A 47,048-nucleotide genomic window follows, 5' to 3' on the forward strand; every position below is an offset into this window, starting at 1 on the left:
CCGCCGGGTTCATTGCAACCAGTACGTCCGGTGCGTCACCCGGGGTGAGAATGTCGTGATCGGAAAAATGTAGCTGGAAGCCGGACACGCCGGCCGGCGTGCCGGCTGGGGCGCGGATTTCGGCAGGGAAGTCCGGAAGCGTCGACAGGTCGTTGCCGAATGCTGCCGTCTCGCTGGTGAACTGTTCTCCGGTGAGCTGCATACCGTCGCCGGAGTCGCCCGCGAAGCGCACGACGACCCGGTCGAGCCGGCGGGTCTCCCTCTCCCTGACCTGCTCTGACACCTTCAGTGACCTCCTCGGGTACCGTTCCAGCCTACCGGCCGTATCAATGATGCGCGCGCACCGTGCCGCCGAGTTCGATCGCTCCATCCTCGTCGACGATCGACGATCGACGATCGACGATCGACGATCGACCTCGGTCTCCGTAGCCGTCGCGCCGTATGGTGATTGTTTGCCAACTCTACGTATATAGTCTTTGTCGTTGCGATCGTCCGGCTGGCGTGTCTTGACCCTGATATCGCTGGTCAGAAGGGGTGTACCGCCCGATGGAGGTGATCGGCCGGATCCGGTTCAATGCGCTTCCGGTAATGCTTTCCACAATTTCGGGGGAGGCCCGGCCTGTCAGGGAATCGACAGGGTGATCTTTACGTCGGGCGCCCGGAGCGGTGAGCTCGCTCTTGCCGGCGACCTGGCCCGATCCGCGATGTTACCGATTGTAGCTATTTAGTGGCTTGTGGCGGTATGTCCGGTGAGCCCCGGCATCGGGGCATGCTGGCCGTGCGGGTGGCCGGGGTCGGCGGGTGGCCGGGGTCGGCGGGTGGCCCCCTCGGAAGCGGCCGGCTCCGGAACGGGGAGCATCGGTACATGACGCATCGCCCGCACGAGCAGTCGGATACCGCGAGCGGCCCGGATGACGGTCGACCCGACGCCGCACCTTCGTCCACGGCGGCGAGTGCCGGGCCGCGGGAGGCCGGGCCGCGGGAGAAGGTGGGAATCGTCGGGCCGGGCCGGGCCGGCACGGCGCTGGGCCTCGCCCTGGCAGCGGCCGGATATCCGGTGGTGGCCGTGGGAGTGCGCTCGCCGCGGCACCGATCGAGGGCCGTGAACCTGTTTCCGGACGCGTGGGTCGGCGGGGTGGCCGAGGCCGCCGGGCGGGCCGAGGTCCTCCTCGTCTCCGTGCCCGATGACGCGATCGGGCCGGTCGTCACGGACCTGGTCGCGGCGGGAGCCGTCGGACCCGGCCGGACACTCGTGCATCTCAGTGGGCGCCACGGCCTGGGCGTCCTGGCGGCAGGCGGTGACGTGGGCGCGGCCCGTATCGCGCTTCATCCGATCATGACCCTGCCGGGGATCATCGAGGACTCCGCTCTCCTCGCCGGTGTCCCGTTCGGGATCACCGCCGATCCCGTGGCCGAGGGGCTGGCCCGCCGCCTGGTCACAGACGTCGGCGGCATCGCTCTGCCCGTCGCGGATGACCGGCGGGATCTCTACCACGCCTCTCTCGTGCTCGGCGGGAACTTCCTGACCACCCTGGTGGCGGCTGCCGGCGAGGTGCTGGCCGCGGCGGGCGTGCCGGATCCGGCCGCGGCGCTCGGTCCGCTGCTGCGGGCATCGCTGGCGAACACCCTGACCGACGGCTGGTCGGCGTCGACCGGACCGGTGCGACGCGGTGATCTCGGCACCGTCGTGGCACATCTGACCGCGCTCGACCAGCTGGATCCACAGATCGCCGCCGTGTACCGACGATTGGCGATCTTCACCGCGGAGGAGCTCGAACGGGTCGGGCTGCTCGCCCCGGCCGTGGTCGCACGCCTGCGCGAAGCCGTCCCGGACGAGCCCGGCGACCGACCGGGCGAGGCCCGCCGCGGGCCGGCAGCCGTACGGGTCGGGGGCGGCGGCCACACGTCCGACGGGAACGTTCGGCCAGCGCCGTAGCGTTGAGACAGGTGTACCGGTTCGACAGGACGGACACTCGATCGCCATGCCACACCGCCACTTCAACGGTCTGAAGACCGCGCTGCTGCTGGGCGTGCTGTCCGCCGCCATCATCGTGGTGGGTTCGCTGTTCGGGCGCGGAGGTCTGGTCATCGCGCTCGTGCTCGCGATCGGTATGAACGGCTTCGCCTACTTCTTCTCTGACCGGATAGCCCTGCGGGCCATGCGGGCCTATCCCGTGACGCAGGTCGAGCAGCCCCGGCTCTACGCGATCGTCGGGGATCTCGCCCGCAATGCCCGGATGCCCATGCCGCGGCTGTACCTCAGCCCGACCCGGGCGCCCAACGCCTTCGCTACCGGCCGTAACCCGCGAAACGCGGCGGTCTGTTGCACCGAGGGCATCATGGAGATTATGGACGATCGTGAGCTACGCGGCGTTCTCGGTCACGAGCTCAGCCACGTCTACAACCGGGACATCCTGATCGCATCGGTGGCCGGTGCCCTCGCCAGTGTTATCGTCTATCTGGCGAACATGGCCCAGTTCCTGGCTATTTTCGGTGGGCGGAACGATGAGGACGGTCCCGGCATCTTCGAGCTTCTGCTGCTGATGATCCTGGGTCCCGTCGCGGCGACGATCATCCAGCTCGCGATCAGTCGGTCCCGGGAGTACCAGGCCGACGAGTCCGGCGCGACGCTCACCGGTGACCCGATCGGGCTGGCGAACGCGTTGCGCAAGCTGGACGCCGGCACCGCGGCGCGGCCCCTGCCGCAGACCTCCAAGCTCGGTCCCGCCGCCGCGCTCATGATTGCAAATCCGTTCCGGGGTGGGGGGGTCGGGAAGCTGTTCTCCACCCATCCGCCCATGAACGAGCGGATCGAGCGTCTCGAACAGATGTCACGCATGAATCCGTATCGGTGACCGGACCCGATGGCCACGATGTTGTCCGCGGCGCGTCGTCGCGGTAACACCCCGAAGTACTCGGAGTACGCTTTAACCGCGAACCGCCGGCCGAAACGGCGTTGGTTCACAACCAGGACCGCGGCGGAGCAAACCCCCCAGGTTCCGCCGCAAGCACCCCGCCCGAAACCCCCCATCGGGCGGGGTGCACCCTGTCTCCAGCTTTTCCGTCGCGTCAGCGGTAGTTGACGAACTGGAGGGGAACTTCGAAGTCCTCGGTTTTGAGTATCTGGATCACGCGCTGCAGGTCATCGCGCTTCTTCCCGGTCACCCGTAGCTGATCACCCTGAATCTGGGCCTGTACCCCCTTCGGGCCATCCGTCCGGATCTTCTTGGCGATGGCCTTGGCCTTGTCCTCCGCGATGCCCTGCTGAACGGTGACGGGCAACCGGAACTCCCTGCCCGACGGCTTGGGCTCGTCGAAGGTCAGGGCCTTGAGGGAAATGCCGCGTTTGACGAACTTCTCCTGAAGTACGTCGAGCACTGCCTTGACCCGCTCGTCCGTGTTCGCTACAAGCAGAATCGACTCGCCGGACAGCGTCGCGGATGCGCCGGTGTCACGGAAGTCGAAGCGGGTCCGGATTTCCTTGACCGTCTGGTTGACGGCGTTGTCTATCTCCTGGGCGTCAACTTTGCTGACGATGTCGAAGGATGGATCTGCCACGTGTGCGGACCTCCTGGTCGGTTCGATGTGGGTGAGGATCGTGTGGAGTCGAGTGCTGTGCGTGATCGTGGTGCGCGGCCTTCGTCTCGTGAGCCGCTACTCACCGTTGTAATCGATCGTCGGCGGCCGCGGCGGGGCGGTGCGGTGCGGCATCACGATGCTCCGTCGGGACCGGTATGCTCCTCTACGAAGGCAGGTTGCCCGAGCGGCCAAAGGGAGCGGTCTGTAAAACCGTCGGCTCAGCCTACGATGGTTCGAATCCATCACCTGCCACCATCCCGGAGTTCCCGGGGATCATGCTTCTACACAGGCTCGGATTCACAGGCCCGGAGCATCGCTCCGGGCCTGTGAATGTGCGGCCGCGGATGGTCCTCGTCGCCGGGCGGTCAGGTGTCCGCGGCTGCGGCCTCCAGGTCCGCCCGGGTCAGGACGGGGTGCAACGTCAGACCGAGCTCGGCGAGTCTCTCCCGGCCGCCCTCCTGCCGGTCGATCACACAGAGCACGTGTTCCACGACCGCTCCGGCATCCCGCAGTACCCGGGTCGCGTCGAGCACGGCACCACCGGAGGTGACCACGTCCTCGACGAGGGCGACGTGGCGTCCGGTGACGTCGCCGCCCTCCGCGATGCGTCGGGTGCCGTATTCTTTGGCCTTCTTCCGGACGAACCGGGCGGGCAGGCCGGTGCGCTGGGAGAGCAGAGTCACGAGGGGCACTCCGCCGAGTTCGAGTCCGGCGAGGATCTCCGCGCCGGGCGGCACCAGTTCGGTGAGCCCGGCCACCACCGCGGCGAGCAGCGCCGGGTCGGCTTCGAAGAGGTACTTGTCGAAGTACTCGGTGCTTGTCCGGCCCGACCGGAGCAGGAATGTCCCGGTCAGCTGGGAAGCAGTCCGAACCTGGGCGGCCAGCGCCGCGTTGTCGTTCACGTCTGCTCACTCTAGGACCGGTTCCCAGCCGGATGCCGGCCGTGGACGGTCACCCGTGGGCCGCCACGGCCGGGGCACTACCGTTGCCTCATGTCATCGGCTGAGGCGGAGCGCGCGGTCCCGCTGTTCGTCTACAGGACGCTGCTGTTCCCCGAGGTCGTGCGGGCGCTCATCGGACGCGTACCCGAGGTGGGGCCCGCCACGGTCACCGGCTGGCGGGCCGCCCGGCTGCGTGGTCGGCTCTATCCGGGCCTCGTGCCCACGGCCGAGGCGGACGGGCCGGATCGGGCCACCGCCGGCCTCGTCCTCCTGGGGCTTGCCGCACGGGAACGGGCGATCCTCGATGCCTTCGAAGGCGAGGCCTACGAGGCCCGTCCGCTGGTCCTGACCGACGGGCTACCCGCCATGGCCTACCTTTGGCGTGATCTCGCCGAGGCGATGCCGGAGAACTGGGACGCCCGCGTTTTCGCCGACCGTCATCTCACCGACTACGCCTTGCGGTGCGCCACCTGGCGGGCGGGGCTGGCCGATCCGGCACCCTAACCGCGAGCTGACCGCCTGACCGCGAGCTGACCGCCTGACCGCGAGCCGCCGTTCAGCCGGTGGTGGGCGGCCGCGGACCCTCTTCGCGCCGGGCGCCGCCCCCGGAGATCACCCGGGTGCCACCGGTCTCGGTGAGGCGACCGACTCCGGCCTCACGCCCGGCGGAGACCCCGGCCTGGTCGCTCGGATACGGCTCCTCGTACCCGGCTCTGGCCCGAGGAGCATCGTAGGTGCACAGTACGTAGATGACGACTACGTCGATCGCGATGATGACGAGGGACCAGACCGGGAACGCTGCAAGGAACGCCAGCTGCCCGATGGCGTTGATCGTCGCGATTGCGACACCTCCCCAGCGGGCGGCCTCGTTACGGGCCGCGATGCCGAAGGCGATCAGTATCTCGACGACGCCGACCACGATCCACAACCAGCCCCAGAAGGTGGTGTCGGCGTAGATCACGCTGGTCCCGCCGTTGAGGTTGTTCACCACGACGGTGTAGTCGCGCAGGGACGCAATGCCGTAGATCAGGTTGTGGAAGCCGACGATGAACATGATGACGGCGGCGAAGGTGAGCCATCCGTTCAGCGGGCGTGCCACCCGTGTTCCTGCCATCTCATCCTCCCCGGTCGTACTCGCGGCGGATCACTCTGCCCGCATGGTGCGGTCCGTCGTTGTTCGGTAGTCATACGACCACCTCTCCGCCGCGTAGGTGCGATACCCACGGTAGGCCGCCGTCACCCATCGTTGTGTCCGTCGGGCCGGAGGCGGTTCTCTCCGGCCCGGGACACGATCAGGGAGCGGTGCCGGCGCCACCCGCCACACCCACGCCACTCTCGCCGGTGCCGTTCTTGCCGGTGCGGTTCTTGCCGGCCGGCAGTGTCGTGACCGCGTTCGTCGCCGCGCTCCAGCGGAGCTTGCCGAACTGAAAGGTGCTCTCCCGTCCGCCCGGGACCGAGTACTCGTCGGTGATCGGAAGCCCGAGGCTCGACGTCGTGCCACCGAGGCCCAGATAGGTCCGCAGGATGCGGCCGTGGACCTCGTGCGCGCCGATGGCCGGGTGCCAGTAGATCCAGCCACCCTGGAACTTCGCCTGAAGCGTCTCCGGGGCCGTGGCGTACTCGACACCGCTCACCGGCCGGCGCAGGAAGCTGTTCGTTCCGCCCAGCTCCAGGAACTTCGTCGCGATGGATCCGTGCAGGGCCTGTACGCCGGTCGTCACGGACCAGAAGGCCAGGCCGTTGGAGTAACGCTGCCAGCGACCGCCACCGCCGGCGGGCAGTTCGCTGTCGACGGGCGTCCCAACGGCCAGACGGGTCAGCCCGGCGGTCGCGTACCATTTCTCGATCTCGCTGCGGGTGCCGTCGGCCTGTGCGGCGAGCGCGGTCAGCGTGCAGCACAGTACGTTCAGATCGACATTGCCCATGATCCCCGGGACATTTCCACCCGAGGTGTACTGCCACAGCGCCCACTTGGTCCAGCCGCCGGGCAGCCAGCCCGGGGTCGCCTTGTTGTTGTAGATGGCGAACCAGAACGGATACCGGGCGAAGCTGTGGTTGTCCGCCAGCTTCTTGGTCCAGAACGAGCGGTACGTGTAGAGGATGGGCGCCCGGCCGGTCTCGGTCTCGATCTTCTCGAGGAACGCCCGCGTCCAGGCGGCCAGCGCGGCGGGATCGAGTCCTCCGTCGTCCTCGAGGTCGAGTACGGGGGCCAGCTGCCCGGCGGCGCGGGTCAGCCCGCTCACCGTGATGAAGCGCTGTGCCTGGTCCACCGCGGTCGAGATCGGCCGCGCCGGCCGCGCGTAGTGATAGGCCCCGACCACCAGACCGGCTTTGGCTGCCGCGTCCCGGTCCGCGGCAAAGTACGGATTGGTGTAGTTCGGTCCTTCGGTGGCCTTAATGATCGCAAAGCTCAGGCCGGAGCCGCGCGCTGTGGTCCAGTCGATGGGGCCGCCGCCGGGATGCTGCCAGGAGGCCACGTCGATCCCCCGTGGCCAGGTCGGGGACGGCACCGCGCCCTGGGCGACTCCGGTGGTCGCGGTCAACGCCCCCGCGGTGATGGCCAGCGCCGCGATGCTCGTCACCCGCCGGGGGAGGGGGATTGGCAGCAGGGACGGGCGGGTGTCGACCCGCCGCCGCGTCGACCCCGGAGGAGGGCCGTGGCCTTCTTCATCCGGACGGCCAGACGTGGGGGTGGTGGTCGGCAGGCTGGTGGTCGTAGGCACGGTGTCGCCGGCGGTGGGACCGGGCCGGACCTCGCGTGTCGTCGGATACCGGCTGGAACGGTGGGTAGGACGCATGGGCAACCCTCGATGCTCGGGAGGCGATGCTGGGGAGGCTCGCCAGGCGGTTGGCCACGCCGGCAGCGGCGCACCAACGGATGCTCCACACGCTAAGCATCGAAGAGATTACTTACAGCTATCAGTGTGAGTGGCGTCCAGGTAGGTCGCTACGGATAGTTGTTCCCGTCGGCAATCTCCGCATGTTTCGATGGAACGGAGTGAGGGTCGGGCGTACTGGCGTGTCATGGGGCGGACCTGGCGGTCAGGGCAGGGGGGTCGTTTTCGGCCGGCGTAGCGCCGACGGGGCCTGCGGGGGCCCTCACGCCGGTCGCCGGGAGGACCGGTCGCCGGGAGGACCGGCGGGTTCGGGGACGAAGTGGGTGAGGGGGTCACCCAACCCCGCCTGTCGTCGTGTAACCTGAGCTCCGCGACCTCGCCCCTTTAGCTCAGTCGGCAGAGCGTCTCCATGGTAAGGAGAAGGTCTACGGTTCGATTCCGTAAAGGGGCTCCACGTTCCGCCTTCGGGTGGGTTCGTGTCCGGGGGGGATGTCCGCCGGTCCTCCCGCGGGGTAAGATGTTGGCCGGGCCGCCGCAAGCAGGTGGACCATCCTAGCGGTGTAGCTCAGTCTGGCAGAGCAAGCGGCTCATAATCGCTGTGTCGCCGGTTCAAGTCCGGCCACCGCTACCAGCAGTGTGCGGCCTACCGCGGAGCCCGTGCGGGATCGCGGTTCGCCGTGCCGCCTGACCTGTTCAGCAACCGACTTAGGAAGAGGCATCACGCCGTGGCCGCCACTGATGTACGCCCGAAGATCACGATGGCGTGTCAGGTGTGTAAGCACCGGAACTACATCACGCGCAAGAACCGTCGCAACGACCCGGACCGCCTCGAACTGAAGAAGTTCTGCCCGAACTGCGGCAAGCACACGGAGCACCGCGAGACGCGCTGACGTTGCTCCGGCGGCTGCCCATCGGCGCGTCCGGGCGCCCGTCCCCACCTGGGCGGGCGGGGTCGCTGAATCCTCCGTGCACGTATCTACGTTCCGCACCGGTAGCCGGTCAGGGAAGTCCTTGGCTGGCTTCCTGGCATGCCAGCCCAGATTATCGACCGATGGCGGGCGATGTGGTAACCACGTAGAGACACCCTGGTCATCCCGCTGATGGCGCGATCGGAGTTGCGATGCCGCTCAATCAGGACTTCGTGGGACGAAGCTCGGTTTCCCCCGCCCCGTTCCAGGTCGGGCGCGAGCACATCCGGAGGTTCGCCGAAGCGATCGGGGACGACAACCCGCTGTACCACGATCTGGAGGCCGCGAAGGCCGCTGGTTATCCCGATCTCGTGGCTCCACCCACGTTCCTCATCACAGTGATCCCCGGAACCCTCGGGGTGCCCACCGACGATCCGGAGCTCGGCCTCGACTTCTCCCTGGTCGTCCACGGCGAGGAACGTTTCATGCTGCTTCGGCCGGTGGTGGCCGGCGACGAGCTGATCTGCACCTCGACCCTGACCGGCATCCGGTCCGTGGGGACCAACGAGGTGCTCGTCGTCAACTACCAGTTCGCCACGATCTACGGAGAGCAGGTCGCCACCGGCGTGTGTGGGCTGGTCTCGCGCGGGACGGCTCCGCCGAGGCGCCAGTGACACCTTTGCCGACAGGGTTGTCGGAGTCCCGCCGGCCCCGCTCGGCTCCGGTGACCGCGCGTTCCGGGCGACCCCGGGCGTCCTCACGATCTGGAGAACGATGACCGCCACGGTGAGCTACGACGACGTCGAGGTCGGCACCGAGCTGCCGGAGCGACTTTTCCCGTTGCGTCGGGATGATCTTGTCCGGTATGCCGGTGCATCCGGCGACTTCAACCCCATTCACTGGAGCGATCGGGCGGCCGCCGAGGCCGGCCTGCCGGGAGTGCTGGCGCACGGCATGCTGACCATGGCAACGGCCGCGCGGTTGGTCACGGACTGGCTCGGGGACCCGGGCGCCGTGGTCGAGTTCGGGGTGAAGTTCTCCTCCCCGGTGATCGTGCCCGACGACGGCGCCGGCGCGACGGTGTCCGTGCGTGGCATGGTCGAGAAGAAGCTCGACGACAACCTGGTGGTGGTGAATCTCACCACCCGATGCGACGGCAAAAAGGTCTTGATGGCGGCCCGGGCGACCGTCCGGCTGCGCTGAGGCCTGCCGCGCGGCGGAGGCCTGCCGCGCGGCAGGCCTGGCCGCTGAGCCGCCCGGCGGCCTCAGGCCGCCTCGGCGAGCAGGGCGGAGAGGCGGCTGACTCCCTTGACGAGATCGTCGTCGCTCAGCGCGTAGGACAGCCGGGCGAAGCCGGGAGTGCCGAAGGCCTCACCCGGCACGATCGCGACCCCAGCCTCCTCGAGGATCAGCTGGCACAGATCCGCGGACGTGGTGGGGATACGGCCGCGCAGGGTGCGCCCGAGCACGTCCCGCACCGACGGATAGCAGTAGAACGCCCCGTCGGGCAGTGGGCAGCGGATCCCGGGCGTCTGCGACAGCAGGCGGTGCATCGTCTGCCGGCGGCGGTCGAAGGCGGTGCGCATCGTGGCGACCGCATCCAGCGGGCCGGCGACCGCGGCAAGCGCGGCGGCCTGGGCGACGTTCGAGACGTTCGACGTCGCGTGGGACTGGAGGTTGGTCGCGGCGGCCACGGCGTCCGCCGGCCCGACCAGCCAACCGACCCGCCATCCCGTCATCGCGTAGGTCTTCGCGACCCCGTTGACGATGATGCAGCGTTCGGCGAGCTCAGGTACCTCGGCGAGAACGGAGGCGAACCTTGTCTCGCCGTAGACCAGATGCTCGTAGATCTCGTCGCTGATGACCCAGATCCCGGCCTGCTCGGCCCACCGTCCGATCGCGCGGACCTCCTCGGGGGTGTGGACGGCGCCGGTCGGGTTCGACGGGGAGTTGAACAGCAGAACCTTGGTCCGCGGGGTGCGCGCCGCCTCCAGTTGTTCCACCGTCACCCGGTACCCGGCTTCCGGACCGGTGACGACGTCGACCGGGACACCCCCGGCCAGCCGGATCGACTCCGGGTAGGTCGTCCAGTACGGGGCGGGCAGGAGCACCTCGTCCCCCGGGTCGAGCAGCGTCGCGAACGCCGCGTAGACAGCCTGCTTGCCGCCGTTGGTCACCAGGACCTGGCTCGGTGAGACGATCACCCCCGAGTCTCGGGCGGTCTTCTCGGCGATGGCCTGCTTCAGCTCCGGCAGGCCCGCGGCCGGGCTGTAGCGGTGCATGCGGGGCTCACGGCATGCCTTCTCGGCGGCGGCGACGATGTGGTCCGGGGTTGGGAAGTCCGGCTCCCCGGCGCCGAACCCGATCACGTCGCGGCCCGCGGCGCGCATCGCCTTGGCGGTGGCGTCGACGGCGAGCGTTGCGGAGGGGGCGATCCCCCCGATGCGGTGCGAGATCCTGCTCATGGCCGCCATGCTGCCACGGCTGTCACACGCGTGTCGGATGCACGTGGACGTACCGTGGGATCCGTCCGGACCCTCCGGCAACGGTCTTCCGGCCCGTCCGGCCGCATCCATTCGAACCTCCGTGACAGGCTGCCAGCCTCCTCGCCCCCCCGCTACCCCCTCGACGCGATCGCCGTACGCGGAGTCCAGGCGGCAAAGGGGTATGCTCGATCCGCTCGGGTACCCATTCCGGTACATCACCGTGCGGCTGGGCTATGCGCTACGTAGCGCATAGCCGGGGTATGGTGGCGTAGCGGTCGCAAGGACCCGGGTGTGTGTGTCTAGGGGCGTGGCTCAATTGGTAGAGCACCGGTCTCCAAAACCGGCGGTTGCAGGTTCGAGTCCTGTCGCCCCTGCGCTGTTCGACAGTTGGCTGGTCCGATGACCTGGCTGGTTCGATGACGGAGTGGGTGGAGTTGAGTGGCGACCGATACCCGTGACGCGGCACCGCGCCCCAAGCGGGCTACGCGTGCCGCGGGTCGACGTCGGTATCGGCCACTTGTGTTCATCCGCGAGGTCATGGCGGAGCTGCGGAAGGTTGTCTACCCCGGGCGGAGTGAGCTGATCACTTATGTGCTGGTCGTGCTTGTCTTCGTCAGCGTGATGACGGCGTTCGTGGCCACCCTCGACTTCGGCCTCACGAAGGCGGTCCTCGCGATCTTCGGCTGACGGGTCCCACCGCCGGACAGGCCGGGGCCGAAGCAGGCGGTGGTCGCTGGAGCTGCCCATCGGCGAGCTGGCTGCCCGTCCGGCCCGCCCCACGCCCGCGCAGCGCCGCTTCGCGGGTCCACAGCAGCAGAAGTGTTCACGAGAGTAAGGATCGTCCGCGTGTCCCAGTCGCCCGAGCACGCCTCCTCCGAGCAGGGGGAGGCCCTCGCCCGTCTCGATCCCCTCGCGGCGTTCGAGCACGACGAGGTGGCGAGCACGGACGCCGGCGCCGAGCTCGGCGACGTCTACGCCACCGCCGAGGCCGATCCCGCCCCCGAGGCCGATCCCACCGCCGAGGGCGCTTTCCCGGTCTCTCCGGCGGTCGGGACGGTGCCGCCGGCCCTGACCGACGCCGTCGACGACGACGACCTGCGGCGGGCGATCGAGGACGCGCCTGGCGAGTGGTACGTCGTGCACTCCTATGCGGGGTACGAGAACAAGGTCAAGACCAATCTCGAGACCCGGATCTCCAGCCTCAACATGGAGGACTACATCTTCCAGATTGAGGTGCCCACCGAGGAGGTCCCGGTGGTCAAGAACGGCAAGCGGCAGCTTGTCCAGCAGAAGAAGTACCCGGGTTACATCTACGTCCGGATGGATCTGACCGATCAGTCGTGGTCGGCGGTCCGTAACACCCCGGGTGTGACCGGGTTCGTCGGGCTCACCAACCGGCCCTCCCCGCTGCGCCGGGAGGAGGTCCTCTCGATCCTTGCCCCGGTTGTGCCGAAGGAGAAGAAGGTCGAGACCGTCCGGGTGCAGGAGTTCGAGGTCGGCGAGTCCGTCACCGTCATGGACGGCCCCTTCGCCACACTCCCGGCGACCATCAGCGAGATCAACCTCGACGCCCAGCGACTGAAGGTGCTGGTCTCGATCTTCGGTCGGGAGACGCCCGTCGAGCTGCAGTTCAATCAGGTCGCGAAGATCTGATCCGCTCCGTAGAACCCCGGTAGGAAGACGAGCACATGCCTCCCAAGAAGAAGAAGATCGCTGCGATCATCAAGCTCCAGATCAACGCCGGCAAGGCCACCCCGGCGCCGCCGGTCGGCCCCGCGCTGGGTCAGCATGGCGTGAACATCATGGAGTTCTGCAAGCAGTACAACGCGGCGACCGAGCCGCAGGCCGGCAACGTCGTGCCGGTCGAGATCACCGTCTACGACGACCGGTCCTTCACCTTCGTCACGAAGACCCCGCCGGCCGCGCGGCTCATCCTTAAGGCCGCGGGCGTGGAGAAGGGCAGTGGCACCCCGCACCGGGACAAGGTTGCCAAACTCACCGCAGCGCAGATCCGCGAGATCGCCCAGACCAAGCTCCCGGACCTCAACGCCACCTCGATCGAGGCCGCCGAGAAGATCATCGCCGGCACCGCTCGATCCATGGGTATCACGGTCGGCGAGTAGTACGCCCTCGCGTTCCCCCACCACCGGACCGACCAGTGGGAGGGCGGCCGGGCGCAGGTGCCGGGTGGACAGGACGTGTCCACGTCGCCGCGTCCCTTCGACGGCCGTCCGCCATCACCACGAGGAGACAGACAGTATGAAGCGCAGCAAGGCCTACCGCGCCGCGGCCGAGAAGATCAACCCGGAGAACTTCTATAGCCCGCTGGAGGCGGTCCGCCTCGCGCAGCAGACCTCGACGACGAAGTACGACGCGACGGTCGAGGTTGCGATCCGGCTCGGGGTCGACCCTCGCAAGGCCGACCAGATGGTCCGTGGCACGGTCAACCTGCCGCACGGCACCGGGAAGTCCCCCCGCGTCGCTGTCTTCGCCGCCGGGGAGAAGGCCGCTGAGGCGAGCGCGGCCGGGGCCGACATCGTCGGTAGCGATGACCTGGTCGCCCGGATCCAGGAGGGCTTCCTGGAGTTCGACGCGACCGTCGCGACGCCCGACCAGATGGCGAAGGTCGGTCGGATCGCTCGGGTCCTGGGCCCCCGCGGCCTGATGCCGAACCCGAAGACCGGCACCGTGACGCTGGACATCGGCAAGGCCGTCTCCGACATCAAGGGCGGAAAGATCAACTTTCGGGTAGACAAGCAGGGTAACCTGCACATCGTCATCGGGAAGACAAACTTCACCGACACCCAGCTGATCGAGAACTACACGGTTGCCCTGGATGAGATCGTCCGGGTGAAGCCGTCCGCGGCCAAGGGCCGGTATCTGAAGAAGATCACCTTCGCGACCACCATGGGCCCGGGTATCCCGGTCGACCCGAACCGCACCCGCAACCTTCTCGACGAGGGTGCCGCCGCCTGATCCGAGCCGTCCGGCGGCTCTCGCTCGTCCGGAGGCATCGCCGCGCGAAGCCATGCGTGCGGCCGCCGGGCGAGCGAACAGCGACGAGCAGTCGCGTACAGCAGTCGCGTACACTGATATCCAGTTCCACACCGAAGACCGCTGGTTGCCGTCTCCGTTCCCGTCGAGGGCCACTCCTCGTCCGGTTCGACCGACGGCCGAAGGCCTCGGGTTCCCCGGGCGGCCCGCGCAGGTGACGGACGGGAAGTTCCGTGACGGATGCACGCAGCCGGGTGACGCACCCGGTAGCGCCACCGCCGCCCTTCACGCCCCGTGCGCCTGCGCCGGGGCGTTCGTCATGTTCCAGGGGCGTTTCCGGATGACCAGCCGACACCCCGAAGGAGCCCCATGGCGAAAGCTGAGAAGACCGCCGCGGTGGCGGAGATCGTCGAGGAGTTCCGTGGCTCGACCGCCGCGGTGCTCACGGAGTACCGCGGTTTGACGGTGAGCCAGCTCACCGAGCTGCGGCGTGCCCTCGGCGAGGGCACGCGCTACTCCGTGGTCAAGAACACCCTGACCAAGATTGCGGCGGAGCAGGCCGGGGTCACCGGACTCGACGACCTGTTCGTCGGGCCGACCGCCGTCGCCTTCGTCAGCGGCGACCCGGTCGAGGCGGCCAAGGGCCTGCGCGACTTCGCTCGGGCGAACCCGGCCCTGGTGCTCAAGGGCGGCTTCGTCGAGGGCAAGCCGATGACCGCCGACGAGATTCGCAAGCTTGCGGATCTTGAGTCCCGCGAGGTCCTGCTGGCGAAGCTGGCCGGGGCGATGAAGGGCACGCTGGCCGGGGCTGTCGGGCTCTTCGCCGCTCCGCTGTCCCAGGTGGCCCGGCTCGCCGAGGCGCTGCGCGAGCAGCGCGAAGGCCAGTCCGCCGGCGTCGCCGAGCAGCCGGCCGCCGAGGCTGCCGCCGAGTAGCCGAGCGGCGCCACCATGGTGCCGCCCCGAGATCACAATCAGGTCGCTCGCAGTCACGAGCAGGCCACCCCGAATCAGGCATGACGAGGAAGGAACCGCCACCATGGCGAAGCTGTCGACCGAAGAGCTGCTGGATGCCTTCAAGGAACTGACCCTGCTGGAGCTCTCGGAGTTCCTGAAGCAGTTCGAGGAGACCTTCGGTGTCACCGCTGCGGCTCCGGTCGCCGTGGCCGCCGCTCCGGCCGCCGGTGGTGCGGGCGGCGAGGCGCCGGCCGCCGAGGAGCAGGACGAGTTCGACGTCATCCTTGAATCCGTCGGTGACAAGAAGATCCAGGTCATCAAGGAGGTCCGCGCGCTGACCAGCCTCGGGCTGAAGGAGGCCAAGGACCTCGTCGACGGGGCTCCGAAGCCAGTCCTGGAGAAGGTCGCCAAGGAGGCGGCGGACAAGGCGAAGGCGGCCCTCGAGGGCGCCGGCGCCACGGTCACCGTCAAGTAAGTACCGGCAGTCCGAGCAGTACTGGCAGCACCCCGCTGCCCTGGACGCTCCGTTCGGCAATGCTCGTCGCCGGACGGAGCGTCCTTTGCGGCCACCCGGCGTGGCCGTGGCGGCCACCCCCGTGCCGGGGCACCCCTCTGCGGTGCCCCGGCACGTGCTGTCTGGAAGGCCCGAAAGGTCCACCGCAGGCGGCCCGATGCACAGATGGGCAGGTCGGGTCCGTTCGTGACGTTTTCCGAAGGGGGTTGACGGCCTCTGTGGATCGGAGTTCCATCAAGTTTGCGAACCCTCGTCGGGAGCGGATGCGGTGCGCTACGTCCTCCCTGCGTGGTCCCATCACGCAGGTCCTTGCCAGCGGTGTGCCCTTCGGCTACACTGCTAGTTTGCGCTTCCCTTCTCGTTGTATCGGCCTCGCCGACGCCGTGCCGTTGGTGATGGTCGGCCCTGTTCGGGGGCTGGTATGCACCGCGAGGCGGTTCCGGTTACGTGGTCCGGAGCGGTACTCGCGGTCGGTCCGGGACGATGCGGGGGCGCGCTGGTCGTGCCGGAGTGTGGCACGGCTGTACGGCTGCCACACCGAGGACCCTGAGCGAGACCCTTGCCCATACACCGATCCGTTGTTCTCAGCGGACACTCGTGTCGCCGCGCGCACATGCCGTGGCGAGGCTTTCGCGTGCCCGTTGTCGGCTTGTCGGCCGCACATCCGCTACGCCGGACGCCCGGGGGTCGGCCTCCGCGTCCCGCAGCCATCATCTCACCGGTGGGGCACCCCCCGCCGCCGTTCCTGACAACCGTAGCGAGACACTGATCACCTGACCATTCCCCGACGGATACTTGACGTCCGCGACGCCAGCCCGACGATCAGGCCACCGGAAGGACCACCTTGGCCGCCTCGCGCTCTTCCTCCCGCATCTCGTTCGCTAAGATCATCGAGCCCCTCGAGGTCCCGGATCTCCTTGCTCTTCAGACGCAGTCCTTCGATTGGCTGATCGGTAGTGACGCCTGGGCGGAGCGGGTGCAGGAGGCCATCGATTCCGGCCGTGACGACGTTCCGATCACCTCGGGTCTCGAGGAGGTCTTCAAGGAGATCTCCCCGATCGAGGACTTCTCCGGCTCGATGTCACTGTCCTTTCGGGACCACCGGTTCGAACCGCCCAAGTACTCCGTGGAGGAGTGCAAGGACAAGGACATGACCTTCTCGGCCCCGCTGTTCGTCACGGCCGAGTTCACCAACAACAACACCGGCGAGATCAAGAGCCAGACGGTGTTCATGGGTGACTTCCCGCTCATGACCCCGAAGGGCACCTTCGTCATCAACGGCACTGAGCGCGTGGTGGTCAGCCAGCTCGTGCGCTCTCCGGGGGTCTACTTCGAGCGCAGCCTCGACAAGGCTTCCGACAAGGACCTGTACTCCTGCAAGGTGATCCCCTCCCGGGGAGCCTGGCTGGAGTTCGAGATCGACAAGCGCGACACCGTGGGCGTGCGGATCGACCGCAAGCGCCGTCAGTCCGTCACGGTGCTGCTCAAGGCGCTCGGCTGGGACGAGGCCCGCATCCTCGAGCGGTTCGGTGACTTCCCGTCGATGCGGATCACCCTGGAGAAGGACCACACCGCCGGCCAGGACGATGCGCTGCTCGACATCTACCGCAAGCTGCGCCCGGGTGAGCCGCCGACACGGGAGTCGGCGCAGACCCTGCTGGAGAACCTCTTCTTCAACCCGAAGCGTTACGACCTCGCCAAGGTCGGTCGCTACAAGGTCAACAAGAAGCTTTCCCTGGGTGTTGCCCACGACGTCGGTGTCCTCACCGAGGACGACATCGTGCGCACGATCGAGTACGTCGTCAAGCTGCACGCGGGTGCCGACCCGGCCGAGTACGAGGTCGACGACATCGACCACTTCGGCAACCGTCGCCTGCGCTCGGTCGGCGAGCAGATCCAGAACCAGGTCCGGCTGGGACTTGCCCGGATGGAGCGGGTCGTCCGCGAGCGGATGACTACGCAGGATGTCGAGGCGATCACGCCGCAGACCCTGATCAACATCCGGCCGGTCGTCGCCTCCATCAAGGAGTTCTTCGGCACCAGTCAGCTCTCGCAGTTCATGGACCAGACGAACCCGTTGGCTGGTCTGACTCACAAGCGCCGGATGAACGCACTTGGCCCAGGCGGCCTTTCTCGAGAGCGGGCGGGCTTCGAGGTCCGCGACGTACACCCCAGCCACTACGGCCGGATGTGCCCGATCGAGACGCCGGAAGGCCCGAACATCGGTCTGATCGGCTCGCTGTCGACGTTCGCCCGGATCAACCCGTTCGGCTTCGTTGAGACGCCGTACCGCAAGGTCGTGGACGGCCGCGTCACCGACGAGATCGACTACCTGACCGCCGATGAGGAGGACCGGCACGTCAAGGCGCAGGCGAACGCGCCGCTACGGCCGGACGGAACGTTCGCGGAGGATCGTGTCCTGGTTCGCCGCAAGGGCGGTGAGGTCGAGTTCATCCCGCCGGATGAGGTCGACTACATGGACGTTTCGACCCGTCAGATGGTCTCCGTGGCCACCGCCATGATCCCGTTCCTCGAGCACGACGACGCCAACCGCGCGCTCATGGGCTCCAACATGCAGCGCCAGTCGGTGCCGCTGCTGCGCTCCGAGGCGCCGCTGGTCGGCACCGGGATGGAGGCCCGCGCGGCCAAGGATGCCGGCGACGTGGTCGTCTGCGCCCAGGCGGGGGTGGTCGAGGATCTCTCGGCCGACTACATCACCGTCATGCACGACGACGGCACCCGGCGCACCTACCGGCTGGCGAAGTTCCGCCGGTCGAACCAGGGCACCTGCATCAACCAGAAGCCGATCGTGAACGAGGGCGACCGGGTCGAGGCCGGCCAGGTCATCGCGGACGGCCCGTGCACCGACAACGGTGAGATGGCGCTCGGCAAGAACCTGCTGGTCGCCTTCATGCCGTGGGAGGGGCACAACTACGAGGATGCGATCATCCTGTCCCAGCGTCTCGTCCAGGACGACGTGCTGTCCTCGATCCACATCGAGGAGCACGAGGTCGACGCCCGCGACACCAAGCTCGGCCCGGAGGAGATCACCCGGGACATCCCGAACGTCGCCGAGGAGGTTCTCGCCGACCTCGACGAGCGGGGGATCATCCGGATCGGCGCCGAGGTCTCGCCCGGCGATGTCCTGGTCGGCAAGGTCACACCCAAGGGCGAGACCGAGCTGACCCCCGAGGAGCGCCTGTTGCGCGCGATCTTCGGGGAGAAGGCCCGGGAGGTCCGTGACACCTCGCTGAAGGTGCCGCACGGTGAGTCCGGCAAGGTCATCGGCGTGCGGGTGTTCTCCCGCGAGGACGGCGACGAGCTCCCGCCCGGGGTCAACGAGCTGGTCCGGGTCTACGTCGCCCAGAAGCGAAAGATCACCGACGGGGACAAGCTTGCCGGCCGGCACGGCAACAAGGGTGTCATCGCCAAGATCCTGCCCGTCGAGGACATGCCCTTCCTCGAGGACGGCACCGCCGTCGACGTCGTGCTCAACCCGCACGGCGTGCCGCGCCGGATGAACCTCGGCCAGATCCTGGAGACCCACCTCGGGTGGGTGGCCAAGACCGGCTGGCAGGTCGACTCCGGCACCGAGGACTGGAAGGAGCGGCTGCGTGGCATCGGCGCGGACGCCGCCTCGGCCGGCACCAATGTGGCGACCCCCGTCTTCGACGGTGCCCGCGAGGAGGAGATCACCGGTCTGCTCGACTCCACCCTGCCCAACCGCGACGGCATCCAGCTGATCGGCTCCTCCGGCAAGGCCAAGCTGTTCGACGGCCGGACCGGTGAGCCGTACCCCTACCCGGTGGCGGTCGGCTACATCTACATCCTCAAGTTGCTGCACCTGGTCGACGACAAGATCCACGCCCGGTCGACCGGTCCCTACTCAATGATCACCCAGCAGCCCCTGGGTGGTAAGGCGCAGTTCGGTGGCCAGCGGTTCGGCGAGATGGAGGTGTGGGCGCTGGAGGCGTACGGCGCCGCCTACGCCCTGCAGGAACTGCTGACCATCAAGTCCGACGACGTCGTGGGCCGGGTCAAGGTCTACGAGGCGATCGTCAAGGGCGAGAACATTCCGGAGCCCGGTATCCCGGAGTCGTTCAAGGTGCTCATCAAGGAGATGCAGTCGCTGTGCCTCAACGTCGAGGTGCTCTCCAGCGATGGCGTGCAGATCGAGATGCGTGACACCGACGAGGACGTCTTCCGTGCGGCGGAGGAACTCGGGATCGACCTGTCCCGGCGTGAGCCGAGCAGCGTCGAGGAGGTCTGACGGACGCCGGGGGTCCGACGCACCCGCCCTGATGGGCGGCGAGGCCCCCGGCGGCTCCATCCGGCTCCAGCGTCCCGACCGAGAAAGAGAGAGCAGGCGACAGTCTTGCTGGACGTCAACTTCTTCGACGAACTGCGCATCGGTCTCGCCACCGCGGATGACATCCGCCAGTGGTCGCACGGTGAGGTCAAGAAGCCCGAGACGATCAACTACCGCACCCTGAAGCCGGAGAAGGACGGGCTCTTCTGCGAGAAGATCTTCGGTCCGACCCGGGACTGGGAGTGCTACTGCGGCAAGTACAAGCGGGTCCGGTTCAAGGGCATCATCTGTGAGCGCTGTGGCGTCGAGGTGACCCGGGCCAAGGTCCGCCGTGAGCGCATGGGCCACATCGAGCTGGCTGCGCCGGTCACCCACATCTGGTACTTCAAGGGTGTCCCGAGCCGCCTCGGCTACCTGCTGGACCTCGCGCCGAAGGACCTCGAGAAGGTCATCTACTTCGCCGCGTACATGATCACCAAGGTGGACGCGGACGCCCGCCACCGCGATCTGCCGACCCTCGAGGCCCGCATCGGCGTCGAGAAGCAGCAGCTCGAGGACAAGAAGAACGCCGACGTGGAAGTCCGGCAGAAGCGGCTCGAGGCCGACCTCGCCCAGCTTGAAGCCGAGGGCGCCAAGGGCGACGCGCGCCGCAAGGTCCGAGAGTCGGCCGAGCGCGAGATGCGCCAGCTCCGCGACCGCTCGCAGCGCAAGATCGACGACCTGGACCGCGTCTTCGACCGGTTCAAGAACATGAAGGTCCAGGACCTGGAGCCGGACGAGCTTCTCTACCGCGAGCTGCGCGACCGGTTCGGTGCGTACTTCGACGGCGGCATGGGCGCCGAGGCGCTGCAGCGCCGGCTGGCCGACTTCGACCTGGCCGCCGAGGCGGAGTCGCTGCGCGAGACCATCCGCAGCGGCAAGGGGCAGAAGAAGGCCCGCGCGCTCAAGCGGCTCAAGGTCGTCTCCGCGTTCCTGAACACCCGCAACTCCCCGATGGGGATGGTGCTCGACTGCGTCCCGGTGATCCCACCCGATCTGCGCCCGATGGTGCAGCTCGATGGTGGCCGGTTCGCCACCTCGGACCTCAACGACCTGTACCGCCGGGTGATCAACCGGAACAACCGGTTGAAGCGGCTGCTCGACCTCGGCGCGCCCGAGATCATCGTCAACAACGAGAAGCGGATGCTGCAGGAGGCCGTCGACGCGCTGTTCGACAACGGCCGCCGCGGCCGGCCGGTCACCGGCCCGGGTAACCGCCCGCTGAAGTCGCTGTCCGACATGCTCAAGGGCAAGCAGGGCCGGTTCCGCCAGAACCTGCTGGGCAAGCGGGTCGACTACTCCGGCCGTTCGGTCATCGTCGTCGGTCCGCAGCTCAAGCTGCACCAGTGCGGTCTGCCCAAGCAGATGGCGCTGGAGCTGTTCAAGCCGTTCGTGATGAAGCGCCTGGTGGATCTCAACCACGCGCAGAACATCAAGTCGGCGAAGCGGATGGTCGAGCGGGCCCGCCCGGTCGTGTGGGACGTGCTCGAGGAGGTCATCACCGAGCACCCCGTGCTGCTCAACCGGGCGCCGACCCTGCACCGCCTCGGCATCCAGGCCTTCGAGCCGCAGCTCGTCGAGGGCAAGGCCATCCAGATCCACCCGCTGGTCTGCACGGCGTTCAACGCCGACTTCGACGGCGACCAGATGGCGGTGCACCTGCCGCTGTCCGCCGAGGCGCAGGCCGAGGCGCGGATCCTGATGCTGTCGAGCAACAACATTCTCTCGCCCGCATCGGGCCGGCCGCTGGCGATGCCGAGCCTCGACATGGTGACCGGGGTGTTCCACCTGTCCCGTCTGGCCGAGGGGGCGCTCGGCGAGGGGCGGGCGTTCTCCAGCGTCGCCGAGGCGCAGATGGCCTTCGACGCCCGGGAGATCACCCTTCAGGCGAAGATCAGGGTGCGGTTGCGGGACACCACCCCGCCGTCGGACTGGGTCCCGCCCGCCGACTGGGTCACCGGGGACGTGTTCACCCTGGAGACCACGTTCGGTCGTTGCCTGCTCAACGAGGCGCTGCCGGAGGGCTACCCCTTCATCAACGCCCAGCTGAACAAGAAGGCCCAGGCCGCGATCGTCAACGACCTGGCCGAGCGGTACCCGAAGATCCAGGTAGCGGCGACCCTGGACGCCCTGAAGAGCGCCGGTTTCTACTGGGCCACCCGGTCCGGGGTCACCGTCGCGATCGAGGACGTCGTCGCGCCGCCGAACAAGGCCGAGATCCTCGACGACTACGAGCAGCGCGCCGACCGGGTCCAGAAGCAGTTCGACCGCGGCTTCCTGTCCGACGAGGAGCGCCGCAGCGAGCTGGTCCAGATCTGGACCGAGGCGACCAACAAGATCGCCGAGGCGATGGAGGAGAACTTCCCGGCGACCAACCCGGTCTACGTGCTGGTCAACTCCGGAGCCGCTGGAAACATGATGCAGATCCGGCAGCTCGCCGGCATGCGTGGTCTGGTCTCCAACCCGAAGGGTGAGATCATCCCGCGGCCGATCAAGGCGAACTTCCGCGAGGGTCTGACCGTGCTGGAGTACTTCATCTCCACCCACGGTGCCCGTAAGGGACTCGCCGACACCGCCCTGCGCACCGCGGACTCGGGGTATCTGACCCGGCGGCTCGTCGACGTCAGCCAGGACGTCATCGTCCGCGAGGAGGACTGCGGCACCGAGCGCGGCATCCTCACTCGGATCGCCCGCAAGGGCGCCGACGGGGTGCTGGTCCGGGACCGGTACGCCGAGACCTCGGCGTACGCGCGGACCCTGGCCTCCGACGCGATCGACGCGAACGGCGAGGTCATCGTGCCCGCCGGCACCGACGCCGGGGACGTCGCGATCAGCCAGATCATCGAGGCCGGTATCGAGCAGGTGCGGGTCCGCTCGGCGCTGACCTGCGAGTCCCGGATGGGGGTGTGCGCCCAGTGCTACGGGCGCTCGCTCGCCACCGGCAAGCTGGTTGACGTCGGTGAGGCCGTCGGCATCGTCGCCGCGCAGTCCATCGGTGAGCCCGGCACCCAGCTGACGATGCGTACCTTCCACAGCGGTGGCGTCGCCGGCGACGACATCACCCAGGGTCTGCCGCGTGTCGTCGAGCTGTTCGAGGCGCGCAGCCCGAAGGGCAAGGCCCCCATCACCGAGGTCTCCGGCCGGGTGAAGATCGAGGAGACCGAGAAGACCTTCAAGGTTGTGGTGGTGCCGGACGACGGCAGCGACGAGATCGCCTACCCGGTCTCGCGGCGTTCGCGCCTGCGGGTCCGCGAGGGCGACCACATCGAGGTCGGCAGCCAGATTGTCGACGGTGCCGTCGACCCGCACGAGGTGTTGCGCATCCTCGGGCCGCGCCAGGTCCAGCTCCACCTGGTGGACCAGGTCCAGGAGGTCTACCGGTCGCAGGGTGTGTCGATCCACGACAAGCACATCGAAATCATCATCCGCCAGATGCTCAAGCGGGTGAACGTTCTCGAGTCGGGCGACACCACCCTGCTGCCCGGTGAGCTCTGCGAGCGGGCCCGGTTCGAGGCGGAGAACCGTCGGGTGGTGGAAACCGGTGGCCAGCCGGCCTCGGCCCGCCCGGTCCTCATGGGGATCACCAAGGCGTCGCTGGCGACCGAGTCGTGGCTGTCGGCGGCCTCCTTCCAGGAGACGACTCGGGTGCTCACCGACGCGGCGATCAACGCCCGGTCGGACTCGCTCGTCGGCCTGAAGGAGAACGTCATCATCGGAAAGCTCATCCCGGCCGGCACCGGGATCTCCCGGTACCGCAACATCCGGGTCGAGCCGACCGAGGAGGCACGTGCGGCGATGTACTCCGTCGGTGCCTACGAGGACGGCGGCGTCGAGTACGGTGCGTTCGGCACGGGCTCCGGCCAGGCGGTCCCGCTGGACGAGTTCGACTACCGCAGCTCGGGAGACTTCCGCTGAGCAGGTCGCGCGTAAGCAGGTCGCGAGGCTGACCGAGCGGAGCTGACCAGAGCCCGACCGAAGCCCGATCGATCAGGACCGGCCCGGCGCCCTCACCAGGGTGCCGGGCCGGTTGCGCGTCCAGGTCCGAAGCCCGCTGGTGGGACAGCGCGCAGAGGCGAAAATCGGCAGGACAGGGGCAGGTACATGCGGTGGCGGTGGAAGGTGGCGGCGGCGTGATTCTGACCGGCGACCACGACGACCTGAGTCGGTTGGCCGCGCCTTGTCGGACAGTGGTCATCGAAGCGCTCCCCGGCAGTGGACGTGACCGGGGCTGACCGCGAGTGGACCGAGATTCGCCGGGAACGAATGATCTACGAGGATGAGGCCATTCTCGTGCTCGACAAACCCGTCGGCATCTCGGTCATGGGAGAGCGGCACGACACCGATCTCGTTACCCTCGCCGGGGATGACGGCGAGGAGCTGTTCCCGGTGCACCGCATCGACAAGGTCACCTCGGGCCTGGTGCTCTTCGCCCGGCAGTTGCGGTTCCACGGTGATCTCACCCGGCAGTTCCAGCGCCGCACGGTGGACAAGCGCTACCTCGTCCTGACCCGCACCCGCGGACTGCCCGCCTCGGGGACCGTCGACCTGCCGCTGAGTGTGGGGCGCAAGAGCCGGGTCCGGGTGGCGGCGAACCGGGCCGACATCATGGCCGACCTGGCGGAGGTGGCCCCCTTGGCGGAGGTGGCCGACCTGGCGGAGGCGGCCCGGGCAGAGGTTGGCTCGACCGGCGCCGGCGCCGGCGCCGGCGCCGGACGCTGGACAGTTCCGCCCGCCGCGGTGTTCCCCCACGTCCGGACATACCCGTCCGTCACAACCTTCATCCGGGTGTGGGAGGGCGGCGAGTACACCCTGCTCGCGGTCACGCCGGTCAGCGGGCGGCGCCACCAGATCCGGGTGCATCTGGCCTGGATCGGGCACCCGATCGAGGGCGATCCGCTGTTCGGCCGCGATGCCACCGCCCGCACCCTGCTGCACTCGTGGCGGCTCGCCTTCGATGCGGCTTGGGCCGGCGGCCCCCGCATCGAGGTCGAGGCGCCCCCCGGAGCCGACTTCTGGGCCCCGGTACGCGCGCATCTGCCGGCAGGCCTGGCTGCGACCCTCCTCGGAAATGTGGCGGGTGGGTCAGGAATAGGCGGTTTCGCGTAGCTCGCCGTAGACCCGGACCAGGTCGGGCAGCTGGTAGTGCGCGTTCAGGCCGCTCGGATTGGGCAGGAGCCAGACGCCGGCGGGTCCCAGGGTCTCCGCCTGGCGGCCGACCTTCGCGCCGCGGCGTCCGAACCCGATCCGGTAGGCGGCCAGGCCGAGGAAGGCCACCCACCGGGGTGTGACCCGTTCGACGAGTTCGGTGAGCCGGGGCACGCCGGCGCGGACCTCGTCATCGCTGATCTCGTCGGCGCGCGCGGTGGAGCGGTGGACGAGATTGGTGATGCTGATGCCCCGGCGGACCAGTTCGTCGGTCTCGCTGGGATGCAACCGGCGTGGGGTGAAGCCGGCGAGGTGCAGCACCGGCCACAGCCGGTTGCTCGGCGTGCCGAAGTGAAAGCCGGTGGCCCCGGACTCGAGGGACGGGTTGATCCCGCAGAGCAGCACGACGGTGGCCGGGGCGACCAGATCCGGGACGGTGGTCCCGTAGGCCGCGAGCAGCGCGTCCCGGCTCGGCCGGCGTCGGGTGGGGGCGGCCGCGAATCGTGCGCTGGCTGCGTCAGACATGTCCTCGCGGGCCTCCGATGCCGGTATCGTGCTGTCCCGTACAGCGTGCCAGTAGGTCCAGCGTGCCAGTACGGGGGGCCGTGCTGGTGCCCGCCTGTGCCGTTCGTCGAGTGCGTACGCCCGTCGCGTGCATAGTGCGCGTGGGGTCTGCGTGGGATTTCGCCGGACACCCCCGTTCGACACCTGGCGCGGGCGTGGAGTACTGTTGAGCCCTGTGGTCGGAGTCCACGTGGCTCCGGCGTGCGTCCTGCACTTCGATGTGGCGCCGTGGTGCTCGCTAGGTTGACGTAAAGTCACTATTCGGGTATCCGTCGGCGGCTGTCGAGCTCGGTTCCGCAAAGCGGACGGGCGGGCTGGCGTGCTCCTCGCCGGAACTGGATCATTGCATCGAGGTTTCGGTCGAATGGCGCGACACGCCCGACCGCGTGGGTCGGAGAAGCCGCTCGAGGACACTCCGGTGGATCGGGTGCGGACCACAGCAGCAGGTAGGCCGGCGTACCGGTCTGGTTGCCCAAGGCAGTACGACGAGGCGTGACAGGAACGGGAGCGGCGTTGCCCACGATCCAGCAGCTGGTCCGCAAGGGCCGGCAGGACAAGGTCGAGAAGACCAAGACCCCGGCACTCAAGGGAAGCCCTCAGCGTCGTGGTGTGTGCACCCGCGTCTACACGACCACCCCGAAGAAGCCGAACTCGGCCCTGCGCAAGGTGGCCCGGGTCCGGTTGAACAGCGGGATCGAAGTCACCGCCTACATCCCCGGGGTCGGCCACAACCTGCAGGAGCACTCGATCGTCCTGGTTCGCGGTGGCCGAGTGAAGGATCTTCCGGGTGTCCGGTACAAGATCGTCCGAGGCGCTCTCGACACGCAGGGCGTCCGTAACCGTAAGCAGGCTCGTAGCCGCTACGGCGCGAAGAAGGAGAAGGGCTGATGCCGCGCAAGGGGCCTGCGCCCAAGCACGCCGTGGTGGTCGACCCGGTGTACGGGTCGCCGCTGGTGACCGCGCTGGTGAACAAGGTGCTGTTGAGCGGTAAGAAGTCGGTCGCGGAGCGCATCGTGTACGGCGCACTCGAGGGTGCGAAGAACAAGACCGGCAACGACCCGGTCGTCACGCTCAAGCGTGCGCTGGACAACGTCAAGCCGACGCTGGAGGTGCGCAGCCGCCGGGTGGGTGGTGCCACCTACCAGGTTCCGGTCGAGGTTCGCGCCGGCCGGAGCACTACCCTCGCGCTGCGCTGGATCGTCGGCTACTCCCGGGCTCGTCGCGAGAAGACGATGACCGAGCGGCTGATGAACGAGCTCATCGACGCAAGCAACGGCCTCGGCGCCAGCGTGAAGCGCCGGGAGGACACCCACAAGATGGCGGAGTCCAACAAGGCCTTCGCCCACTACCGCTGGTGATCCGACATGCCATCTGACGTACGTTCCTTGCTGGCCGGGACCCGCAACATCGGGATCATGGCCCACATCGACGCGGGCAAGACCACCACCACCGAGCGCATCCTCTTCTACACCGGTGTGAACTACAAGATCGGTGAGGTCCACGAGGGCGGCGCCACGATGGACTGGATGGAGCAGGAGCAGAAGCGGGGGATCACCATCACCTCCGCGGCCACCACCTGTCTCTGGCGCGACCACACCATCAACATCATCGATACCCCCGGCCATGTCGACTTCACCGTCGAGGTGGAGCGCTCGCTGCGGGTCCTTGACGGTGCGGTCGCGGTCTTCGACGCGGTCGCCGGAGTCGAGCCGCAGAGCGAGACGGTCTGGAAACAGGCCGACCGTTACAACGTCCCGCGTATCGCCTTCGTCAACAAGATGGACCGGGTTGGTGCCGAGTTCCACCGCTGCGTGGAGATGATGATCGACCGGCTCGACGCGACGCCGGCCGTGATCCAGCTCCCGTGGGGCGTGGAGGCCGACTTCCGCGGTGTCATCGACCTGGTCCGTATGAAGGGCCTCCTCTGGAAAACCGAGGACAAGGGCGCCTCTTACGAGACCGTCGACATCCCGCGGGATCACCTTGAGGCCGCGCAGGAGTGGCGCGACAAGCTCCTCGAGACCGTCGCTGAGAACGACGACGAGCTCATGGAGCTCTACCTCGAGGGTGAGGAGCCCTCCACGGAGCAGCTCGTCGCAGCCCTGCGCCGCGCGACTCTGGCGAGCAAGGTCAACCCGGTGCTGTGCGGTTCGGCGTTCAAGAACAAGGGCGTCCAGCCCATGCTCGACGCCGTCGTCGACTTCCTGCCGAACCCGCTGGACATCGGCGCCACCGTCGGCCATGCGGTCGGTGACGAGGAGACCGAGGTCCGCCGGGAGCCGAGCGAGGACGAGCCGTTTTCCGCGCTCGCCTTCAAGATCATGAGTGACCCGTACGTGGGTAAGCTGACCTACATCCGGGTGTACTCCGGCAAGCTGACTGGTGGTTCGCCGGTGCTGAACTCGACGAAGGACCGCAAGGAGCGTGTCGGCCGCATCCTGCAGATGCACGCCAACCACCGGGAGGACCGGGAGGGCGTCGGCGCGGGACAGATCGTGGCCGTGGTGGGGCTGAAGAACACCACCACGGGTGACACGCTCTGCGACCCGAACGCCCCGGTGATCCTGGAGTCGATGACGTTCCCGGCGCCGGTCATCCACGTCGCGATCGAGCCGAAGACCAAGGCCGACCAGCAGAAGCTGGGCACCGCCATCCAGCGGCTCGCCGAGGAGGACCCGACCTTCCAGGTCCGCACCGACGAGGAGACCGGTCAGACGATCATCGCCGGCATGGGCGAGCTGCACTTGGATGTGCTGGTCGACCGGATGCGCCGCGAGTTCGGTGTCGAGGCGAACGTCGGCAAGCCGCAGGTGGCCTACCGGGAGACGATCCGCCGCAAGGTGGAGAAGGTCGACTACACCCACAAGAAGCAGACGGGTGGATCCGGCCAGTACGCTCGGGTGATCATCAACCTGGAGCCCTCCGGCGGCGACGGCGGTGGCTACGAGTTCGAGAACAAGGTCACGGGTGGTCGCATCCCCCGGGAGTACATCCCCTCGGTGGATGCGGGCTGCCAGGAGGCCATGGAGTTCGGCGTGCTCGCCGGCTACCCGCTGGTGGACGTCAAGGTCACCCTGCTCGACGGCCAGTTCCACGACGTCGACTCGTCCGAACTCGCATTCAAGATCGCCGGTTCGATGGCGTTCAAGGACGCGGCCCGCAAGGCCGACCCGGTGCTGCTCGAGCCCCTGATGGCTGTCGAGGTCACCACCCCCGAGGACCACATGGGTGACGTGATCGGCGACCTGAACTCCCGCCGTGGGCAGATCCAGGCGATGGAGGAGCGGGGCGGCTCCCGGATCGTACGGGCGCTGGTGCCACTGTCGGAGATGTTCGGCTACGTTGGTGATCTTCGGTCGAAGACCTCCGGCCGGGCGAGCTACTCCATGCAGTTCGACTCCTACGCCGAGGTTCCCGCGAACGTCGCCAAGGAGATCATCGCCAAGGCCCGGGGAGAGTGAGCGCCCTCACGGCGTGAGCAATACCCCTACCTGACTACACCGCACGACACCACCCGTCCTTGGAGGGACACCCGTGGCGAAGCAGAAGTTCGAGCGGACGAAGCCGCACGTCAATATCGGCACCATTGGTCACATCGACCACGGCAAGACGACCCTGACCGCGGCGATCACCAAGGTCCTGCACGACGCCTACCCGGACCTCAACCCCTTCACGCCGTTCGACCAGATCGACAAGGCGCCGGAGGAGAAGGCCCGCGGCATCACGATCTCGATCGCCCACGTCGAGTACCAGACCGACACCCGGCACTACGCGCACGTCGACTGCCCGGGACACGCTGACTACATCAAGAACATGATCACCGGTGCCGCTCAGATGGACGGCGCGATCCTGGTCGTGTCCGCCACCGACGGTCCGATGCCGCAGACGAAGGAGCACGTGCTCCTCGCCCGCCAGGTCGGCGTGCCCTACATCGTCGTCGCCCTGAACAAGGCCGACATGGTTGACGACGAGGAGATCCTCGAGCTCGTCGAGCTGGAGGTCCGGGAGCTGCTGAGCTCGTACGAGTTCCCGGGCGACGACGTTCCGGTCGTCCGGGTCTCCGCGCTCAAGGCGCTGGAGGGCGACAAGGAGTGGGGCGCCAAGCTCCTCGAGCTCATGGCGGCGGTCGACGAGTCGATCCCCGAGCCGCAGCGTGACATCGACCGGCCGTTCCTCATGCCGATCGAGGACGTCTTCACGATCACTGGTCGTGGCACCGTGGTCACCGGTCGCGTCGAGCGCGGAATCGTCAAGGTCAACGAGACCGTGGAGATCGTCGGTATCAAGCCGGAGACCACCTCCACCACCGTGACCGGTGTCGAGATGTTCCGCAAGCTGCTCGACGAGGGGCGTGCCGGCGACAACGTCGGTCTGCTCCTGCGCGGTATCAAGCGGGAGGACGTCGAGCGCGGCCAGGTCATCGTCAAGCCGAAGTCGATCACCCCGCACACGGTGTTCGAGGCTCGCGTCTACATCCTCAACAAGGATGAGGGCGGACGGCACACGCCGTTCTTCAAGAACTACCGCCCGCAGTTCTACTTCCGCACCACCGACGTGACCGGCGTCGTGACCCTCCCCGAGGGCACGGAGATGGTCATGCCGGGGGACAACACCGAGATGACGGTCGAGCTGATCCAGCCGATCGCTATGGAGGAGGGTCTGCGCTTCGCCATCCGCGAGGGTGGCCGGACCGTCGGCGCGGGCCAGGTTACGAAGGTTCTCAAGTAGTAGCCGTGGGCGGTGGGTCCGGGCGTGTGTACGGACCCACCGCCCACGGCGCTGCCTGACCAGGCAGGGCTCTCGCGAGACTCGGCTGCCGAGGACAACCGGCCGCCGGCAAGGGACGCAGCCCGGTCCCGGTCGACACGTCGAGCGGGACCGGCACGAGACAGCGGTACAACCGGCAGGTTCTTTCCGCCGGCGGCGGGGCGCCAGGCTCGCCGCGCGGCCGGCGGTGAGGATCTACGGGCGGTGACCCGGTAGCGATACCGGCCGGACGAGACAGACAGGACAGGCGAAGCCCACCATGGCGGCACAGAAGATCCGCATCCGGCTCAAGGCCTATGACCACGAGGTCATCGACAGCTCGGCGCGGAAGATCGTCGAGACGGTGACGCGGACGGGCGCGCAGGTCGCGGGACCGGTGCCGCTGCCGACGGAGAAGAACATCTACTGCGTCATCCGGTCGCCGCACAAGTACAAGGACAGCCGCGAGCACTTCGAGATGCGGACGCACAAGCGGCTGATCGACATTCTTGACCCGACGCCCAAGACGGTCGACTCGCTTATGCGCCTCGACCTGCCCGCCGGCGTCGATATCGAGATCAAGCTGTAAGAGGGGCCGGCGCAGTCATGCTCATCCGCAACTACAGAGGGCTCCTGGGCACCAAGCTCGGGATGACCCAGGTATGGGACGCGAACAACCGCGTCGTGCCGGTCACCGTCATCAAGGCCGGACCCAACGTCGTCACGCAGGTCAAGACGCCTGACTCGGACGGCTACTCGGCCGTTCAGCTCGGTTACGGCGAGGTCGACCCGCGTAAGATCAACAAACCCGCCCGCGGCCACTTCGCCACCAGCGGGGTGGCGCCCCGGCGCCACCTCGTCGAGCTGCGGACCGCCGATGCCGGCAACTACCGGCCCGGCCAGGAGCTGACCGGCGAGGTGTTCTCCGCCGGGACCGTCGTTGACGTCACCGGCACCTCGAAGGGCAAGGGGTTCGCCGGTGTCATGAAGCGTCACGGGTTCAAGGGTCTGGGCGCGGGGCACGGCGTCGAGCGCAAGCACCGCTCGCCGGGGTCGGTCGGCGGCTGCGCCACGCCCGGTCGCGTGTTCAAGGGCCTGCGTATGGCCGGCCGGATGGGTCATGTGCGCACCACGACCTCGGGGCTGACGATCCACGCCTTCGACACCGAGCGTGGCTATCTGCTGGTCAGGGGTGCGGTGCCCGGCCCGGATGGTGGTCTGGTCCTCGTGCGCAGCGCGGCCAAGCGCCCGGCGCCCGAGGCCATCGCCCCGGCGGCCGAGCTGGCCGGTACCGGTGAGGAGGTCTCGGCATGAGCCGGGTGGCCACATCCGACCCGAGCGTCACCGCGCGCACCGTCGCGGTGCACGCGCCGAACGGGGGCGAAGGCGGCAGTGTCGAGCTGCCCGGTGGCGTGTTCGACGTGCCGCTCAACATCCCGCTGATCCACCAGGTCGTGGTGGCGCAGCTCGCGGCGGCCCGCCAGGGCACGCACGACACGAAGACCCGCGGCGAGGTCCGCGGCGGTGGCCGCAAGCCGTATCGGCAGAAGGGCACCGGCCGGGCCCGGCAGGGATCGCTGCGGGCTCCGCAGTTCACCGGCGGTGGCACCGTACACGGCCCCACACCGCGCAGATACGACCAGCGGACCCCGAAGAAGATGAAGGCCGCCGCGCTGCGCGGCGCGCTGTCCGACCGGGCCCGCAACAACCGGGTGCACGTGGTGTCCTCGCTGGTCTCCGGCGAGACGCCGTCGACGAAGAGCGCGGTCACCGCGCTGCGGACGATCGCCGACACCCGCCGGGTGCTGGTGGTGGCGAGCCGTTCGGACGAGCTGACCTGGAAGAGCCTGCGCAACGTCGCGGCGGTGCACCTGCTCGACCCGGGCCAGCTCAATACCTATGACGTGCTGGTGAGCGACGACGTGGTCTTCATCGAGGATGCGCTGGCCGCGTTCCTTGCTCGTGACACCCGTCCGGCAACCTCCACCGCCGGGACCGAGGCTGCTGCGGGCACCGAAGGTGTGGCCGGGGCGGAGGAGAACAAGTGATTCCCGACCCGCGTGACGTGATCCTGCGGCCGGTCGTCTCCGAGAAGAGCTACGGCCTGCTCGACGAGAACGTCTACACCTTCATCGTGCGTCCGGACGCGAACAAGACCCAGATCAAGCTCGCGGTCCAGCAGATCTTCAATGTGCGGGTCCTGCGGGTGAACACCATCAACCGGCAGGGCAAGCGCAAGCGGACCAAGCACGGCTGGGGACACCGGTCCGCCTCCAAGCGGGCCCTGGTGAGCCTGGCTCCCGGTGACACGATCGAGATCTTCGGAGGCCCCGGTGCCTGAGCGCGTGCGCTCCGCGGCGGCGGTGGGTCCAGGACGGTAGGAAGCCATGGGTATTCGTAGGTACAAGCCGACGACGCCGGGGCGTCGTGGTGCGAGCGTGGCCGACTTCGTCGAGATCACTCGTGACCACCCGGAGAAGTCGCTGGTCCGCCCGCTGCACTCCAAGGGCGGGCGCAACGTCCACGGCCGGATCACCACCCGGCACCAGGGCGGCGGGCACAAGCGGGCGTACCGGGTCATCGACTTCCGGCGGGACAAGGACGAGGTGCCGGCCAAGGTCGCGCACATCGAGTACGACCCCAACCGCACCGCCCGGATCGCGCTGCTGCACTACCTCGACGGCGAGAAGCGCTACATCCTCGCGCCGGTCAAGCTCAGGCAGGGCGACACGGTCAGTTCCGGCGTGGGCGCCGACATCAAGCCCGGCAACGCGCTGCCGCTGCGCAACATCCCGACCGGCACGGTGGTGCACGCCATCGAGCTGCGTCCCGGCGGTGGTGCGAAGATCGCCCGTAGCGCCGGCACGAGTGTGCAGCTCGTCGCGAAGGACGGCCCCTACGCCCAGCTGCGGATGCCCTCCGGTGAGATCCGCAACGTGGATGTGCGCTGCCGCGCGACGGTCGGCGAGGTCGGCAACGCGGAGCAGAGCAACATCAACTGGGGTAAGGCCGGCCGGATGCGCTGGAAGGGTCGCAGACCCACCGTGCGCGGTGTCGCGATGAACCCGGTCGACCACCCGCACGGTGGTGGTGAGGGTAAGACCTCCGGCGGTCGTCACCCCGTCAACCCCAAGGGCCGTCCGGAGGGGCGGACCCGGGCGACCCGCAAGTCGTCCGACGCGCTCATTGTGCGTCGTCGCAAGCAGAACAGGCGGCGGTAATGGTGATCTCCAGGCCCCGGGCCGCGTCGGCCACCAGCGCGCCGCCGACCAGCCGTACCCATCGGATCTGAGCAGGAAGGAGGAGACACAGCCATGCCACGCAGTCTGAAAAAGGGCCCGTTCGTCGACGACCACCTGCTCAAGAAGGTGGATCTGCAGAACTCCAAGGGCACCAAGCACGTCATCAAGACCTGGTCGCGCCGGTCGACCGTGATCCCCGACATGCTGGGGCACACGATCGCCGTGCACGACGGCCGCAAGCACGTCCCGGTCTTCATCACCGAGGGCATGGTCGGGCACAAGCTCGGCGAGTTCGCCCCGACCCGGACCTTCCGTGGCCACGTCAAGGAGGACCGGAGGTCACGCCGTGGCTGACGATCTCGTTGACGGCCTGACCCGGGCCGGTCTTCCCGGGGCGAAGGCCTCGGCCCGCTATGTCCGGGTCTCGCCGACGAAGGCCCGCCGGGTCGTCGACCTGGTGCGCGGGCGCTCGGTCGGCGAGGCGCTGGACATCCTCCGGTTCGCTCCGCAGGCGGCCAGCGAGGACGTGTACAAGGTTGTCGCCAGCGCCGCGGCGAACGCCGAGAACAACCACAGCCTCGATCCGGCCACCCTGTGGGTCGGCGAGGTCTACGTGGACGAGGGGCCGACGCTCAAGCGCATCCGGCCCCGAGCTCAGGGCCGGGCCTACCGGATCCGCAAGCGCACCAGCCACATCACCGTCGTGGTGGAGAGCCGGGAGCCGGTCTCCGCGGCCGGCCGGGGCGCGAAGACGACAAGGAGGGCCCGGTAGTGGGGCAGAAGGTCAACCCGCACGGGTTCCGGCTTGGCATCACCTCGGAGTTCACCTCCCGTTGGTACGCCGACAAGCAGTACAAGGCGTACGTCGGCGAGGACGTGAAGATCCGTAAGATGATGTCGCGGGGCATGGAGCGGGCCGGCATCAGCCGGGTCGACATCGAGCGGACCCAGGGGCGGCTGCGGGTGGACATCCACACCGCGCGCCCGGGCATCGTCATCGGTCGCCGTGGCGCCGAGGCCGACCGCATCCGTGGCGACCTGGAAAAGCTCACCGGGAAGCAGGTGCAGCTCAACATCCTCGAGGTGAAGAACCCCGAGGTCGACGCCCAGCTCGTCGCCCAAGGGGTGGCCGAGCAGCTCTCCAGCCGGGTCAGCTTCCGCCGGGCGATGCGCAAGGCCATGCAGACCGCGATGAAGGGCGGCGCGAAGGGGATCCGGGTGCAGTGCTCGGGTCGTCTCGGCGGCGCCGAGATGAGCCGGTCGGAGTTCTACCGCGAGGGTCGGGTGCCGTTGCACACCCTCCGCGCGGACATCGACTACGGCTTCTATGAGGCTCGGACGAACTTCGGCCGCATCGGCGTGAAGGTCTGGATCTACAAGGGCGACATCGTCCAGAGCCGGGCCGAGCGTGAGGCGCAGGAGGCGCTGCAGCGCCAGACCCGCCGGGAGCGCCCGCGCCGCGGGCCGCGTTCCGGCTCGTCCGGCACGACCCAGGGCGGGACCGAAGCGGGCCGGGCGGCGGCCCGCGGCGAGCGCCGCGGCCGTGGTGGTGGCGGCGGGAACGCCCCGGCTGAGACTCCGGCGGGCGAGGCCGCGGCGATCGAGTCGACGGCACCCGTCGCGGAGCCCGCCACCGAGGCGGCGAGTGCGCCGGCCGAGGCGGCCGTGGCGAACACTCCGGAGAAGGCGGAGGAATAGACATGCTGATTCCCCGGAAGGTCGCGCACCGCAAGCAGCACCACCCCGGGCGGACCGGTGCCGCCAAGGGCGGAACCCGGGTCACGTTCGGTGAGTACGGGATCCAGGCCTTGGAGTCGGCCTACGTGACGAACCGGCAGATCGAGTCGGCCCGTATCGCGATGACCCGGCACATCCGTCGTGGTGGAAAGGTCTGGATCAACATCTACCCGGACCGTCCGCTGACCAAGAAGCCGGCCGAGACCCGGATGGGTTCTGGTAAGGGCTCGCCCGAGTGGTGGGTCGCGAACGTCAAGCCGGGCCGGGTCCTGTTCGAGCTGTCCGGGGTCGCGGAGCCGGTGGCCCGCGAGGCGATGCGGCGGGCCATCCACAAGCTGCCGATGAAGTGCCGTTTCGTGGTCCGTGAAGGTGGTGCGTAATGGCTATCGCTACCGCGGACGAGCTGCGGAGCCTGTCGGGCGAGGAGCTCGTCGACAAGCTTCGGGAGGCCAAGGAGGAGCTGTTCAACTTCCGGTTCCAGGCGGCGACCGGGCAGCTGTCGAACAACCGCCGGCTGCAGGCCGTGCGGCGCGACATCGCCCGGATCTACACCGTCATGCGCGAACGGGAGCTGGGTATCACCGACGATCCGGCGGTGGCTGCCGGCGCGGCGGACGATGACGCGACGCAGTCGGAACGGACGTGAGGACAGTGACAGACGAGACGGCCTCCCAGGAGGCTTCGCAGAGCACGGACGCGGCGGCTCCCGCCCGCGGATTCCGCAAGGTCCGCGAGGGCCTCGTGGTCAGCGACAAGATGACCAAGACTGTCGTGGTCGCGGTCGAGGACCGGGTGCAGCACCCGCTGTACGGCAAGACGATCCGTCGTACCAAGAAGGTCAAGGCGCACGACGAGAGCGGCACCACCGGTGTCGGCGACCGCGTCCTGCTGATGGAAACGCGGCCGTTGTCGGCGACCAAGCGGTGGCGGATCGTTCAGGTCTTGGAGAAGGCGAAGTAGTGAAGTAGTCCTGGCCCGGACGCCGGGGCCGGGCAGGACCGGGTGATCAGTAGTACCGGGTGATCAGGAGCGGAAAGTGATTCAGCAGGAGTCGCGACTTCGGGTCGCCGACAACACCGGAGCGCGGGAGATTCTCTGCATCCGGGTGCTCGGCGGCTCTGGGCGTCGTTACGCGGGGATCGGCGACATCATCGTCGGCACGGTGAAGGACGCCCTGCCCGGCGCCGGCGTGAAGCGCGGCGACGTGGTCAAGGCGGTCGTGGTGCGTACCACCAAGGAGCGCCGGCGGCCGGACGGCTCCTACATCCGCTTCGACGAGAACGCGGCGGTGCTCATCCGGGACGGTGGTGACCCTCGGGGCACCCGCATCTTCGGGCCGGTCGGCCGGGAGCTGCGTGACAAGAAGTTCATGAAGATCATCTCGCTGGCGCCGGAGGTGCTGTGACCGTGGCCACTTTGAAGATCAAGAAAGGCGACACGGTCCAGATCATCACCGGCAAGGACCGTGGGCTCAAGGGTAAGGTCATCCGCGCCTATCCGGAGCAGAACAAGGTCCTCGTCGAGGGCGCGAACCGGATCACCCGGCACACCCGCGTCCAGCAGAGCACACGCGGCTCGCAGTCCGGGGGCATCATCACCCAGGAGGCGCCGATCCACGTGAGCAACGTGATGATCGTCGACCCGTCTGACGGGAAGCCGACCCGGATCGGTTACCGCATCAACGACGACGGCACCAAGGTGCGTGTCTCGCGGCGCACCGGTACCGAGCTGTAGGCCGAGCGAGCAGTCGAGCAGTTGGGAAACGAGATTAGACCATGACTGTGACCACCGAGGGCCGGACCATCGAAGGCCGGCCTATTGGCGCTCGCCCGGTCCCACGGCTCAAGCAGCGGTACCGCGACGAGATCGCCCCGGCGCTGCGGGAGCAGTTCTCCTACCGCAACGTCATGCAGATCCCCGGCGTCGTCAAGGTCGTCGTCAACATGGGGGTCGGAGACGCCGCCCGGGACGCGAAGCTGATCGATGGCGCTGTGCGGGATCTTGCGGCCATCACCGGCCAGAAGCCCGCGGTCCGGCGCGCGAAGAAGTCCATCGCCCAGTTCAAGCTGCGCGAAGGGATGCCGATCGGCGCCAAGGTGACGTTGCGTGGTGACCGGATGTGGGAGTTCCTCGACCGCCTCGTCACCATCGCGCTGCCGCGTATCCGTGACTTCCGCGGGCTGTCGCCGAAGCAGTTCGACGGTGCCGGCAACTACACCTTCGGGGTGACCGAACAGTCGATCTTCCATGAGATCGACATCGACCGGATCGATCGGGTTCGGGGCATGGACATCACGGTCGTCACCACCGCGACCACCGACGACGAGGGCCGGGCGCTCCTGCGGGCGCTGGGCTTCCCCTTCCGGGAGAACTAGAGAGATGGCCAAGAAAGCACTGATCGAGAAGTCGAACCGTAAGCCGAAGTACGCGGTCCGGGGTTACACCCGATGCCAGCGCTGCGGCCGGTCCCGCTCGGTGTACCGGGGCTTCGGGCTCTGCCGGGTGTGCCTGCGGCAGATGGCGCACCGCGGCGAGCTGCCCGGCGTCACCAAGAGCTCCTGGTAGGCCGGTACCGCGCCCCGGACCGGGGCCGGAACGGCGGCACCGGCAGCACGGTTCCACCGCACCACCACCGCACCTCCACCCGATCGCGGCAGGCCCGGCGGCCGAGGACGACCTCGGCACTGGCGGGAACCGCCGTGAGAAAGGCGTCAAGCCATGACGATGACCGATCCGATTGCGGACATGCTCACGCGTGTCCGTAACGCCAGCCGGGCGTACCACGACCGCGTGGTGATGCCCCACAACAAGATCAAGACGCACATCGCCGAGATCCTCCAGCAGGAGGGATACATCTCCGGCTGGCACGTCGAGGACGCGACCTCGGCTGGCGGCGTCGGCCACACCCTGGTCATCGATCTGAAGTACGGCCCCAACCGGGAACGCTCGATCGCCGGGATCAAGCGCATCAGCAAGCCGGGTCTGCGGGTCTATGCCAAGGCGACGAACCTCCCGAAGGTCCTCGGGGGCCTGGGCGTCGCCATCATCTCCACCTCGTCGGGTTTGCTGACCGACAAGCAGGCGGGCAAGCGGGGCGTGGGCGGGGAAGTCCTCGCCTACATCTGGTAAGGAGGGCGAGCGATGTCACGGATCGGGCGCCTGCCCATTCCCGTCCCCAGCGGTGTCGATATCACCGTCGAGGGAGCCACCATCACCGTCAAGGGGCCCAAAGGGACCCTGAGCCACGTCGTGGCCGAGCCGATCGTGGTGAACACCGAGGACGGTCGGCTCCTCGTGACCCGGCCCGACGATGAGCGTCGCTCCCGGTCGCTGCACGGCCTGACTCGCACCCTGGTCTCCAACATGGTCACCGGCGTCACCGCCGGATACTCGAAGACCCTGGAGATCGTCGGCGTCGGTTACCGTGTCCAGGCCAAGGGCTCCGACCTGGAGTTCGCCCTCGGGTACAGCCACCCGGTGCCGGTCAAGGCCCCGGAGGGCATCCGCTTCGAGGTGCAGACCCCGACCCGCTTCGTGGTCCACGGGATCGACAAGCAGCTGGTCGGTGAGGTCTCCGCGAAGATCCGCGGGCTGCGCAAGCCTGACCCGTACAAGGGCAAGGGCGTGCGCTACCAGGGCGAGGTCGTCCGCCGCAAGGTCGGGAAGACCGGGAAGTAGGAGATAGATCATGGCAGTGAGCCTCGGCGCCAGCTCGCGTCGACGGACCGCGAAGCTCCGTCGGCACGTCCGGGTGCGCAAGAAGGTGGCGGGCACCCCGTCTCGCCCACGGCTCGTCGTCACCCGGTCCTCGCGGCACATCTACGCCCAGGTCATCGACGACGTCGCCGGCCACACGCTGGCGTCGGCGTCCACCCTGGACGTGTCGCTGCGCGGCGGCGAGGGGGACAAGACCGAGCAGGCCCGCAAGGTCGGCGCCCTGGTCGCCGAGCGCGCGAAGGCGGCCGGGATCGTCGCGGTCGTGTTTGACCGCGGCGGGCGGACCTACTCCGGCCGCATCGCCGCGCTCGCGGACGCGGCGCGGGGGAGCGGGCTGGACTTCTGATGACTGCCCCCAGCCTTTACAGTCAGTCCAGCCTTTACCGCCAGTACAGCCAGAACAGGGAGATGTTGTAGATGCCAGGCCAGCAGCGCCGCGGCGGCGGCTCGGACCGTCGGGAACGCCGGGACCGGTCGGGCAGCGGCCCGGCGCAGGAGAAGAACGCCTACGTCGAGCGGGTTGTCGCGATCAACCGCGTGGCGAAGGTTGTCAAGGGCGGACGCCGGTTCAGCTTCACGGCGCTCGTTGTGGTCGGTGACGCGGACGGGACCGTGGGCGTCGGCTATGGCAAGGCCAAGGAGGTTCCGGCCGCCATCGCCAAGGGCGTCGAAGAAGCCAAGAAGCACTTCTTCAAGGTGCCCCGGATCGGTTCGACGATTCCGCACCCGGTGCAGGGCGAGGAGGCGGCAGGCGTCGTGCTGCTCAAGCCCGCCTCGCCCGGTACCGGGGTCATCGCCGGTGGTCCGGTCCGTGCCGTGCTGGAGTGCGCCGGTGTGCACGACGTGCTCTCGAAGTCGCTCGGCTCATCGAATCCGATCAACATCGTGCACGCGACGGTCGCCGCTCTGCGTGGCCTGATGCGTCCCGAGGAGATTGCCGCCCGTCGCGGCCTGCCGCTGGAGGATGTCGCTCCGCCGGCCATGCTGCGTGCCCGTGCGGCGGGAGCCAGCGTCTGATGGCCAAGCTGCGCATCACACAGATCCGGTCGGGGATCGGTGGTACCTCGAACCAGCGGGCCACGCTGCGTACCCTTGGTCTGCGGAAGATCAACGCGACGACCGTCCGTGATGATCGTCCCGAGATTCGCGGGATGATTAGAACTGTGACCCATCTTGTCCGGGTCGAGGAGGTGGACTCCTAGCCATGGCCGAACTGACGAAGACCGACGCCGGTGACGACACCGGCGCCACCGGCGTGGGCACCGAGGCCGGCTCGGCGCCGGCCGTCCGTGGCCGCGGTCTGAAGGTGCACCACCTCCGGCCGGCCCCCGGCGCCCATAAGTCCAAGATCCGCGTCGGTCGCGGTGAGGGTTCCAAGGGCAAGACCGCCGGACGGGGCACCAAGGGCTCGAAGGCCCGCAAGCAGGTGCCCGCCCGGTTCGAGGGTGGCCAGATGCCCCTGCACATGCGCCTGCCCAAGCTGAAGGGCTTCCGCAACCGGTTCCGCGTCGAGTACCAGGTCGTGAACGTCGCCACCCTCGCGGAACTGTTCCCGCAGAGTGGTGAGGTCACCAAGGCCGACCTCGTGGCCAGGGGTGCGGTGCGGGGCAAGTCGCCGGTGAAGGTGCTGGGCAACGGTGACATCAACGTCGCGCTGCATGTGAGCGCGGACGCGTTTTCGGCCTCCGCGAAGGAGAAGATCGCAGCTGCCGGCGGGAGCGTCACACAGAGCTGAGAGCATGGGTGGGGGTGTGGGCCATGTCACCCAGCTCCCACCCCGGCCCCGCCCGTCCGGACCCCTCGCCAGACGGCCGTGCGCCTCGGCGCCAGCCGTCTCTTGCCGTCCACCATCGCTTACCCATGGTGATGTCGGGACGAGTGGGCCGGGTGTCCTGTTACAGTCGCCTAACCGACCTCGGCGACCGGCCGGGGGAGGCGATCCGCACCGGGCAGGATGTCCACTTCCCGTCGGTCCGCAATCCCAGCAGGAGGAGCCGTGCTCACCGCCTTCACGCGGGCATTCCGCACGCCTGACCTGCGCAAGAAGCTGCTGTTCACCGTCGGTATCGTGATGCTGTTCCGGTTCGGCAGCGTCATGCCGTCGCCGGGTGTCTCGACGTCCGCAGTGAACACCTGTCTGGACTCGGCGAGTGCCGACAGCAGCAACGTCTACTCGCTGATCAACCTGTTCAGTGGTGGGGCTCTGCTGCAGCTGTCCATCTTCGCGCTTGGCATCATGCCGTACATCACATCGAGTATCATCATTCAGTTGCTCGTTGTGGTGATCCCTCGGCTGGAGCAGCTGAAGAAGGAGGGCAGCTCGGGCGAGCAGAAGCTTACGCAGTACACCCGGTACCTGACGATCGCCCTCGGTCTTCTGCAGGCCACCGGCATCGTGGCGCTGGCCCGCAGCGGCCGGCTGTTCCCCAGCTGTTCGGCAGCCATCATCCCGGACACGAGCCTGTTCCGGATCGCGACAATTGTCATCACGATGACGGCGGGTACCTCGGTCATCATGTGGATGGGTGAGTTGATCACCGCCCGGGGGGTCGGTAACGGCATGTCGCTGCTGATCTTCACCTCGATCGCGGCAAGGCTTCCCTCCGAGGGCGGACGCATCCTCCAGGTCGCCGGCGGTGTGGTGTTTAGCCTGGTGCTCCTGCTCGGTCTCGCGATCGTCGTGTTCGTCGTGTTTGTCGAGCAGTCTCAGCGTCGCATCCCGGTCCAGTACGCCAAGCGCCTGATCGGGCGGCGGATGTACGGCGGGACGTCGACCTACCTGCCGATCAAGGTCAACCAGGCCGGGATCATCCCCGTCATCTTCGCGTCCTCGCTGCTGCAGCTCCCTCAACTCGCCGGGCAGGTGTGGAGCAACCGGAGCTTCCAGGACTTCGAGCAAAGATATCTCTCCAGGGGAGACCATCCACTCTATCTGGTGACATACTTCGCACTCATCATCTTCTTCACCTATTTTTATGTTGCGATCACCTTCAACCCAACGGAGGTCGCGGACAACATGAAGAAGTATGGTGGGTTCATCCCCGGGATCAGGCCGGGGAACCCGACGGCGGAGTACCTCAAACACGTACTCGACCGGATCACGCTCCCGGGATCGCTGTTCCTTGGCGTGATCACGGTCCTTCCGTTGGCACTATTGAACCTGACCAAGGACCAGCCGTTCCCCTTCGCGGGCACGTCGGTCCTGATCATGGTGGGGGTTGGGCTGGAAACCGTGAAGCAGATCGAAAGCCAGCTCATGCTCCGCAATTACGAAGGTTTCCTCCGGTAGTGCGCCTCGTACTGGCCGGGCCGCCCGGTGCCGGAAAGGGCACCCAGGCCGCGTTCATTGCCCAGGCGCGGTCGATCCCTAAGATCTCCACCGGGGACATCTTCCGGGCGAACGTGCGACAGGGAACCGAACTGGGCGTCAAGGCCAAGACCTTCATGGATGTCGGTGATCTCGTACCGGACGAGATCACCATCGGTATGGTCCGCAACCGCTTGGCCGAGGACGACGCGGTCAAGGGATTCCTGCTCGATGGTTTTCCTCGCAACGTCCCGCAGGCCGAGGTGCTCGGGCAGATGCTCGATGGCATGGGGACCCGTCTGGACGTGGTGCTTGAGCTCGTCGTCGACGACGACGAGGTGGTGCGCCGGCTGTCCGGTCGGCGTACCTGTCGGAACTGCGGTCACATCTGGCACATCGACTTCGACCCGCCGTCGGTCGAAGGCGTCTGTGACCGGTGTGGTGGCGAGCTGTTCCAGCGCGACGACGATCGGTCGGAGACGGTCCGCCATCGGCTTGAGGTCTACGCGGACCAGACGGCGCCGCTGGTGGCGTACTACGCCGAAAAGGGCATCCTGATCGGTATCGACGCCACCGGACCGGTGGATAACGTCACCGACCGCGCGCTCGACGCCCTGCGGCACTACGGCGACTGAACCCGTCGGCCTGGTCCGGGCGCGGACCAGGCCGAACGTGGCTCCCGCGTTTTTCGCGGAAGATCGTTGGAGCACGTCCTGCGGGGTCGGCGGCTAGCATCGGAAACGGACACAACACGAACACGGACCGGGGCGACGAGCGTGGCGCGACGAGAGCACGTCCAAATCAAGACGGCGGCAGAGATCGCCAAGATGCGGGTTGCTGGCCTGCTCGTCGCGAAGACGCTGGCGCGGCTGTGTGACGCGGTTGTCCCCGGGGTCACCACGGCCGAGCTGGACGCCCTTGCCGAGAAGACGATCCGGGACGACGGCGGTATCCCGTCCTTCAAGGGCTATGCCCAGCCGCCGTATCCGGCCTCGATCTGCAGCTCGGTCAACAACGAGGTAGTGCACGCCATCCCCACCCGCAAGCGGGTGCTGCGCGAGGGCGATATCATCTCGATCGACTGCGGGGCCATCGTGGACGGCTGGCACGGGGACGCCGCGATCACCGTGCCGGTCGGTGAGGTCGCCCCGGAGGTTCTCGCGATGATCGACACGTGCGAGGGCGCGCTGTGGGCGGGCCTCGCCGCAGCCCAGCTCGGCGGAAAGCTCACCGACATCAGCGCCGCCGTCGAGCGGCACGTCCGTCCACATGGCTACGGCATCGTCGACCACTACGGCGGCCACGGCATCGGCAGCGAGATGCACCAGCCCCCCCACGTGCTCAACCACGGCCGGCCTGGCCGTGGCATCCGGCTGATCGAGGGCCTTGCGCTGGCCATCGAGCCTATGATCACTATGGGGTCGCCGGACACGGCCGTGCTCCCCGACGACTGGACCGTCGTGACCCGCGACGGCAGCCTCGCCGCCCACACCGAGCACTCGGTGGCAATCACTCCCCGTGGGCCGTGGGTGCTAACGGCGCCGGACGGCGGAGCGGCGAAACTCGCCGAGCTCGGGGTCGTCTGCGGGCAGCCGGCTGACGCCCCGTCCGGAACCGGCTGAACCGGCTGAGGTCGCGTCGGCCCTTGACGGGGATCGTGTTGACCCTTGACGGGGGTCGCAGCGTACACTCCTTAGCTGGCGGTCTTCTCACGCCGGTGTGCTCCACCGTGTCGATAGCAGTCCTGTCCATGGCAGTTGCGGTCGGTGGCAGTGTGGTTGGTGGGTTCGGGCTCCTCTCGGGGTAGTTCAAGCCTCTGATCTGGGCTTTTCCGGACATTTCGGGGGGCCGACCGGTCGCGGCCGAGCCGCCGTCCCATAGTCGACGTCAGGACAGCGGAGGACATGCCGAAGAAGGACGGGGCCATCGAGATCGAAGGCCGTGTGGTGGAGCCGCTCCCGAACGCGATGTTCCGGGTGGAGCTCCAGAACGGTCATCGTGTTCTCGCCCACATCAGCGGGAAGATGCGCCAGCACTACATCCGGATCCTGCCGGAGGACCGCGTCGTGGTCGAGCTCTCGCCCTACGACCTGTCCCGCGGCCGCATCGTCTACCGCTACAAGTAGTCGATCTCTTCTCACTCGCCCGTAGCTCCACTCAATCGCCACGCGCGGCCCGCGGCTGCGCAGGAGGTCCGCAACAGCCGTGAAGGTCAAGCCCAGCGTCAAGAAGATCTGCGACAAGTGCAAGGTGATCCGTCGCCACGGGCGAGTCATGGTCATCTGCGACAACCTTCGTCACAAGCAGCGTCAGGGCTGATGTCCTGACGGGTGCGCCTCGTCCCGGCGGGTGGCACAGCACGTGCCGCCCGCCGAGATGTGGCCCACCGCATCCAAGCGATGCCAGGCGTCCTCTTCGGGACGACCCACCCCCGGTCGGAGGCCGGGGCCCGCCTGGCCCGGCGCCGGCCGGGACGGCATCGCCCGAGACCTCCGGCCGCAGGAAGGAAACATCCGTTCATGGCACGCCTCTCCGGCGTCGACCTTCCCCGCGAGAAGCGGGTTGAGATCGCTCTGACCTACATCTTCGGGATCGGCCGCAGCCGCTCCCGAGACACCCTCGCCGCCACCGGGGTCAACCCGGACACGCGTGTTCGTGATCTGAGCGAGGAAGAGATCGTCAGGCTGCGCGACTGGATCGACGCGAACTACCGGGTCGAGGGTGACCTCAACCGGGAGATCAAGCAGGACATCCGCCGCAAGATGGAGATCGGGTGCTACCAGGGGCTCCGTCACCGGCGTAACCTGCCCGTCCACGGCCAGCGCACGCACACCAACGCGCGCACCCGTAAGGGCCCGCGCCGCGCCATCGCCGGCAAGAAGAAGGCTGGCAAGAAGTAGTCAGGGTCCCCGGTGGACCGTTCGGGTCCGCCGCCGACCACTGATCGACGACCTCGTACACGGAGACCACACGCGAATATGCCTCCCAAGACGCGCGCAGCCGGCGCCAAGAAGGTCCGGCGCAAGGAAAAGAAGAACGTCGCCCACGGACACGCTCACATCAAGAGCACGTTCAACAACACGATCGTCTCCATCACCGACCCGTCCGGGAACGTGATCTCCTGGGCTTCGGCGGGCCATGTCGGCTTCAAGGGCTCCCGCAAGTCCACGCCCTTCGCCGCCCAGATGGCGGCCGAGAACGCGGCCCGCAAGGCGCAGGAGCACGGGATGCGCAAGGTCGACGTCTTCGTGAAGGGCCCGGGTTCCGGCCGGGAGACCGCGATCCGTTCCCTGCAGGCCGCGGGGCTCGAGGTCGGTGCGATCCAGGACGTCACCCCGACCCCGCACAACGGTTGCCGCCCGCCCAAGCGGCGCAGGGTGTGACCATGCGGCGAGGCGGCCGTGGCCGGGGCTCCACGCCGGCCGGTGTCGTGGCGTCGTGTTCGAGTTCGCGCCAGGAAACGAGAGAGAAGGATTAGATGGCCCGTTACACCGGCGCGGACTGCAAGCGTTGCCGCCGCGAGAAGACCAAGCTGTTCCTCAAGGGCAGCAAGTGCGACACCCCGAAGTGCCCGATCGAGATCCGACCCTACCCGCCGGGCGAGCACGGCCGTGGCCGCACCAAGGACTCCGAGTACCTGCTGCAGAAGCGCGAAAAGCAGAAGTGTGCCCGGATCTACGGCGTGCTGGAGAAGCAGTTCCGGGGCTACTACGACGAGGCGAATCGCCGGGCGGGCAAGACCGGTGACGAGCTGCTGAAGATCCTTGAGTCGCGGCTCGACAACGTCGTGTACCGGGCTGGCTTCGCACCCTCGCGGGACGCCGCCCGTCAGGCTGTCCGGCACGGCCACGTCCAGGTGAACGGCCGCAAGGTCGACATCCCCAGCTATCGGATCAGCGAGAACGACATCGTCGAGATCGCGCCGAAGGCCCGGGAGCTCACCCCGTTCATCGTGGCCCGGGAGACCGCGGGTCAGGGTCGGGCCGTTCCAGCCTGGCTGGAGGTGATCCCGAGCCAGCTGCGGATCCTGGTGCACTCGCTGCCGACGCGGCAGGTGATCGATACCCAGGTGCAGGAACAGCTGATCGTCGAGCTCTACTCCAAGTAAGATCTACCGGCGTCGTCCCCGCAGCCAGGGGGCGGAGCACACTGGTATCCGGGCGGGCCTCCGCCCGGACACCACCCGTGGGTGGAACGGACCGATGTTCCGCCCACCGGCTCCCGTCAGGGGGCCCGCACCACACGGCGTCATATGGCGGTCGCCGTGGTCGGAAGGACGTTCTCATGCTGATCGCTCAGCGTCCCACCCTCATCGAAGACCCGATCTCCGAGTTCCGTTCACGCTTCGTGATCGAGCCGCTGGAGCCGGGCTTCGGCTACACCCTCGGTAACTCGTTGCGCCGGACCCTGCTGTCCTCCATCCCCGGTGCCTCGGTCACCAGCATCCGCATCGACGGTGTGCTGCACGAGTTCTCCACCGTGCCCGGCGTCAAGGAGGACGTGACCGACCTGATCCTGAACCTCAAGGAACTGGTCGTCAGCTCCGACAACGACGAGCCGACCGTGATGTACCTGCGCAAGCAGGGCCCCGGCGAGGTCACGGCGGCGGACATCGCCCCGCCGGCGGGCGTCGAGGTGCACAACCCCGAGTTGCGGCTCGCCACTCTGAACGACAAGGGCAAGCTCGAGATCGAGCTGACCGTCGAGCGGGGGCGCGGGTATGTCAGCGCGGCCCAGAACAAGCAGGCCGGCCAGGAGATCGGGCGGATCCCGATCGACTCGATCTACTCGCCGGTGCTGAAGGTGACCTACAAGGTCGAGGCGACCCGCGTCGAGCAGCGGACCGACTTCGACCGGCTCATCGTTGACGTCGAGACCAAGCCGTCGATCTCCCCGCGAGACGCGATGGCCAGCGCCGGCAAGACCCTGGTCGGCCTGTTCGGGCTGGCTCAGGAGCTCAACGCCGAGGCGGAGGGCGTCGACATCGGCCCGTCCGCCGCGGACGCGGCGCTGGCGGCCGACCTCGCGC

At 68.1% G+C, this 47,048-nt stretch carries 55 protein-coding genes, 4 tRNA genes and 1 pseudogene; 53 read left to right on the forward strand and 7 right to left on the reverse strand.

Going from position 1 to position 47,048, the window contains the following annotated elements:
- Positions 1 to 283, reverse strand: a pseudogene (locus AC08OX_RS00015) (2-oxoacid:acceptor oxidoreductase subunit alpha); the annotation flags it as partial.
- 582 nt (positions 284 to 865) lie between these two features.
- Between AC08OX_RS00015 and AC08OX_RS00020 the strand changes: the two are divergent.
- The gene (locus AC08OX_RS00020) at positions 866 to 1,936 is read left to right on the forward strand and encodes a Rossmann-like and DUF2520 domain-containing protein (protein ID WP_476605924.1); all 1,071 of its coding nucleotides are present in this window, start codon (positions 866 to 868) and stop codon (positions 1,934 to 1,936) included.
- A 46-nt stretch (positions 1,937 to 1,982) separates the two neighbouring features.
- Positions 1,983 to 2,855: a zinc metalloprotease HtpX gene (gene htpX / locus AC08OX_RS00025; protein ID WP_476605925.1), complete on the forward strand. Its 873-nt coding sequence runs from the start codon at positions 1,983 to 1,985 to the stop codon at positions 2,853 to 2,855.
- Between the two features lie 214 nt (positions 2,856 to 3,069).
- Here htpX and AC08OX_RS00030 read toward each other — a convergent pair whose 3' ends face one another.
- Entirely contained in the window at positions 3,070 to 3,558 is a 489-nt protein-coding gene (locus AC08OX_RS00030) for a YajQ family cyclic di-GMP-binding protein (protein ID WP_476605926.1), read from the reverse strand.
- Between the two features lie 191 nt (positions 3,559 to 3,749).
- On the opposite strand from AC08OX_RS00030, the gene AC08OX_RS00035 reads away from it, so the two are divergent.
- Positions 3,750 to 3,834, forward strand: a tRNA-Tyr gene (locus AC08OX_RS00035).
- Between the two features lie 110 nt (positions 3,835 to 3,944).
- On the opposite strand, the gene pyrE is transcribed toward AC08OX_RS00035, so the two are convergent.
- A complete protein-coding gene (gene pyrE / locus AC08OX_RS00040; protein WP_011435019.1) occupies positions 3,945 to 4,481 on the reverse strand; it encodes an orotate phosphoribosyltransferase in 537 nt (178 codons plus the stop codon).
- A gap of 90 nt (positions 4,482 to 4,571) precedes the next feature.
- On the opposite strand from pyrE, the gene AC08OX_RS00045 reads away from it, so the two are divergent.
- Positions 4,572 to 5,024 carry a gamma-glutamylcyclotransferase family protein gene (locus AC08OX_RS00045; RefSeq protein ID WP_476605927.1) on the forward strand — a complete coding sequence of 151 codons (453 nt, stop codon included), beginning with the start codon at positions 4,572 to 4,574 and terminating at the stop codon, positions 5,022 to 5,024.
- Positions 5,025 to 5,076: 52 nt separating this feature from the next.
- On the opposite strand, the gene AC08OX_RS00050 is transcribed toward AC08OX_RS00045, so the two are convergent.
- Positions 5,077 to 5,634 (reverse strand): DUF7144 family membrane protein, encoded by a 558-nt coding sequence (locus AC08OX_RS00050; RefSeq protein ID WP_476605928.1) that lies wholly within the window; start codon positions 5,632 to 5,634, stop codon positions 5,077 to 5,079.
- A 178-nt stretch (positions 5,635 to 5,812) separates the two neighbouring features.
- Positions 5,813 to 7,318, reverse strand: coding sequence for a GH25 family lysozyme (locus AC08OX_RS00055; RefSeq protein WP_476605929.1), 1,506 nt, complete (start codon positions 7,316 to 7,318; stop codon positions 5,813 to 5,815).
- A 417-nt stretch (positions 7,319 to 7,735) separates the two neighbouring features.
- Between AC08OX_RS00055 and AC08OX_RS00060 the strand changes: the two genes are divergently transcribed.
- The 5 genes from AC08OX_RS00060 (at position 7,736) to AC08OX_RS00080 (ending at position 9,468) form a co-directional block, all read left to right on the forward strand.
- A tRNA-Thr gene (locus AC08OX_RS00060) sits at positions 7,736 to 7,811 on the forward strand.
- 100 nt (positions 7,812 to 7,911) lie between these two features.
- A tRNA-Met gene (locus AC08OX_RS00065) sits at positions 7,912 to 7,988 on the forward strand.
- 94 nt (positions 7,989 to 8,082) lie between these two features.
- Positions 8,083 to 8,247: a 50S ribosomal protein L33 gene (gene rpmG, locus AC08OX_RS00070; protein WP_009740545.1), complete on the forward strand. Its 165-nt coding sequence runs from the start codon at positions 8,083 to 8,085 to the stop codon at positions 8,245 to 8,247.
- Positions 8,248 to 8,477: 230 nt separating this feature from the next.
- Positions 8,478 to 8,939 carry an FAS1-like dehydratase domain-containing protein gene (locus AC08OX_RS00075; protein WP_476605930.1) on the forward strand — a complete coding sequence of 154 codons (462 nt, stop codon included), beginning with the start codon at positions 8,478 to 8,480 and terminating at the stop codon, positions 8,937 to 8,939.
- A 100-nt stretch (positions 8,940 to 9,039) separates the two neighbouring features.
- Positions 9,040 to 9,468 carry a MaoC family dehydratase gene (locus AC08OX_RS00080; protein WP_011435024.1) on the forward strand — a complete coding sequence of 143 codons (429 nt, stop codon included), beginning with the start codon at positions 9,040 to 9,042 and terminating at the stop codon, positions 9,466 to 9,468.
- A 62-nt stretch (positions 9,469 to 9,530) separates the two neighbouring features.
- Here AC08OX_RS00080 and AC08OX_RS00085 read toward each other — a convergent pair whose 3' ends face one another.
- Positions 9,531 to 10,739 carry a pyridoxal phosphate-dependent aminotransferase gene (locus tag AC08OX_RS00085; RefSeq protein WP_011435025.1) on the reverse strand — a complete coding sequence of 403 codons (1,209 nt, stop codon included), beginning with the start codon at positions 10,737 to 10,739 and terminating at the stop codon, positions 9,531 to 9,533.
- Between the two features lie 313 nt (positions 10,740 to 11,052).
- Between AC08OX_RS00085 and AC08OX_RS00090 the strand changes: the two genes are divergently transcribed.
- The 10 genes from AC08OX_RS00090 to AC08OX_RS00135 all read left to right on the forward strand — a co-directional run bounded on the left by AC08OX_RS00090 (position 11,053) and on the right by AC08OX_RS00135 (position 24,667).
- Positions 11,053 to 11,125, forward strand: a tRNA-Trp gene (locus AC08OX_RS00090).
- A gap of 145 nt (positions 11,126 to 11,270) precedes the next feature.
- Positions 11,271 to 11,438 (forward strand): preprotein translocase subunit SecE, encoded by a 168-nt coding sequence (gene secE, locus AC08OX_RS00095; RefSeq protein ID WP_254665665.1) that lies wholly within the window; start codon positions 11,271 to 11,273, stop codon positions 11,436 to 11,438.
- 159 nt (positions 11,439 to 11,597) lie between these two features.
- A complete protein-coding gene (gene nusG, locus AC08OX_RS00100; protein ID WP_476605931.1) occupies positions 11,598 to 12,404 on the forward strand; it encodes a transcription termination/antitermination protein NusG in 807 nt (268 codons plus the stop codon).
- Positions 12,405 to 12,439: 35 nt separating this feature from the next.
- Complete coding sequence (gene rplK / locus AC08OX_RS00105) at positions 12,440 to 12,874, forward strand: 50S ribosomal protein L11 (protein ID WP_476605932.1); 435 nt, start codon at positions 12,440 to 12,442, stop codon at positions 12,872 to 12,874.
- Between the two features lie 136 nt (positions 12,875 to 13,010).
- A complete protein-coding gene (rplA, locus tag AC08OX_RS00110) occupies positions 13,011 to 13,727 on the forward strand; it encodes a 50S ribosomal protein L1 (protein WP_476605933.1) in 717 nt (238 codons plus the stop codon).
- A 387-nt stretch (positions 13,728 to 14,114) separates the two neighbouring features.
- The gene (gene rplJ, locus AC08OX_RS00115) at positions 14,115 to 14,678 is read left to right on the forward strand and encodes a 50S ribosomal protein L10 (RefSeq protein WP_011435030.1); all 564 of its coding nucleotides are present in this window, start codon (positions 14,115 to 14,117) and stop codon (positions 14,676 to 14,678) included.
- Positions 14,679 to 14,781: 103 nt separating this feature from the next.
- A complete protein-coding gene (gene rplL, locus AC08OX_RS00120; protein ID WP_476605934.1) occupies positions 14,782 to 15,174 on the forward strand; it encodes a 50S ribosomal protein L7/L12 in 393 nt (130 codons plus the stop codon).
- An 883-nt stretch (positions 15,175 to 16,057) separates the two neighbouring features.
- The gene (gene rpoB, locus AC08OX_RS00125; protein ID WP_476605935.1) at positions 16,058 to 19,483 is read left to right on the forward strand and encodes a DNA-directed RNA polymerase subunit beta; all 3,426 of its coding nucleotides are present in this window, start codon (positions 16,058 to 16,060) and stop codon (positions 19,481 to 19,483) included.
- A gap of 105 nt (positions 19,484 to 19,588) precedes the next feature.
- On the forward strand, positions 19,589 to 23,476 hold the full coding sequence (locus tag AC08OX_RS00130) for a DNA-directed RNA polymerase subunit beta' (RefSeq protein WP_476605936.1): 3,888 nt from the start codon (positions 19,589 to 19,591) through the stop codon (positions 23,474 to 23,476).
- Positions 23,477 to 23,824: 348 nt separating this feature from the next.
- The gene (locus tag AC08OX_RS00135) at positions 23,825 to 24,667 is read left to right on the forward strand and encodes an RluA family pseudouridine synthase (RefSeq protein WP_476605980.1); all 843 of its coding nucleotides are present in this window, start codon (positions 23,825 to 23,827) and stop codon (positions 24,665 to 24,667) included.
- Here AC08OX_RS00135 and mug read toward each other — a convergent pair.
- Positions 24,644 to 25,231 (reverse strand): G/U mismatch-specific DNA glycosylase, encoded by a 588-nt coding sequence (gene mug / locus AC08OX_RS00140; protein WP_476605937.1) that lies wholly within the window; start codon positions 25,229 to 25,231, stop codon positions 24,644 to 24,646. The two genes, AC08OX_RS00135 and mug, sit on opposite strands and share 24 nt — an antisense overlap.
- Before the next feature lie 552 nt (positions 25,232 to 25,783).
- Between mug and rpsL the strand changes: the two genes are divergently transcribed.
- From rpsL to AC08OX_RS00310, 34 genes are all read left to right on the forward strand, one after another.
- Entirely contained in the window at positions 25,784 to 26,158 is a 375-nt protein-coding gene (gene rpsL / locus AC08OX_RS00145) for a 30S ribosomal protein S12 (protein ID WP_009740532.1), read from the forward strand.
- On the forward strand, positions 26,158 to 26,628 hold the full coding sequence (rpsG, locus tag AC08OX_RS00150; RefSeq protein ID WP_009740531.1) for a 30S ribosomal protein S7: 471 nt from the start codon (positions 26,158 to 26,160) through the stop codon (positions 26,626 to 26,628). The genes rpsL and rpsG overlap by 1 nt, the downstream gene beginning before the upstream one ends.
- A 6-nt stretch (positions 26,629 to 26,634) precedes the next feature.
- On the forward strand, positions 26,635 to 28,731 hold the full coding sequence (gene fusA / locus AC08OX_RS00155) for an elongation factor G (RefSeq protein WP_476605938.1): 2,097 nt from the start codon (positions 26,635 to 26,637) through the stop codon (positions 28,729 to 28,731).
- A 73-nt stretch (positions 28,732 to 28,804) separates the two neighbouring features.
- Positions 28,805 to 29,998, forward strand: coding sequence for an elongation factor Tu (gene tuf, locus AC08OX_RS00160; RefSeq protein WP_011435038.1), 1,194 nt, complete (start codon positions 28,805 to 28,807; stop codon positions 29,996 to 29,998).
- A gap of 298 nt (positions 29,999 to 30,296) precedes the next feature.
- Entirely contained in the window at positions 30,297 to 30,605 is a 309-nt protein-coding gene (rpsJ, locus tag AC08OX_RS00165) for a 30S ribosomal protein S10 (RefSeq protein ID WP_007514815.1), read from the forward strand.
- Positions 30,606 to 30,622: 17 nt separating this feature from the next.
- The gene (gene rplC / locus AC08OX_RS00170; RefSeq protein ID WP_476605939.1) at positions 30,623 to 31,330 is read left to right on the forward strand and encodes a 50S ribosomal protein L3; all 708 of its coding nucleotides are present in this window, start codon (positions 30,623 to 30,625) and stop codon (positions 31,328 to 31,330) included.
- The gene (gene rplD / locus AC08OX_RS00175) at positions 31,327 to 32,064 is read left to right on the forward strand and encodes a 50S ribosomal protein L4 (RefSeq protein ID WP_011435040.1); all 738 of its coding nucleotides are present in this window, start codon (positions 31,327 to 31,329) and stop codon (positions 32,062 to 32,064) included. The genes rplC and rplD overlap by 4 nt, the downstream gene beginning before the upstream one ends.
- A complete protein-coding gene (gene rplW / locus AC08OX_RS00180; protein ID WP_011435041.1) occupies positions 32,061 to 32,357 on the forward strand; it encodes a 50S ribosomal protein L23 in 297 nt (98 codons plus the stop codon). The genes rplD and rplW overlap by 4 nt, the downstream gene beginning before the upstream one ends.
- Positions 32,358 to 32,403: 46 nt before the next feature.
- Positions 32,404 to 33,237, forward strand: a complete 834-nt coding sequence (gene rplB / locus AC08OX_RS00185) for a 50S ribosomal protein L2 (protein ID WP_476605940.1) — start codon at positions 32,404 to 32,406, stop codon at positions 33,235 to 33,237.
- A gap of 93 nt (positions 33,238 to 33,330) precedes the next feature.
- Positions 33,331 to 33,612 (forward strand): 30S ribosomal protein S19, encoded by a 282-nt coding sequence (rpsS, locus tag AC08OX_RS00190; RefSeq protein ID WP_011435043.1) that lies wholly within the window; start codon positions 33,331 to 33,333, stop codon positions 33,610 to 33,612.
- Positions 33,605 to 34,030 carry a 50S ribosomal protein L22 gene (gene rplV / locus AC08OX_RS00195; protein ID WP_011435044.1) on the forward strand — a complete coding sequence of 142 codons (426 nt, stop codon included), beginning with the start codon at positions 33,605 to 33,607 and terminating at the stop codon, positions 34,028 to 34,030. Before rpsS ends, rplV begins: the two co-directional genes overlap by 8 nt.
- Complete coding sequence (gene rpsC, locus AC08OX_RS00200; protein ID WP_476605941.1) at positions 34,030 to 34,956, forward strand: 30S ribosomal protein S3; 927 nt, start codon at positions 34,030 to 34,032, stop codon at positions 34,954 to 34,956. Before rplV ends, rpsC begins: the two co-directional genes overlap by 1 nt.
- A 2-nt stretch (positions 34,957 to 34,958) precedes the next feature.
- A complete protein-coding gene (rplP, locus tag AC08OX_RS00205) occupies positions 34,959 to 35,375 on the forward strand; it encodes a 50S ribosomal protein L16 (RefSeq protein WP_009740521.1) in 417 nt (138 codons plus the stop codon).
- Complete coding sequence (gene rpmC / locus AC08OX_RS00210) at positions 35,375 to 35,641, forward strand: 50S ribosomal protein L29 (RefSeq protein ID WP_476605942.1); 267 nt, start codon at positions 35,375 to 35,377, stop codon at positions 35,639 to 35,641. The genes rplP and rpmC overlap by 1 nt, the downstream gene beginning before the upstream one ends.
- Before the next feature lie 5 nt (positions 35,642 to 35,646).
- The gene (rpsQ, locus tag AC08OX_RS00215) at positions 35,647 to 35,955 is read left to right on the forward strand and encodes a 30S ribosomal protein S17 (protein WP_011435047.1); all 309 of its coding nucleotides are present in this window, start codon (positions 35,647 to 35,649) and stop codon (positions 35,953 to 35,955) included.
- 76 nt (positions 35,956 to 36,031) lie between these two features.
- A complete protein-coding gene (rplN, locus tag AC08OX_RS00220; RefSeq protein ID WP_009740518.1) occupies positions 36,032 to 36,400 on the forward strand; it encodes a 50S ribosomal protein L14 in 369 nt (122 codons plus the stop codon).
- 2 nt (positions 36,401 to 36,402) lie between these two features.
- Positions 36,403 to 36,729 carry a 50S ribosomal protein L24 gene (gene rplX / locus AC08OX_RS00225; protein ID WP_462185747.1) on the forward strand — a complete coding sequence of 109 codons (327 nt, stop codon included), beginning with the start codon at positions 36,403 to 36,405 and terminating at the stop codon, positions 36,727 to 36,729.
- A gap of 41 nt (positions 36,730 to 36,770) precedes the next feature.
- Positions 36,771 to 37,370 (forward strand): 50S ribosomal protein L5, encoded by a 600-nt coding sequence (gene rplE, locus AC08OX_RS00230; protein ID WP_011435049.1) that lies wholly within the window; start codon positions 36,771 to 36,773, stop codon positions 37,368 to 37,370.
- 4 nt (positions 37,371 to 37,374) lie between these two features.
- A complete protein-coding gene (locus AC08OX_RS00235; protein ID WP_011435050.1) occupies positions 37,375 to 37,560 on the forward strand; it encodes a type Z 30S ribosomal protein S14 in 186 nt (61 codons plus the stop codon).
- Positions 37,561 to 37,713: 153 nt separating this feature from the next.
- A complete protein-coding gene (gene rpsH / locus AC08OX_RS00240; RefSeq protein ID WP_476605943.1) occupies positions 37,714 to 38,124 on the forward strand; it encodes a 30S ribosomal protein S8 in 411 nt (136 codons plus the stop codon).
- Between the two features lie 12 nt (positions 38,125 to 38,136).
- Positions 38,137 to 38,673 (forward strand): 50S ribosomal protein L6, encoded by a 537-nt coding sequence (gene rplF / locus AC08OX_RS00245; RefSeq protein WP_011435052.1) that lies wholly within the window; start codon positions 38,137 to 38,139, stop codon positions 38,671 to 38,673.
- A gap of 10 nt (positions 38,674 to 38,683) precedes the next feature.
- Complete coding sequence (gene rplR, locus AC08OX_RS00250; protein ID WP_476605944.1) at positions 38,684 to 39,058, forward strand: 50S ribosomal protein L18; 375 nt, start codon at positions 38,684 to 38,686, stop codon at positions 39,056 to 39,058.
- A 71-nt stretch (positions 39,059 to 39,129) separates the two neighbouring features.
- Positions 39,130 to 39,729: a 30S ribosomal protein S5 gene (rpsE, locus tag AC08OX_RS00255; RefSeq protein ID WP_476605945.1), complete on the forward strand. Its 600-nt coding sequence runs from the start codon at positions 39,130 to 39,132 to the stop codon at positions 39,727 to 39,729.
- Positions 39,729 to 39,914 carry a 50S ribosomal protein L30 gene (gene rpmD, locus AC08OX_RS00260; RefSeq protein WP_011435055.1) on the forward strand — a complete coding sequence of 62 codons (186 nt, stop codon included), beginning with the start codon at positions 39,729 to 39,731 and terminating at the stop codon, positions 39,912 to 39,914. Before rpsE ends, rpmD begins: the two co-directional genes overlap by 1 nt.
- Before the next feature lie 2 nt (positions 39,915 to 39,916).
- Positions 39,917 to 40,447 carry a 50S ribosomal protein L15 gene (gene rplO / locus AC08OX_RS00265; protein ID WP_476605946.1) on the forward strand — a complete coding sequence of 177 codons (531 nt, stop codon included), beginning with the start codon at positions 39,917 to 39,919 and terminating at the stop codon, positions 40,445 to 40,447.
- Positions 40,448 to 40,708: 261 nt separating this feature from the next.
- Positions 40,709 to 42,001, forward strand: a complete 1,293-nt coding sequence (gene secY, locus AC08OX_RS00270) for a preprotein translocase subunit SecY (RefSeq protein ID WP_476605947.1) — start codon at positions 40,709 to 40,711, stop codon at positions 41,999 to 42,001.
- Positions 42,001 to 42,654, forward strand: a complete 654-nt coding sequence (locus AC08OX_RS00275; protein ID WP_476605948.1) for an adenylate kinase — start codon at positions 42,001 to 42,003, stop codon at positions 42,652 to 42,654. Before secY ends, AC08OX_RS00275 begins: the two co-directional genes overlap by 1 nt.
- Before the next feature lie 141 nt (positions 42,655 to 42,795).
- Positions 42,796 to 43,641: a type I methionyl aminopeptidase gene (gene map / locus AC08OX_RS00280; protein WP_476605949.1), complete on the forward strand. Its 846-nt coding sequence runs from the start codon at positions 42,796 to 42,798 to the stop codon at positions 43,639 to 43,641.
- Positions 43,642 to 43,923: 282 nt separating this feature from the next.
- Positions 43,924 to 44,145 (forward strand): translation initiation factor IF-1, encoded by a 222-nt coding sequence (gene infA, locus AC08OX_RS00285; protein WP_006541558.1) that lies wholly within the window; start codon positions 43,924 to 43,926, stop codon positions 44,143 to 44,145.
- Positions 44,146 to 44,224: 79 nt separating this feature from the next.
- Positions 44,225 to 44,338 (forward strand): 50S ribosomal protein L36, encoded by a 114-nt coding sequence (rpmJ, locus tag AC08OX_RS00290; RefSeq protein ID WP_003956441.1) that lies wholly within the window; start codon positions 44,225 to 44,227, stop codon positions 44,336 to 44,338.
- Positions 44,339 to 44,538: 200 nt separating this feature from the next.
- Complete coding sequence (rpsM, locus tag AC08OX_RS00295) at positions 44,539 to 44,919, forward strand: 30S ribosomal protein S13 (protein WP_462202433.1); 381 nt, start codon at positions 44,539 to 44,541, stop codon at positions 44,917 to 44,919.
- Between the two features lie 78 nt (positions 44,920 to 44,997).
- Entirely contained in the window at positions 44,998 to 45,402 is a 405-nt protein-coding gene (gene rpsK, locus AC08OX_RS00300; RefSeq protein WP_011435061.1) for a 30S ribosomal protein S11, read from the forward strand.
- A gap of 95 nt (positions 45,403 to 45,497) precedes the next feature.
- Complete coding sequence (rpsD, locus tag AC08OX_RS00305) at positions 45,498 to 46,127, forward strand: 30S ribosomal protein S4 (RefSeq protein ID WP_476605950.1); 630 nt, start codon at positions 45,498 to 45,500, stop codon at positions 46,125 to 46,127.
- A 176-nt stretch (positions 46,128 to 46,303) separates the two neighbouring features.
- On the forward strand, positions 46,304 to 47,048 hold a 745-nt coding region (locus tag AC08OX_RS00310), incomplete at its 3' end, for a DNA-directed RNA polymerase subunit alpha (RefSeq protein WP_476605951.1).

This window comes from Frankia sp. CoBUL1 (assembly GCF_978021245.1).

Excerpts from the sequence above, each read along its gene's own strand:
- rpsD (WP_476605950.1), top strand. The coding sequence starts at position 45,498 with ATGGCCCGTTACACCGGCGCGGACTGCAAGCGTTGCCGCCGCGAGAAG.
- rplA (WP_476605933.1), top strand. The coding sequence starts at position 13,011 with ATGAAGCGCAGCAAGGCCTACCGCGCCGCGGCCGAGAAGATCAACCCG.
- rpmC (WP_476605942.1), top strand. The coding sequence starts at position 35,375 with ATGGCTATCGCTACCGCGGACGAGCTGCGGAGCCTGTCGGGCGAGGAG.
- AC08OX_RS00050 (WP_476605928.1), bottom strand. The coding sequence starts at position 5,634 with ATGGCAGGAACACGGGTGGCACGCCCGCTGAACGGATGGCTCACCTTC.
- rplC (WP_476605939.1), top strand. The coding sequence starts at position 30,623 with ATGCTCATCCGCAACTACAGAGGGCTCCTGGGCACCAAGCTCGGGATG.
- fusA (WP_476605938.1), top strand. The coding sequence starts at position 26,635 with ATGCCATCTGACGTACGTTCCTTGCTGGCCGGGACCCGCAACATCGGG.
- AC08OX_RS00055 (WP_476605929.1), bottom strand. The coding sequence starts at position 7,318 with ATGCGTCCTACCCACCGTTCCAGCCGGTATCCGACGACACGCGAGGTC.
- AC08OX_RS00135 (WP_476605980.1), top strand. The coding sequence starts at position 23,825 with ATGATCTACGAGGATGAGGCCATTCTCGTGCTCGACAAACCCGTCGGC.
- rpsJ (WP_007514815.1), top strand. The coding sequence starts at position 30,297 with ATGGCGGCACAGAAGATCCGCATCCGGCTCAAGGCCTATGACCACGAG.
- AC08OX_RS00045 (WP_476605927.1), top strand. The coding sequence starts at position 4,572 with ATGTCATCGGCTGAGGCGGAGCGCGCGGTCCCGCTGTTCGTCTACAGG.
- rplB (WP_476605940.1), top strand. The coding sequence starts at position 32,404 with ATGGGTATTCGTAGGTACAAGCCGACGACGCCGGGGCGTCGTGGTGCG.
- rplO (WP_476605946.1), top strand. The coding sequence starts at position 39,917 with ATGGCCGAACTGACGAAGACCGACGCCGGTGACGACACCGGCGCCACC.
- rplK (WP_476605932.1), top strand. The coding sequence starts at position 12,440 with ATGCCTCCCAAGAAGAAGAAGATCGCTGCGATCATCAAGCTCCAGATC.
- AC08OX_RS00235 (WP_011435050.1), top strand. The coding sequence starts at position 37,375 with ATGGCCAAGAAAGCACTGATCGAGAAGTCGAACCGTAAGCCGAAGTAC.
- rplR (WP_476605944.1), top strand. The coding sequence starts at position 38,684 with ATGGCAGTGAGCCTCGGCGCCAGCTCGCGTCGACGGACCGCGAAGCTC.
- rplD (WP_011435040.1), top strand. The coding sequence starts at position 31,327 with ATGAGCCGGGTGGCCACATCCGACCCGAGCGTCACCGCGCGCACCGTC.
- rpsH (WP_476605943.1), top strand. The coding sequence starts at position 37,714 with ATGACGATGACCGATCCGATTGCGGACATGCTCACGCGTGTCCGTAAC.
- infA (WP_006541558.1), top strand. The coding sequence starts at position 43,924 with ATGCCGAAGAAGGACGGGGCCATCGAGATCGAAGGCCGTGTGGTGGAG.
- mug (WP_476605937.1), bottom strand. The coding sequence starts at position 25,231 with ATGTCTGACGCAGCCAGCGCACGATTCGCGGCCGCCCCCACCCGACGC.
- rplF (WP_011435052.1), top strand. The coding sequence starts at position 38,137 with ATGTCACGGATCGGGCGCCTGCCCATTCCCGTCCCCAGCGGTGTCGAT.
- rplJ (WP_011435030.1), top strand. The coding sequence starts at position 14,115 with ATGGCGAAAGCTGAGAAGACCGCCGCGGTGGCGGAGATCGTCGAGGAG.
- rpsE (WP_476605945.1), top strand. The coding sequence starts at position 39,130 with ATGCCAGGCCAGCAGCGCCGCGGCGGCGGCTCGGACCGTCGGGAACGC.
- rplP (WP_009740521.1), top strand. The coding sequence starts at position 34,959 with ATGCTGATTCCCCGGAAGGTCGCGCACCGCAAGCAGCACCACCCCGGG.
- AC08OX_RS00085 (WP_011435025.1), bottom strand. The coding sequence starts at position 10,739 with ATGGCGGCCATGAGCAGGATCTCGCACCGCATCGGGGGGATCGCCCCC.
- AC08OX_RS00075 (WP_476605930.1), top strand. The coding sequence starts at position 8,478 with ATGCCGCTCAATCAGGACTTCGTGGGACGAAGCTCGGTTTCCCCCGCC.
- rplE (WP_011435049.1), top strand. The coding sequence starts at position 36,771 with ATGACTGTGACCACCGAGGGCCGGACCATCGAAGGCCGGCCTATTGGC.
- AC08OX_RS00020 (WP_476605924.1), top strand. The coding sequence starts at position 866 with ATGACGCATCGCCCGCACGAGCAGTCGGATACCGCGAGCGGCCCGGAT.
- rpmD (WP_011435055.1), top strand. The coding sequence starts at position 39,729 with ATGGCCAAGCTGCGCATCACACAGATCCGGTCGGGGATCGGTGGTACC.
- rpsS (WP_011435043.1), top strand. The coding sequence starts at position 33,331 with ATGCCACGCAGTCTGAAAAAGGGCCCGTTCGTCGACGACCACCTGCTC.
- rpsK (WP_011435061.1), top strand. The coding sequence starts at position 44,998 with ATGCCTCCCAAGACGCGCGCAGCCGGCGCCAAGAAGGTCCGGCGCAAG.
- rpsM (WP_462202433.1), top strand. The coding sequence starts at position 44,539 with ATGGCACGCCTCTCCGGCGTCGACCTTCCCCGCGAGAAGCGGGTTGAG.
- rpsG (WP_009740531.1), top strand. The coding sequence starts at position 26,158 with ATGCCGCGCAAGGGGCCTGCGCCCAAGCACGCCGTGGTGGTCGACCCG.
- htpX (WP_476605925.1), top strand. The coding sequence starts at position 1,983 with ATGCCACACCGCCACTTCAACGGTCTGAAGACCGCGCTGCTGCTGGGC.
- AC08OX_RS00080 (WP_011435024.1), top strand. The coding sequence starts at position 9,040 with ATGACCGCCACGGTGAGCTACGACGACGTCGAGGTCGGCACCGAGCTG.
- rplL (WP_476605934.1), top strand. The coding sequence starts at position 14,782 with ATGGCGAAGCTGTCGACCGAAGAGCTGCTGGATGCCTTCAAGGAACTG.